The organism is Flavobacterium sp. KBS0721 (assembly GCF_002007065.3).
Lineage (GTDB): Bacteria > Bacteroidota > Bacteroidia > Flavobacteriales > Flavobacteriaceae > Flavobacterium > Flavobacterium piscis.
The window spans coordinates 4,786,577-4,844,247 of sequence record NZ_CP042170.1; the positions used below are offsets into that span (position 1 = coordinate 4,786,577).

The following is a 57,671-nucleotide window of genomic DNA, read 5'->3' on the forward strand; positions in this document are numbered from 1 at the left end:
ATTTTTTATCATCTAAACTATAAAAGAAACTGCAAATACCTCCTTTTTTAACTTTTACCCTAAGGTAAATAATATTGTTTGTTATTAAAACAGGAATTGTTTCTGTTTCCGAAATTTTCTTATCAAAAGTTCCTGTTTTCTGATTGAGATAGAGCTTCCCTTTATCATTTTTAAAATTAAGATAACTGTAGTCTAATCCCATTATTATAAGTCCTGTCGATTCCGCATTTAGCCTTGTATTAAAAGTCAGTTTAGTGGTGACAGTAAACTCTTCTGCGGGAAACTTTTGAAGCAATAAGTTGGGCGCGTCAAAAATTTTCTGATTGTCTTTTATAGTAGTCTGGCAAAATAAATTAAGATATCCTAAACTTGTTGGAAAACCCCAATTGATTTGAGAATTCGCCTGCCATTGCCATTGCAAACCTAATTTTGGCTCATTAAACTCATCAGATTCTGCAGGAGTTTCTATTGGATGTTTTTTACCTACATTTGGTTTTTTAAATGTTGTAACCGGTTCTCCAATTCCGTTTTTATCAAAATCCTGTCCCATTACGGGCCAATCTTTTTCCCATTTCATGGGCTGAAGATGTACAATTCTGCCATAAGCACCTTTGTCCTGAAAATGAATGAACCAGTCTTCTCCTGTTTGCGTTTGCACCCATGCACCTTGATGCGGACCATTTATGGCAGTTTTTCCTTGTTCCAAAACTTTCTTTTTTTCATAGGGGCCGTACACATTTTTTGATCTTAAAATAGTTTGCCAACCGGTAGAAACCCCACCTGCAGGAGCAAAAATGTAATAGTAACCATTTCGTTTATAAAATTTTGGTCCTTCGATTGTGCCTTCGCTTTCATGTCCGTCTATAACCATCACTTCATCATTATTGGCTATTGTTCCTTCTGCATTCATACTGCAAACCACGATCAGACTCTTTATTTGTGCCCGGCTTCCGGCAAAGGCATGAACCAGATACACTTTCCCATCATCATCCCATAAAGGACTAGGATCGATAAGTCCGATGCCACTTTTTACCAAAAGAGGTTCAGACCACGGGCCTTCTGCTTTTTTAGCTTTAATCATATAAATTCCGAAATCAGGATCAGGATAATAAATATAAAATTCATTATTATGAAAAGTAATACTCGGCGCCCAAACACCATTGCCATGCTGCACTTTATTAAAAGTTTCAAACGGAGGTTGTTTTGGCAAAGCATAACTCAAAATTTTCCAATTTACGAGATCTTTCGAATGTAAAATGGGTAATCCGGGAATGCAATTAAAAGAGGATGCCGTCATATAAAAATCATCCTCCACGCGTACCACATCAGGATCCGAATAATCGGCATGAATTATAGGATTGGTATACGTTCCGTCTCCATTATCCGGCACCCAAACCTGAGCAAAATTCTTTTGTATCGCGATTATGGATAATAAAAGAAAGAGGGCTTTGAAATTTTTCATTTTTGGTATTTATTATACTTTCCAATTAAACCCGACAGGTTTTAATTGGAAAGTAAGTTTTAACCTGTTTTTTATCAATTCAACGAAAGAGACACGAGCAATAGGTAATAGACGAATTAATTGCAAGAGTTGATCTAAAAATTGGTGACTTTCTTTGCGGAATTACTTGCGGGGATTTCTCCTTCGTCGAAATGACAAACTGGTTGATTAAACGTAATAGAAGTTATCTATTCAATTCTATAGCAGCCAGAATAAAAGGTCCGGTAGCTTTAGGGTCATTGTCTTTTTTCTTTTCGTTTACATAATATTCATATGATCCATCACGATAGGGAGTTCCGCCCAGACCAGCCACCTGGCAAGCTTGAGTAAGCGTTATTCCGCCATCAGCATCTACTTTTATTAATTTTTTAGTCAATCCGTCAAAAGCTTTGTTCGCTAATTTTTTATAGCTTGCTGGCAGATATCCTTTGTTGGCTCCCTTTGCAAAAGCATAAGCAAACATTGATGATCCTGAAGCTTCAAGGTAATTTCCTTCTTTATTACCTTTATCAGTTACCTGATACCATAAACCTGATTTATCCTGAAATTTAGCCAAAGCCGCTGATACATTGTTAAGGTATTGTACTAATTCTTTTTGTTTTGGGTGATCTTTTGGCATATAATCCAATACATCAACAAGCGCCATTACATACCAGCCCAAAGCCCTTGACCAGAAATTTGGAGAATTACCTGTTTCTTTATTTGCCCAAGGCATTTGTTTACTTTCATCCCAGGCATGGTACAATAAACCTGTTTTTGGATCTGTAGCATGCGACTGAATTACCTCAAATTGTTTTGCGATGTCATCAAACTTTTCTCCGTTTTCGAAAGTAAGAGTATATTGTGCATAAAATGGCTCTCCCATATATAACCCATCTAACCACATTTGGTTTGGGTATATTTTTTTATGCCAAAAGCCTCCACTTTGCGTGCGTGGCTGCTCAGCAATTTGTTTGCGCACTAACTGCATTGCTTTTATATATTTTTCTTCTTTTGATTCAGCATATATATCAAAAAGCAAACGTCCCGGCACTACCAGATCAATATTGTATTTGTCTAATTCATAGGTTTTAATAGTTCCGTCATTTTGCACTAACTCATCTACATAACCTCTTATATAAGTTTTATATCTTCCATCCGGATTTTTCTTGTATAATTCTTCGATCGAATGCAAAACCAAAGCATGAACATAATCCCATTTCGGTTTTTTAGAATCATCAATCATATAGGCTTCAGGATGACGTTTCATTAAGGTCAAAGCCATTTTATCAGACCATTTTAAATTTTTAGAAATAATGATTTCTTTTTTTGAAGGTTCCTGAGAAGTTACTTTACAGCTTGTAAAAGCTATTAAACAAACTAAAACAACTGATGTAAAATAACTTTGTCTTTTAGTATTTTTCATTTTTTAAGATATTTAATTTTTTTATTTTTTTAATTCTATTGCACTCAATAAAAATGCTGCTAAAGCCGGAGAACTATTATCTTTTGCTTTACTATTTACGTAATATTCATTTGTTCCGTCACGAAAAGGTTTTCCTCCTAAACCAACACTCAAGGATACATTTGAAATCATTACTTCTCCATTTGTACCTTTTTTTACAAACTCCTTAAGGTACGCATCAAATGATTTTTGAGCGATTTTTTTATAACCTGACGTTAGATATCCTTTATTCGCTGCTTTTGCCAGACTATAGATAATCATCGCAGAAGATGACGACTCTAAATAATTGCCTTTCAAATCAGGTTTATCCGCCACCTGATACCATAGACCTGATGCACTTTTATGTTCGACTGCACTTTTTGCCATCTGGTTCAAATAGTCTGCCAGCTTTTTATAGTTTGGATTTGTTTTAGGGTAATAATTCAGCGTTTCTACCAAAGCCATCATGTACCAACCTATACCGCGTGCCCATATTGTTGGCGATGTTCCTGTTACAGCATTTGCCCATGCTATTTCTTTACTCTCGTCCCAAGCCTGATATACCAATCCTGTTTTTTGATCGACCAAATGATTTTGCACCAATTCAAATTGTTTTGCAATATCATCCAAAGCTTTACCTTTTTCATACTTAACTGTATATTGTGTATAAAAAGGTTCAGCCATATACAAACCATCTATCCACATTTGATTGGGATATATTTGCTTGTGCCAAAAACCTCCGCTTGCTGTTCTTGGCTGGTTCTCAATTTGAGTCCTTAATTGCTCTATAACTTTTTGATAGCGGTTGTCTTTGGTTTCATCATATAAATTAAAAAGTAATTTTCCCGGATTTACACAATCAATGTTGTAATCTTTACTATTATAATCTAAAATATTTCCATCACGATCGATTAATTCATCAGCATATTCTTTTATATAATTGAAGTATTTTTTGTCGTTTGTTTTTTGATATAATTTTTCAAAAGCATACAAAACCAATCCCATTTTATAATCCCATTTTGGCTTTTTAGTCCCGTCGATCTGCGAGGCTTTAGGATAGGTATTCAAAATAGTAAATGCCGTTCTCTCTGACCATTTTAAATTGTCAGTAAGAACAGCATTTTTATTTTCCTGCGCTATTGTTTTACTACTTAAAATGAGTAGCAATGTAAATACAACAGTGTTGAAATTTACTTTTATAAAATCTAACTTAGACATATATTTTATTTTTAGTACTGGATATCTTTTTACAAACCCCGATAGCTATCGGATAAAAGATTAATACTTGTTCTCGCAGATTTAGCAGATCAAGCAGATTTTTAATTTTTAATTTTTAATTTCTTCAAACTACATTTTACCTTTCTTGTTCAGTACTTCTAACTTTTGATCTAAATACTTCACGAATTCTTCTTTTGATTTAATTCCGTTTGGTTCTTGTTCCCAAGCGCCTAAAAAGTAAAAAGAAGTAGCTTTCGTAGTAGGTTTAAAAACCAAAAGATAATCTAAAGTGGTATCTTCCACATTTTCAATGGTATTTGTTTGATAAAAAATAGCCATTCCTAATTTATCCGGAACCAATGATTGCTCACCGTAAGTCGCTAAATAAGCCCATTTTTTATTTTTGCTTTCTTTTTTAAGCAATTCTGTATTTTTTTGCTTTACAATTCCCGTACAAATTCCTTTAATTTCTTTTGATGCCTGAATCGTGTGCTGCGTGTACAGCTGATCTGGTTTAATGGTTAACACTGATGTAAAATCGATTTTATCAGAAGCCGTTTTCCATCCGTAGTAATTCACTTTTACACCAGATTCGTTTGTTTTATTTACCACAGTTGCAATAGTTGAATCTACTTCACGAAAGTGTAATTTTTCATTATTTAAATAACGATCGATAGACCCAATTCCGATTCCTTTTCCGGCTTTAAGAATATCTGCACCCCAATCGCTCATTTCATGATACGAATCAAAATTATCCTGCCCTACAAGTGGTAAAATATTCGCTGAAGTTTTCTTTCCAAAAATATCAATAGCATTTCTCCAATCCAGGTATAAACGATATCCTATTCGATTACTCTCCCAACCCGGACCTTCGTAACGAATATCAAAAGAATGGTCTGTATGTTCAGGAGCAAGTTTTAATCGATCCACATTTTTAAAAACAGTTCCTCCAATGTATTTACGTCCTTCCCATTTCCCATCCGTTTTCGCAGATATTTCGGCATACGTTTTCGCCGTCTTAATGTCATATTTTTGAGCATTAACCGCTGTAACTCCAACTAAAAATAAGGTTACTAATGTGATTTTTGTTTTCATTTTTATTATAATTATTTGAATATTCTGTCTAAAAATTGGGTGGTGTACTCTACCGTTTCGTCAAACCAAGGCTGAAAAAACCAAAATGAATGAGGTGATTTTTTGATTGTTTTGACTTCATTATAAATCTTATTTTGATTTAAAATCGCAATCATATCATCTCGTCCTGCATGAAACCGGTCAAAACTGCTATTGATAAATAGTGTTGGCGGTGTATTTTTATCAACATGACTTAATGCCGACGCTTGTTTCCAGTTTTCCGGATTTTCCTCATAAGTTCCGTTCAACCAAAAAGCTGCCATTTCTCCTTCTTCTGATTCTGGATGTTTAAAAGCTAATATTCCATCAATATCAATAATTGCCTGTACTTTTGAAGATGATTTACTTTTATACTTCGCATCTTCAAAAGCTAAATCTTCGTTGGTTGTACCAATCAAAGCTGCCATTTGTCCTCCCGAAGAGCAACCTAAAACGGCAATTTTGTCTGGATCTACATGGAATCTTTTTGCATTATCTTTGATAAATTTAATAGCATTTTTTACATCGTAAATCGCCTGCGGATATTTTGCCTCCAGTGATAACCTATATTCAATTGCGAAACAAGAATAACCTTTTGTCGTTATTTCCTGTGCTAAAACTCGCATTTGATTTTTATTTCCTGATCTCCATCCCCCACCATGAATCATGATTACGCCTGGATTATTTTTTTTGTTTGTATTAAAAAAAGCATCCAAATGCAATGCTCTGTTTTTGTCTTTATAATAAATTACATTCTCAATTTGTTTATCATTTACTCCTTTATTTGCTTCTGCAATTTTTATAGAAGGATATTTTTTAATTAGTTTGACGTAAGTACTTTTTACGGTGTATGACGTATCAATACTATAAACTTGTGCTATAATACCCTGATAAACAAACAATAATACTAACAACATTCTTTTCATTTCAAGCGAACTATTATTTCGTTAAGAAAGGAGCCCGATTCATGATCGAACTCCTTTTTAACTTCTTCAAAAAAACAATTTCTCAAAAAATTATCAATTACTAATAACCAGGATTTTGAGGAAAATTTTTATTTTTATTCAAATCAATTGCTTTTTGAGGAATTGGTCTTAATAATTTTTGATTCGGAGCAGTTCCAAAATCGACTAATTTAATTTTATAATTATTGCCTGGTACTCGTGTTGTCAAAGTACCTGTTCGTTTTAAATCAAACCAACGATTATACTCACCTAACATTTCTCTTGCTCTTTCATCCAAAATGTAATCAATATTAAATTCTGCAGGAAGGGCGCCAGTTACTCCTGCTCTGGTTCTTACGGCATTTAAGCGTAATAGCCCCGTTGCAGGATTTCCTGATTTAAGATAAGCTTCAGCAGCAATTAAATATGTGTCTGCTAATCTTGCCAGGATAATATCTCTTGTACTTACAGCTCCAGTACCCAGTGGTGTCGATAATTCTGGATCATCAAATTTTTTCACAGGTATAGTACCAGCATCATTAATCCATCCCGGAACAGCAACGCTTTCTGCACCGTATTCTCCATATCTATGGTATCCTCTCGGCTCTCCATTTGGTCTATTAGGTTTTTGTAAGTCAGGATGTGAAGCTATATAAGCAGCTCTTTGAGAAGGTGTATACCCTTTTGGCTCATAAAAATGTAATGTTTTTAATGTGCTCAAAGTACTGCTTCTGTAATAAGGAAAATATACAACAGTTGAAGATACTCCGTTTGTTGTTTCGGTACCTGAATAAATTGTGGTCATAAAAGTTGCATCCCATCTTTTGTCATTTGGCCCCTCATAAAGATCTAAAGCATACTGTGTTGGTAATAAATTTTGACTTCTCTGTGGCGCACCAACATTGGTTCCTCCTAAATTAGAACTATAATAAGAATATTGTCTGTTACCAAGAGTGGTTGGACTAGTACTTGTTGAAGCTTTGTCATATTGAACAGAAAAAATAGTTTCTGCATTTAGATCATTTCCAGGTTTAAACAGTTGATCAAATGGCAATACTAATGGCTGTCCTGCAATAGCTGCATCTGCAAAAGTAGCTGCTGTAGAAAAATCTGCGGGCTTACCATAAGATTGGTATCCTCTTGTTAAATATACTTTAGCCAATAAGTCATTTACAGCTCTCTTGTTTACTTTTCCTGATGTAGCATAATTTGCTATTCCTACAGTTGCTAAAGAAGCATTCAAATCTTCAATAATTTGATTATACACTTCTTCTTCTGTATTTCTGTTAAAAGATGTATTTTCAGTACTCACTATATGATCATTAACAATAGGTACTCCTCCATAAGCCTGAACCAACAAGAAGTAAGCATTTGCTCTTAAAAATCGAGCTTCACCTACTAATACATTTAAATTAGATGTTTGCTCTGTAATTGTTGAATAATACAATACTTTATTTACTGATTGTATTTGAGAATAACAAGATACATATAACTCTTCCACATTGTTAGATGAAGGTACAAGACTGGCATAATTACTTAAAGGCGATTCGGGATTAAAACCTTCAGCATACAAATCAGTTCCTCCCACAAAAAACCATGGATTATTTCCATAAATTTCTTTTAATCTTGCATAAGTAGAATTCACTAACAATTGAAATCCACCTGAGGTTCTGTATGTTTCATCAGCCGCAGGATAAGACAAACTTTTTTCATCTATGTCACTACACGAAGTAAATAGTGAGGCAATTACTCCTAAAATTATTATTATTTTTTTCATTTTTTATTTTATTAAAAGTTAACACTTAATCCTAATTGTGTAGTAATAGAAGATGGACGGTTAATACCTATCGCAGCTCCTGCCCATTCAGGATCGTAACCATCAAAATCAGTAAAAACAAACGGATCTAAAACATTAATGAAAATTCTTAGATTACTAAGTTTAAGTTTTTGCATTAAATCTGAATTTAATGTATAACCTAATGAGATGTTTTTTACTTTTACGTAAGATGCATCTCTGTAAAATGCATAACCAACAAGACCTGTATTTGTTGTCTCGAGATAAGTCGCACCTGCTCCATTACCACCCGCTGTAGGACCAGGTCTTGGAGCATTGTTTGAAGCATTTGGAGTAACACCAGCACCATTGGTTGGTACAAAATAGTCCATTTTTACCCTTTGACGGTTTCTGTCTGTAACATCTGTAAATTGTCTATGAAAAGGACTATATACGGTTTGTCCCTGGCTCGTAATAATAGAGAAATTGAAATCAAATTGGCCAAATGTCATTTTAGAATAAAAACTTCCCTGCCATTTAGGAACGCTACTGCCAATTACAGTTTTATCGTTAGCATCAATTTTATTATCACCATTCAGGTCTTTTAATTTACCATTACCAGGTTTAGCACCAAACAAAGCAGCCTGAGTAGCTTCGCTTTCTTGCCAAACTCCATCATAAACATAGTGGAAATTAGGATTTAATTCTGAACCAAGAATTAAATTATTTCCTATATCACTTGTTTCTTGGTAATTAATAGAAACTAATTCATTTATATTTTTACTAAATATGAATGTTGTTTCCCATTTTAGTTTTTCTAACTGAATGTTTTTAGTTGTTAATGAAACTTCAACACCTTTGTTACTAACTGAACCTACATTGTCAAATGTTCTTGCGTAACCCGTTTCATAAGGAAGTTGTCTGCTATTGATTACATTAGTTGATAATCTGTCATAAACGTCGACGCTTCCTGAAATTCTGTTTTTTAGTAATCCAAAATCAAGTCCAAAATTTACTTCTCTAGTTTTTTCCCAAGCTAATTTTATGTTGGCTAAATTTTTTGATTGCCATCCTGCAACAAGATTCGATCCGTTCGCATAGAATGTTTGTTGGTCTAAAAGTGCCTGCGACGCATAAGCATTAACATTGTCATTTCCTGTATACCCCAAACTAGCTCTTAATTTCAAGTCAGAAATAATGTTGCTGCTTTTTAAAAATGACTCTTTGCTAATTTTCCAGCCTAAAGCTACTGATGGAAAACTTTCCCATTGATTTCCTTTTGATAATACAGATGAGCCATCCCATCTGTTAGAGGCGGTTAATAAATATTTATCCTTGTAAGCATAATTTAAACGTACTGCATAAGATTTTAACTCGTTTTTTACATAAGGTGTTTCTGGTGTTGGAGCAACAAAAGAATAAGTTGAAGGTGCTCCTGATGGAATATTGTAAATTCCTGATTCAAAAGGCTGATTACTTGAATATAAGTATGAATTTTCATCCTTATTGGAGTAGGTACTTTGCAATAATAACATACTAAAATCATGTACTTCATTAAAAGTATGCTTTAGATCCAGCTGATTGTCCCAAGTATAATTGAAATTATTGTAATTTCTAATTGATGAAGAATTTCCTTTTACTAGAATTCCCTGATTTGTATTAGCGGTATTGGATATACCTGTAACAGAATTTACTATACCTGCAGCAAAAGTTGTTTTAAAGCTTAACCATTTTAGCATTTGGTATTGAAAATAAACATTACCAACAGTTTGCCATGTTTTTTCTGTTTGTGAAGAGTTTGCAATTTCCATTAATGGATTGACATTACTAGTTCTGTCTAAAATAAGGGTGGTATTACCAGGTTGCGTTATTTTACCAGGTTGTAATGTTAATTGTCCTACAATATCATTTCCGTTAGCATCAACAGCCCAGGGAGACAAAAGTGTAGGCAGCCTAAATGCATCCTGCATTGCTAAATCACTACCTAATTGGCTCTCAATACGCGCTACAGTAATGTTTACACCAGTAGAGAATTTGTCATTTATTTTATGATTTAAACCTAATTTAAAAGAATATTTGTCCGTTGAATCATTATCAATAAGTCCTTCATCACTTTGTAAACCAAGTCCTATGTTATAGCTTAATCCTGACTCTCCACGTCCCGAAATGTTTAAATAATTATTTTGGGTTACACCAGGTTTAAGTATCGCATCAACCCAGTCATAACTAAAACCTTCATTGTATCTTTTAACTAATAAAGGACTATTACCTGTAGAAGCAGTTGCAAGTGCCTGAGGTGTTTGCGAAGTTGCTGGATAAGATAAAAATGCAGATTGATTAAATGCATACCACTCTTGTGAATTCATAAATTTCGGTAATCTCGTAGCTGTCTTAGTTCCATATGATGTATTAAAACTAACATTAATTCCTGCTTTAGCTGTTGTACCACTTTTTGTTGTTACAATCACAACCCCGTTAGAAGCTCTGGAACCATATATTGCTGCAGAAGAAGCATCTTTTAATACATCCATTCTGGCAATGTCCTGAGGGTTTAAAAAGTCGATATTATCCAGAGGCACACCATCAACAACAAACAAAGGAGTCGATCCTACAGCTGTAGAATTAGTACCACTAGTATCAGATAGCAAAGAGTTGTTTCCTCTGATAACGATTTTGAATCCATCGCCTGCACGCCCTGAAGCAGAAGAAATTTGAACCCCTGCTGTACTTCCTTGTATAGCTTCTAATGGATTTGTTGTATTTCTCTCAGTTATAGTCGCCGCACTTATAGTGCTTACTGTACCTGTAACATCTGATTTTTTCACAGTACCATAACCTACAACAACCACCTCATTTAGTGAGTTTGATTGTTCAGAAAGACTTACATTGATTTTAGATTTTCCGGCAACACTTACTTCTTGTGTCTGAAAACCTAAATAACTAATTATTAAAATGGCTTTGTTATTTGTCACATTAATTTTAAAACTTCCCTCAAAATCTGTAGAGGTACCATTTTTAGTTCCTTTCTCCTGAACATTTACACCTGGTAGTGATAATCCCGCGGCATCTGTAATTTTCCCTTCTACCACAGTAGATTGAGCATGTATTGTAGTACTCACCAGGAAATTCAGGAAAAATAAAAATACTAGATTGTATTTTATTTTTTTCTTTGATAATTGTTTAAAATTCATAGTTTGGTTAAATAGTTTTGGTTAAATTGATAGTTTTAAATTTTTAATGATTTTCTACTTTTTGTTCATTCGCATTTGTATTTATAAAATTGATATTCTTTACATTTTTTAGTAAGTAGGGTTGTCCTACTTTAGCTATTACTACATCTTTTAGTGTAATATTTTCTACTGGAGATTCTTCATACCCTTCTGCCCAAACTCCGTATTTTCCACCGTTTTTTACTTTTATATTTTCAAGGTTTATATTTCTTACTGTAGGTATAAAATTTCCTGTTTGCGAACCGTATACGTTATAAAACATTGTTACACGCAAAACACATTCTTTTACGGTACCTACCTCAAGATTTCTCACATAAATATCCTCTACAACACCACCTCTTTTTGAATTTGTCTTAATACGAATTGCACGATCCAGATTAGGACTGTCCATTATGCAATTCTCAACAAAAACATTATTTACACCTGCAGATATTTCGCTTCCCATGACAACTCCGCCATGTCCATCGATCATTTTACAATTCTGAACAATAATGTTTTTACTTGGTATTGCTACCCTTCTTCCATCAGCATCACGTCCGGATTTTATGGCAATACAATCATCACCAGTATTAAAAGTGCAGTTTTTAATAAGTACATTTTGCGAATATTCAGGATCGCACCCATCATTGTTAGGTCCGTGACTATTTACCGTTACACCATCAATAATGATATTATTTGTTTTTATAGGATGTAAAATCCAAAACGGAGCATTTATTACAGTGATGTCTTTTACTAAAACCGTATTACATTCAAAAAACTCAATAAAATTGGGGCGCAAATAGCGGCCTTCTCCAAAAACTCTTTCACTAACCAGAACACCTTTTTCAGCCATTTCAATTAAAACTTCACGGTTTTGAGGATCATTCTGAGATGGAATTCCTTTTTTCCAGCCATAGTCCTTACCTCCTGACCAAATCCACCAATTTGTATCGTCAGCCTGACCATTAAGCGTTCCTTTTCCTGTTATGGCAACATTGGTTTTATTCTTGGCATATATAAGAGGAGAATAATTCATAAGTTCAGTTCCTTCCCATGAGGTATGAACCATCGGATAATCTTTTGGATTTATACTAAAAAGAATTTCGGCATTGTCTTCTAAATGTAAATTCACATTACTTTCTAAATGTATAGGCCCTGTTAAATATTTACCATTAGGAACTAAAACTTTCCCGCCACCATTCTCAACACAAGCTTTAATTGCTTTTTCAAAAACCAATGTATTTGAAGTTTTTCCATCAGCTACTGCACCAAAATCTTTTATATTGAAAGTTTTATCAGCAAATTGAGTTTTAGTAATGCTTTTTATAATTAATTCCAACTTTTTCCAAGGATCTGAATCAGAAACTGTCAAAGTTTGCTTTGTACATGATAAAGTCATTAAAGCCACTGTTACAGAGATTAAAACTGTTTTGAATGCTATAATCTTATTTATAATCATTTGAGTAAGTTTTATTATTTGATAGTCAAAACTATATATATATGTAATCGATTACACGAAAGTATAAAATAAGTTCGACCGCACCAAATTTATTTGTAAAAAATTTATATATTTAATTTTTATTATGAATTATAATTACAGTTAATGTAAAAAAAAGCATAATTTATTGTCATTGTTGAACCGAAAACGTTTTAATTATAAATTATGGTAATCGATAACAATTTATGTTTGTTATAAAAAAAAATGTATTTTTGTCTGAGATTAATTCGAAAACCTTTCTTAATGAGCGAAAAAATAACTATTTACGATATTGCCGAAAAATTAAATATCACTGCCGCTACTGTTTCAAGGGCTTTAAACAACAATCCGAAAATAAAGGAAAGTACACGAGAGTTGGTTATCAAAACTGCCGCTTCGATGAACTACAAGCAAAACAAACTAGCTTTAGCGTTAAAAAGTGGTCGTAGTAATAATATTGGCGTTATTGTTCCTCGTATAGACAGCAATTTCTTTGCATCTGTTATTAGAGGAATCGAAGAGGAACTTCATCCTCATGGTTATCAGGTAATTATTTGCCAAACTCATGAAAGTGCAAAAAGAGAAAATGAGAATTTATATACATTAATAGATGCGCAAGTGGATGGTATCCTTATGTCAGTCACTGATGTTACTGGTGAAAACAGTGGTGCTTTTCAAAACGTATTACAAAAAAATGTTCCTCTTATCTTTTTTGACAGAAGCAAACATATTGATGGAGTTAGCTCAGTAACCATCAATGACTTTAAGGGCGGATACATCACAACAAAGCATTTAATTGATGAAGGCTGCAAATGTATTGCACATTTATCCGGAGATCAGTCTCTTGAAATTTTCAAAAACAGATTTTTAGGTTACAAGCAGGCTTTATTGGATAACGGAATGGAATTTAAGGAAGAATATGTTATACCCGTTAAAAGTTTTGTTGATGCGGGCAAAGATGCAGTAGAAATTTTATTAGAGTTAGAAACCCCGCCCGATGCTATATTTTCATCTAGTGATTTCGCTGCTTTAGGTGCAATTCAGGAATTAAGATCAAGAAATATAATTATCCCTAAAGATTTTTGCGTAGCTGGTTTCAGTAACGAACCATTCACTAAATTTATGGAACTGTCTATAACTTCTGTAGATCAGTCACCACTTGAAATGGGAAAAATGTCAGCACGTGTTTTCCTGGAACAAGTAGACAAAACCGAAACCATTAAAATAGAAAAAAAGGTTGTTTTAGCACCAGAATTACACATTCGTAAATCTTCGTCAAGATCTAACTCTTAATGTTTTTTTTGCCATATAAGTTGTATAAGCTCATTTAACAGTGAGCTTGTTTTTTTTTTTTAACCATTAAGATGTTAAGAATATAAAGCTTAGCTTAATAAAACTTAATTTTCATCATTAAGAGATGAACCTAGAACTTAACTTTCTTAATATCTTAATGACTAGTCCTAAATAATCGATACAGATTATTAGACAAATATATTTAATTAGACACCTGTAATATTTTTTATTGCAGGTGTTTTTCTTTTATAAGTTCTCATCTTTACTACACTTTGTTGATGCATTTGACTTGGAGTGAGCATATAATTAGAGTAATGTGGTCTTTTGTTATTATAAATATCAATTGCATTTTTCACTAAAACCTTCATTACAGCAAGTTTTAGATTAAACTTATCAATATTAAATTCTTGTTTTAAAATTCCATTTATTCTCTCAGCTACTGCATTCTCATAGGGATCAGAGTTTTGGGTCATACTACATTTTATATTGTTTTTATGTAATAGTTTTTGATATTCATCAGAACAATATTGTATTCCTCTATCTGAATGATGTATTAATGTTTTGCCTTTATCTCTGCGTTTTTTTATTGCATTTTTTAAAGCTGTTAAACTACTATGAGCATTCATATTATCTGCCACATTAAAACCCATTATTCTTTTAGAGTAAGCGTCAGTTATTAGACTTAAATAACATGGATTCTTTCTTTTTCCAATATAGGTTATATCTGATACCCAGACTTGCTCTGGTCTACAAATCTCTAACTCTAATATTTGATTTTGATGTTTTCTAAATCTATGATGAGAGTTTGTTGTTATATGGTAAGAACGTTTTGATATTATCAATAAATGATTTGCTCTAAGTATATCTATAAATTTATCTCGGCCTATTTTAAGTTGATTCAACTCGCTTTTTAAAAGATAATACAATTTTCTTGCTCCAATTCGAGGCATTGTATTTCTAATTTCCAAAACCATATTAACAACTTTTGAAGCCAAAAGCTTCTTATCGCAACTTTTTTTTACTCGACGATAGTAAACCTGTCTGTCAATCCCGAACAAAGTACAGGCAAACATTATTGTTTGTTGTTGTTCTTTTTTAAAATGGTCGATTGTTCGGGTGGTGAGTTTTTTCGAATGTCAATTTGATATTCTTTTTCTGCTATATCAATCATCATATCGAAAATAATAGCTTTTTTATCAGCAACGAAAGCCTGCTGTTCTAAAAATGCTCTTTGTTTTTCCAATAACTTCACTTTGGCTTCAAGTTCCATTATTTTCTGTTCAGGAGATTTTTGCATAAGAGAAGGTGTTTGATTGTCCCAATCAAAGTTACCGAATTTTCGAAGCCATTGAACAATTGTTGAACGTGATTGAATAGCATAATCTTTCTTAACTTGAGAAATTGAGGTTTTTCCCTGTTCTATTTCTTGAACAATTTGAAGTTTTAAAGACATACTGTAATCTTTCTGTGTACGCTTAACATAGCGCAATTCTTGATCTTTTTCCATAATGATACTTTTTGTGTATCGCTATTTCAGGACAAGACATAATGGTAAAAAAAAAAACTCACTGTTTAGTGAGTTTTTTTTTATATTTTGTTATTAAAGCGAAACTCCTCTTTTCCAAGGAATAAATACATCTTGTTTCAACTGGTCTGCTTTTGTTTCTACGTTTCCGCTCGCCAATTCTATAATGTAATCTACTATTTCTGCTCCAACCTCGGTAATGGTTTTTTCACCAGTAATCACCGTTCCGGCATTTACATCGATAATATCAGACATTCTATTAATTAATGCCGTGTTCGAAGAAATTTTTACAACGGGTGCAATCGGATTTCCCATCGGATTTCCTAAACCCGTGGTAAATAACACAACTGTTGCGCCCGATCCAACCAATCCTGTGGTACATTCTGCGTCATTTCCTGGCGTATTTAAAAGATTTAATCCTGGTTTTGAAATATATTCTCCGTAATCTAAAACATCTACAACAGGTGAAGTTCCACCTTTTTTAGCTGCACCAGCAGATTTCATTGCATCTGTAATTAATCCGTCTTTGATGTTTCCCGGAGATGGATTCATATCAAACCCTGAACCTGCATCTACAACTGATTTTTCAAAAGCTTTCATTAAAGTTAAAAACTTATCTGCTTTTTCTTCGTCCACACATCGGTTCATCAATTCTTGCTCAACGCCACATAATTCTGGAAACTCTGCCAAAATTGTTTTCCCTCCCAAAGCTGCAAAAATATCTGAAACAATTCCTAATGCCGGATTAGCTGAAATTCCTGAAAATCCGTCAGACCCTCCACATTCTAAACCAATACTTAGCTTTGAAAGAGGAGCAGGTTTGCGTTCAATTTTGTTGGCTCTTTTAATGGCTTCATAAGAATCTTTAATCACCATTTGAAACATTTGATCAGTAGTTCCAATTTGTTGTTGCTCATAGATCAAAATTTCTTTATCACTATTCGGACTCATTTCTTTCAATGCATTTTTAAAAATATCAACTTGCAAATTTTGGCAACCTAAACTTAAAACAGTTGCACCTGCAACATTTGGGTTGTTCACATATCCTGCAAGCAGTTTTGCCAACAATTCTGAATCTTGTCGAATCCCTCCACAACCACCTTGATGATTGATAAATTTTACTTCGACATTATCTAAAAGATTTTCATTTAAATTTTTATCCGAAACTTCTTCTACGCTTTTTTCTTCAATTAAAGAGCGTAACAAATTTTTATAAGAAACTTCTTTTTTGGGCATTAATTCATTTTCGAAAATATCTTTCAGTTTTTCGATATTTTTGTTTTCACAAAAAACCAATGGAAAAAACAACCAAACGTTTTTGGTTCCAACTTGTCCATCAGTACGGTGGTATCCGTTGAAAGTTTTGTCTTTCCAACGATCTACATTTGGTGGAGTCCAACCTAAATTTCCGTTTTTACCAAAAACTTTTTCACTTTGATGTTTTACATTTTCAGTGGTAATTACTTCTCCTTTTTTTATAGGTTTAGCAGCTTTTCCCACCAAAACACCATACATTATAATATCATTACCAATTGTAAAATCTTGCTCTGCGATTTTATGTTTTGCTTTAACATCAGTTGTTGGTGAGACGGTAGTTCCTTCAAACATAATTTGTTCGTTTTGTACCAAATCGGTTAAAGCGACAATTACGTTATCTGCCGGATTGACTTTTATTAATTTTTTTTGCATGATCGTTTTTTTTTAAAGTAACTAAGTTTCTAAGGTGCTAAGTCGCTAAGATGCGTCCCGAAAACTTAGAATTTTAGAAACTATTCCAATTAATAGTGTTTGCTAAAATTAGCAAAACCTTTTTCTATTCCGTTTTCTTCAATCTCATTTAAGGCCAGTACCAAAGCTTCAGATAAACCTTTTACCTGAGTTAAGTCTTCACCCCAGAATTCAGTATTAGCCAATATTTTAGCTACAACTAAATCTGTAGCTTTTAATTGCCAGGCGTTTTTAAATGCTTCAACTATCTCCGGAGAATCTTTTACAGGTAATGCTTCGTTATTCCAGGTTCCTTTGTAGAACTGAATTAAACTTGCTAAAGAAAAAGTCAAATTAACAGGCAATTTTTTGTTAGTATTATAATATCCTAATAAACTTGGTAAAACTCTTACTTTGAATTTTGAGATAGAATTTAATGCGATATCAGCAAGTGCATGTTTGATAAATGGATTTTTAAATCGGTCCATTACCTCTTCAGAATAAGCGGTAATTTCATTTTTGTCCATATCAAGCGTTTCACTAATTTCACCAATAACGCTGTTTACGAATTTTCCGGTAAAATCTCCGTTAACCGTTTCCATTACTAATTTATTACCATATAAAAGTGAAAAAGGAACCATTGCCGTGTGCGCACCGTTTAGAATACGAACTTTAATCATTTTAAAAGGACGAATATCATCAACGATTTTTACATTCAAATCTGTTTTATCAAAAGGTAATTTTGCTTTTAAATCATCGCCACCTTCAATAGCCCAAAGGAAGAAAGGTTCAGCAGCAACAATTAAATTATCCTGATAATCCAATTTGTTATTGTATTCTTCAATTTCAGCTCTTGGATATCCGGGAACAATTCTGTCAACCAAAGTACTGTGATACGTACAAGCATCTGACACCCAAGTTTTAAATTCATCCTCTAATTTCCATAAATCAACATATTGTAAAATATATTTTTTAAGCGTCTCTGAGTTATAATCAATCAATTCACAAGGAATGATCGTTACCGCTTTAGAAGCATCTCCATTGAAATGTTTGAATCTTTCATATAATAAAACAGTCAACTTTGCAGGAAATGAAACTGGCGGCTGCATATCCGGAGTATCGCTTTCAATGAATTCAATTCCAGCTTCAGTAGTATTTGAAACAATAAACTGAAGTTCTTCTTCTTTGGCTAAAGCCAAATAATCTGCAAATTCAGTATACGGATTTATCGCTTTTACAATGTTCGTAATTAACTCAATATCTTGTATTTTTTCACCTTTTTTGATACCGTTCATAAACAAAGTATAAAGACCGTCCTGATCGTTAATCAGGTGTACCATACCGTCTTTCAAAGGCTGCACCATTGCAATACCGGCATTAAAATCAACTTCTTTATTTAGTTTGTGAAATGCGTAATCAACAAAAGCTCTCAGGAAATTTCCTTCTCCAAACTGAACTACTTTTATTGGCTGTAATTTTTCTAATCCTGTATTTTTTCTGTTTAACTGTTTCATTTTAAATCTTTAAAGTGTTATAAATAACCACTAAATACCTTATTGCTGTTTATTTTTTTTCGCTGTAAAAGAAACATTACACTTGTATAAGGAAAGTAAATTTTGCTGTGAGGAATGACAAAATTTATTTTTCAAGTGTAATGTTCTGTTACAATCTCTAAAATCTAAAAAAACTCTTGTAAATAAGGATTGGTATGATTACTCCTTATTTATTTTTAATATTTTTGATGATATCAAGAACCTCGCTTACTTTCGTTTTTAAGCCATCATAATCCTCTTTATCTAATATATCTTTCGAAATTAATTGTGAACCTATACCTACGCAAGTTGCGCCGGCAGTCAACCATGAAGTAAGGCTTTCTACGGTTGGTAAAACACCTCCGGTAGGCATTATATTTGTCCACGGACATGGCCCTTTTATGGCTTTTATAAATTCTGGTCCGTAAATGTCTCCGGGAAATAATTTTACGATTTCACATCCTAATTCTTCCGCTCTTGCAATTTCAGTAAGCGTACCGCAACCTGGCGACCAAAGTACTTTACGTCGATTACAAGCTATGGCTATATCTTCTCTAAAAACAGGAGTCACAATAAAATTAGCTCCTAAACTCATATACAATGAAGCCGCTGCTGCATCACTTATAGAACCTACACCCAACATCATTCCCGGCAATTCAGCCAAAGCATATTTATTTAAAGCTCCAAAAACTTCATGTGCAAAATCTCCTCTGCTTGTAAACTCCATTAATCGCGCACCACCATCATAACATGCCTTTAGTACTTTCTTGCTTACTTCTATATCTGAATGAAAAAACAACGGAACCATTCCGTTCTCTTTCATTTGTAAAGCCACTTCAATTCTTGAATATTTTGCCATCTTTTCTTAATTATCTTGATACTAATGCAGAACCATCTCCATCTATCATATTTTCAACTTCTTTTAAAGTAACCAGATTATAATCTCCTGCAATGGTATGTTTCAAACAACAAGCCGCTACTGCAAAGTCTAACGCTCTCTGGTTATTATTTTGATATTGCTGTAATCCGTAAATTAATCCGCCCATAAAAGCATCTCCACTACCAACACGGTCAACTACTGGTGTAACTTCTTTAACAGCTGCCTGATAAATAGCTTTTCCGTCAAACAAAATACCTCCAATTCTTTGGTGTGATGCACTTACAGAATAACGTAATGTAGTTGCTACTGTTTTTAAATTAGGAATTAAATCAAATAGTTTCGTATACAAAACCGGGAGCGATTTCTCATCCTGATAATTTGGGTTCACTTTAGGTATTCCTAACATGAAATAAGCTGTATCTATATCTCCCAAAATAACATTACTATATTTTAACATTTCAGGCATAACATCACTTGGAGTTTTACCATATTGCCATAATTTTGATCTGTAGTTCAAGTCGCAAGAAATGGTAATTCCTTTTTTATGAGCTACTTTAATAGCTTCTAAACAAGCTTCTGCAGCACTTTCTGAAATTGCAGGCGTAATGCCGCTCCAGTGAAACCAAGTCGCACCTTCAAGGACTTTTTCCCAATCAATTGTACCTTTCTGAATAGTTGCCATAGAACTGTGTGCACGATCATAAACCACGTTACTGCCTCGGGTTCCTGCACCAGTTTCAAGAAAATAAATTCCTAAACGTTCACCTCCATAAACTATGTTTTTAGACTCTACGTTCATTTTTCGCATTTCTTTTAATGCCGAAGTACCAATTTCATTCTCAGGTAATCTTGTTACAAATTCTGCGTTTACGCCATAATTCACCAAAGACACACAAACATTAAATTCACCTCCTCCGTACGAAGCACCAAATGCTGTAGATTGTGAAAAACGTAAATGCCTTTCTGTCGAAAGACGCAACATAATTTCTCCGAATGCAACTACTTTACTCATATTGTTTTTATTGTTTTACCAGTAAATTTTTCTTTTTTTTACCATTAAGAGATTAAGAAAAATTAAGCTTTATACTTGAACGTTTTCTTTTTCACCATTAAGATATTAAGAAAGTTAAGCTTTACGTCTTAATGAAACTTAATATCTTAATGGTTCAAAACTTTTTAAAAATCCTTAAAGATTTAAAAATATTAGAATTTGAAATATTCTTTTGCGTTGTTATATGAAATATCTGAAACTAATTTTCCTATCCATTCCATATCGTTAGGTAATTCTCCGCGTTTGATTTCATCTCCTAACAGATTACACAAAATACGTCTGAAATATTCGTGTCTAGGGAAAGATAAGAAGCTTCTTGAATCAGTTAACATCCCTACGAAACAACTAATTAATCCCATGTTTGAAAGAGCATTTAATTGTTTAGTCATTCCGTCTTTCTGATCTAAAAACCACCATCCTGAACCAAACTGTACTTTTCCGCGAACACTTCCGTCATTGAAGTTTCCAATCATGGTTGCCATTACTTCGTTATCTGCAGGATTTAAATTATAGATGATTGTTTTAGTCAGCTTATCTTTACTATCTAAAGCATTTAAAAAGCTTGATAATTTTTGCGCTTGCGGATAATCTCCAATTGAATCCCAACCTGTATCAGGTCCTAAAATTCTGTGCATACGTGCATTATTATTACGTAATGCCCCTAAGTGAAATTGCTGCACCCATCCAAATTCATGATACGTTTCAGATAAGAATACCAAAACAGCACTTTGGAATTTTAAAGCTTCTTCCGGTGATATAATTCTGTTTTCTCTTTTCTTTTTGAAGATTGAAGAAATTTCATTTTCTGTAAATTCTTCAAAATAAATCTGATCTAAACCGTGATCACTTAATTTGCATCCATTTGCATTAAAAAATTCAATTCTTTTTCTTAATGCAGCCTGCAAATCAGCAAAAGTATTAATTGCAATACCGGACACATCCCCTAATGTGTCCAGATATGCATTATAACCATCATTAGAAATTAAGATAGCTTTATCAGGTCTGAAAGCTGTACTCATTTTAGTTCCAATAGGATTTTTAGATAGTTTCTGATGAAACTCTAAACTATCAATAGGATCTTCTGTAGTACAAACCAATTCAGCATTAACTTTTTTAAGCAGGTTTTGTGTACTGTAGGCCTGAGAATTAATTTTTTCTGTTGTTTCGATGTAAATTTTTTCTGCTGATTTTTCATTCAACAAATCATAAATATCAAAATATCTGGCTAATTCTAAATGCGTCCAGTGATATAAAGGATTACGCATCGTATACGGAACTGTTTTTGCCCAGTTTAAGAACTTATCTTTATCTGAACCATTTCCTGTAACAAATTGCTCGTTGATCCCCAATGTACGCATCGCACGCCATTTGTAATGATCTCCGTTTATCCAAACCTGTGTTATATTGTCGAAAATTTTATCTTCGGCAATAAACTGTGGATTTAAGTGATTGTGATAATCAATTATGGGTTGATTTTTTGAGTAATTATGATATAACTCTTCAGCGAATTTATTCTCAAGTAAAAAGTTATCGTTTATGAATGTTTGATTTGCGCTCATTTCTTCTTTCTTTATTATTGCGAATTACTCGTTGGATGGTTTTCCGATAGTCGCTAAAATTCCACCATCAACATACAGGATATGTCCGTTGACAAAATCACTTGCTTTTGAAGACAAAAATATTGCAGCACCTTGTAAATCTTCCGGATCTCCCCAACGTGCAGCAGGTGTTCTACTGATAATAAACTCATTAAAAGGATGACCATCTACTCTAATAGGAGCTGTTTGGCTTGTTGCAAAATATCCCGGTCCAATTCCGTTCGTTTGGATATTAAATTTAGCCAATTCCGTAGCCATATTTTTGGTTAACATTTTTAAACCTCCTTTTGCTGCAGCATAAGCACTCACAGAATCCCTTCCTAATTCACTCATCATCGAACAGATATTGATTATTTTACCCTGTCTTCTTTCGATCATTCCTTTGGCAACTGTTTTAGACATGATAAAAGGACTTACTAAATCTACTTTTATAACGGCTTCAAAATCTTCCACTTCCATTTCAATCATAGGAATTCTTTTTATAATTCCTGCGTTGTTGATTAAGATATCAATTGGACCTACTTCGCTTTCGATTTTATTTATATTTTCGATTACAGCTACTTCATCAGTTACATCAAATACATATCCGTAAGCTTCAATACCAACAGATTTATATTCTGCAACTGCGTTATCTACTGTTTCTCTTGATGAACGATCATTTATTACAATTTTTGCTCCTGCATGACCAAGTCCTTTTGCCATAGCCATTCCAAGACCATGAACTCCTCCTGTAACAAGTGCAATTTTTCCAGTTAAATCAAAAAGGTTAATTGACATAATTTTTTATTTAATTGTTATTAAGTTATCTTAATTCAGTTATTTTACAAACATCCATATCTCCGTAATCTAAGTTCTCTCCTGCCATTCCCCAGATAAAAGTATAATTACTTGTTCCAGATCCTGAATGAATTGACCATGGTGGAGAAATTACCGCCTGATGATTGTTCATCCAGATATGTCTTGTTTCCTGAGGTTGTCCCATGAAATGACAAACTGCCTGATTTTCCGGAATATCCAAATAGAAATAAACTTCCATTCTACGATCGTGTACGTGAGCCGGCATAGTATTCCAAACACTTCCCGGTCTTAATTCCGTCATTCCCATTTGTAATTGACATGTCGTTACAACGCTGCCAATAATCATTTGGTTTACTGTACGATGATTTGCCGTTTCCATCGTACCTAATTCTAATTTATTTGCTTCTGCCAAACTTACCTTTACTGTTGGGTAAGTAGTATGAGCCGGTGCCGAATTGATGTAATATTTAGCAGGATTTTTGCTGTCATCACTTTTAAAAATCACTTCTTTATTACCGCTACCGATATACAAAGCATCTTTAAAACCTAGTGCATATGTTTTTCCTTCTACTATAATAGAACCACTCCCTCCAACATTAATAATTCCGATTTCTCTTCTTTCTAAAAAATAGGATGCTTTTAGCGGATCAATAGTTTCTAAGACTAAATCACCTTTTACCGGAACTGCAGAACCAGCTATATATCTATCATAGTGAGAATAGGTTAAAACAATCTCATCTTCCTGCATTAAGTCATCAATTAAGAATTCGCTTCTTAATTCCTGTGTATCATACTTTTTTACAGCTTCCGGGCTTGACGCGTATCTTGAACTATATTTTGTCATAATTTTTAATTTAATGTAATCGATTGCACAAAATTAGATTTTTATCTTTAAAAAATACATTTTCAACTATTAAAATTTTCCAAATATTACATTCCCGTAATCGGACTATACTTAGGGACTAATGTTTTCATTACTATCCAGCCTGTTAAGTAACATACCGCACAAATAGAGAAAATGATGAAATAACCTGCTTCAATACCATGAAATCCCATAAAAGACATATTAGTTTCTTTAGCATGATCAAACAATAATCCTGAACCTTTATTGATGATAGTAGAACCAACACCTCCTGCTAATCCTCCAATTCCTGTGATAGTGGCTATTGCTTTTTTAGGAAACATATCTCCAACAGTTGTAAAAATATTTGCTGACCATGATTGGTGAGCTGCGCCTGCAATACCTATAATAATTATAGGAATCCAGTAACTTATATATCCAAGCGGTTGTGCAATTAAGGCCAATAAAGGGAAAAATGCAAAAATTAACATCGCTCTCATTCTTCCTTCATATGGGTTCATACCTTTTTTCTCTACAAAATAAGTGGGTAACCATCCTCCAACAATAGAAAGCAGGGTAATCATATATAACACAAATAATGGTAAGGCAGCCTGAGTAGAATCCATCCCATAAACAGAACTTAAATAAGCTGGTGTCCAGAACAAAAAGAACCACCAAACCCCATCGGTCATAAATTTACCAAATGCAAAAGCCCAGGTTTGTTTGTATTTAAAACACTCGACAAAAGAAACTTTAGTAGTAGTTTCCGGAACATAACCAACTAATTTACTATCAGCAACATCATCTTGCTGAATATACTCTAGTTCAGCAGCACTTACTTTTGGATGTCTCTCTGGCTTATCATACATGAAAACCCAAAATCCCATCCATACAAAACCTAAAGCTCCAATGATAATAAAAGCCATTTCCCAGCCGAAAGATTTTGCAATAAAAGGAATTGATATGGGAGCTGCTAACGCTCCAACCGTCGCTCCTGCATTAAAAATACTGGTAGAAAATGCTCTGTCTTTTTTAGGAAAATATTCCGCTGTAGTTTTGATAGCGGCCGGAAAATTTCCTGCCTCACCTACCGCCAGAACAAAACGGGCAAATATGAATAATGTAACACTTACATTAATTACTAATCCTGTGTCCTGTACCAGGCCTATTGCGTCTTTTGCTCCTTCAAATCCTACAAACCAATTTCCTGTAATTATTCCTGCTGTAGCAATACCGCAAAAAGCATGTAAACAAGCTCCTAAAGACCATATCCCGATAGCCCACAGAAATCCTTTTTTAGTATCCAGCCAATCTACAAATCGGCCTGCAAATAATAGAGAAACAGCATAAAAAATTGAGAACAATGCCGTTATATTCCCATAATCGTTATTGGTCCAGTGAAATTCCGGCGCGATAAAATCGCTCCAAGTCAATGAAAGTACTTGTCTGTCTAAATAGTTAATTGTCGTAGCAAAAAACAGTAAAGCGCAAATACTCCAGCGATATGTTCCTGTAGATTTTTTGGACTGATTGGTAATAACTGTGTCTGGTGGTTGGTTCATAGTAAAATTGAATTATAAAATTGATATTTTTTTTGCAATATTAATTTACCCATAATCTTAAAGGACAATAAAAATTAATTTGCTAAAATTTGACAAAACAAAATAATGTAATCGATTGCACAAATATAGTTTTTAATCTTTATATTCCAAATATATTATATAAAAAATTATTTTAACTAAATAAATAAACATATAGAACAAAAAAATCTATTCAAAATTACACATTAAACAATATATATGTTAAAAGCAGACATATGAAATTTGTCCTTTTGAGGGGGTAAAATTGTACCAAAAATGGATACTTAAAAATCAATTATCACGTCTATACCTTATGTCGTAATAAAAAGTTCTTTTTAACATTTTTTCAAACATAGAAATAGTCGAAAAATAGCTATTTTTGAATCTTTGCTAAAAAAAGCACATTTTAACTAATTCCTTATAAAATTGAAAAATTCAAAAAAACAGTTTCTGAAAAAAAAGGTAACTATACTTGTTTTGCTTATAAGCATTTCACTTCAGGTAAAGGCTCAAAATAATGTGATTATACCACTTTGGAATAAAATACCAGATGAAATTAAAGCACCGGATTACAAGGAAAATGAAAGTATCAAAGATGGAAAAGTTCTAAGCACAAGCTTAGTTTCCGTGCCAACACTCAGTATCTTTTTACCTAAAAAGATCAAACCCAATCAGGCTGCAGTTATTATTTTTCCCGGCGGAGGATATCAACATCTGGCAATTGATAAAGAAGGAACTAAAGTAGCCGAATGGTTTAATAGCCTGGGTATCGCTGCTATTGTAGTAAAGTATCGATTACCAAGTGATAAGATAATGAAAAACAAAAACATAGGTCCTTTGCAAGATGCTCAGGAAGCCGTGCGTTATGTGAGACAAAATGCTTCAAAATATAATGTTGACGCAAACAAAATTGGAATCTTAGGATTTTCTGCAGGAGGGCATTTAGCTTCAACGCTGGCGACGCATTACGATGATAAAATATATGAAAGTAGTTTTAAAGTAAGTGCACGTCCTGATTTTTCTCTTTTAATTTATCCCGTAATATCCATGCAAAATGATATTACACACAAAGGATCACAAATTAGTTTATTGGGCGAAAATCCTTCTCAGGAATTGCGTGATTCATTTTCGAACGAAAAAAGGATAAACGCACAAACTCCACCAACTTTTTTGGTACATGCAACAGACGACACGACTGTTTTACCTGAAAATAGTATCAATTTTTACTTAGCGCTAAAAAATAATGGCGTTCCTGCTGAATTGCATATTTACGAAAAAGGCGGACATGGTTTTGGTTTGGGCGTAAAAGACACTAGTAAGTTCTGGACACGAGATTGCGAAGAATGGCTTAAAAATCATGGATACAGCAACTAAATTAAACTAATATAAAAGGCAAAACTTATAAGTTTTGCCTTTTATATTTTATCAAAATAACTGAGAGAAAAAATTAAACAATTTACCTTTTTCTAAGTTTCAACTTTCATTCATATTCTACATCTGCAACTTTTAGGTACGAATATATTTTACAGGATTTTATCCAAAAAAAAGGGTCTTTAAATTCAGTTAAATAAATAACCAAATCTAAAAACCCTATAAAAATTAGACTTTCTCGTATGTCTTGCAAACTTATACTAAGAATTCACTATGAAATGAACAAGTCAAATTTTCATTCTAAAAAAAATGTTTCTCCAAAAACAGTTAACCTATAGAGAATTAACAAAGCTGTTTAAAAAGGCAAAAACAACCTCTGTATTAATTTCTATAACACAAATCTACAAGCTACTTTATAGAAAACATTACGGGTTTCCACATTTGGACTATATTTTTTTCTATTATTTATAATCATTCAAGAATAATTAATTGGTTTACTATTAGTTAGCACCCTCTTTTTTTACTATTATAACACCACTTTTTAAATTAAAAAAAAGAATCTTTTACAAAATAACAGTACAAAAATCCTTTATCGAATTCAAAAATAAACACTTAACAACTAAAAAACTATAAGATTAATTTCTTGTCCTGGATTAAGCCAGGGTCTTTTAGCTTCGTATTACATTTGCTAAATAAATGCATAGTTCTTTTAAAAACTGAATCTAAAACCTGAAACAGACACTTCGACTAAAGTTTTATTTCTTGTCCTAGATTAAGCAATGATTTTTGAGTTAACCAATACATTTGTCAAGCAAATTATTAGTTTTTGAAAAAAGTTACTGTCTTAACCTGAAAACATTAAATCCGAGAAAATTATTTCTTGTTCTAGATTAAGAGAAGATCATTTAAATAACAAATACATTTGTAAAACAAATTACAAGTTCTATTAAAACTGAAAAACTAAAAACTAAAAAACTTAGCAACTTAGTTCGTTGTAGACTTTAAAAAAAGCGATTATGAAAACTCTTGAATTCTTATTACTTGGAAAAAACGAAGCGATACTGGCCATTTTACTTCGACTTGTAAATGCAGATGAAAACTGGCATGCAGTTGCTTTTCATCACGAGAATGATGCTCAGGAATACTTTCAAAATCACAAAATCGACATTGTTCTTTTGAGTTCCGGAATCGAAGATCATGTCGAAAAAAAGTTCACTTCTTTTTGTTTAAAACAACAACCTGAAGTCGAAGTAATTGAACATTTTGGAGGAGGAAGCGGTTTATTAAAATCAGAAATCCTTCACCGATTACATCTAAAAGGAAAAATTTAGGTACCGCAGTTTCCTTTTTAAAAAACCAAAAAAGCTTTAAAACTTTTCATTTACGAATATCCAAAAACAAATTGGCGATATATCGTTAGGACATTTATTGCCTTTTTTGAAAAAACCTTTAAAATCAAAACATTACAAACAAAGCATTTAATGTGAATGCAAAACACTGAAAATCAAATACAAAATATTTTAAAAAACCTTTTATTCACAATAAAAATAAATTATCATGAAAAAATTAATCCTTACCGCAGCATTATTATTTGTAACTTTTATTGGATTCGCTCAAAAACCAAGTCCGGCACAATTAGATCCTTTCAACCACACATTAGTACTTATTGATTACGAAAGCCAAATGGCATTTGCAGTAAATAACATTCCAATTGATCAACTTCGTAACAACACCGCTTTAGTTGCCGGAGCTTCAAAAATATTCAAAGTTCCTACCATTGTAACAACAGTTGCAGAAAAATCATTTAGTGGACCCGTTTTTCGTGAAATCGAAGAATTTTATCCAAAGGCAACTTCCAATTACATCGATCGTACATCAATGAATACCTGGGAAGATATTCCTGCTCACAAAGCTATAGTTGCAAAAGGTAAAAAGAAACTGGTTTTTGCAGGTTTATGGACAAGCGTTTGTATTGTTGGACCAGCTTTATCAGCAATCAACGAAGGTTATGATGTGTATGTAATTACAGATGCAAGCGGAGACGTTTCTAAAGAAGCGCACGAAATGGCCGTAACCCGTATGGTTCAGGCTGGTGCTCACCCGGTAACTTCATTACAATATTTATTGGAACTACAACGTGACTGGGCTCGTCAGGAAACTTATGTACCTGTAACAGATTTAGTTAAAAAATACGGTGGTGCTTATGGCGTAGGTGTTCAATATGCTCACGAAATGTTGAAACATTAATTAATTTTCAATTAAAAATTGGGAATTAAAAATTAAAAATCTACGATTGTTTTGTCTTTTCGACGAAGGAGAAATCACACATGAAACTCGACATCGATTACTTATACTTATGGGGAGTTCTACTGCAATTCCCAAATATTTTTAATTTTTAATTCCTGATTTTTAATTAAATACATTCAAAACCAACTAAAAATACCACAACCATGAAACTCTCTTTCAAAATACTAGCTTTTCTTTTCATCATTTCCCTGCCTGTTTTCGCTCAAGGCAAAAGAGCCACACTTATCGTTCATCATGCTGTAATTCATACGTTAGACGATAACAACACGATTGAAGAAGCAATGGCCGTTTCGGATGGAAAAATCCTAAAAACCGGAAAAAACAGCGAAATTCTAAAATTAAAAGACAAAAACACAACTGTTATCGATGCCAAAGGAAAAGTAATTATTCCTGGTATATTTGATTCTCACATGCACATCATCCGCGGCGGAAGATTCTTTAATACCGAGTTGCGCTGGGATGGTGTTCGTTCTCTAAAAAGAGCTTTGGCAATGCTAAAAGAACAAGCACAAAGAACGCCAAAAGGCCAATGGGTTCGCGTTGTAGGCGGATGGAATGCTTATCAGTTTGAAGAAAAAAGATTACCAACTTTAGCAGAAATTAATGAAGCTACAGGCGATGTTCCGGCATTTATTCTTCATTTATACGGTCACGCTTATCTAAACAAAGCCGGAATCGCAGCCTTAAAAATAGATGCCAATACACCAAACCCAAATGCGGGATTGATTGAAAAAGACGCCAACGGAAACCCAACCGGATTATTAGTGGCAGAACCAAACGCTTTTATTTTATACTCTACACTTGCTAAACTTCCGGAATTAACCGAAGAGGAAAAATTCAATTCGACCAAACAATTTATGACCGAAATGAACCGTCTTGGTGTAACAGCAATTATGGATGCAGGAGGCGGATTTCAAAACTTTCCTGACGATTATGGCGTAACAAACGGTTTATGCAAAGACAGCGATTTAACCATTAGAATGCCTTATTATTTGTTTGCACAAAAAGCAGGAACAGAACTAAACGATTATACCAAATGGATGCAGACGGTTGAAATTGGCGAAGGCTGTGACGATGATCACCATGCTAATAAAGTGGAATATCATGTTCAGGGCGCAGGAGAAAATCTGGTTATGAGTGCCGGCGATTTTGAAAACTTCGACAAACCAAGACCGGAATTAAGCCCGGCAATGGAAGGGCAATTAAAAGAAGTTTTATCTTTATTAGTTAAAAACAGATGGCCTTTTAGAATTCACGCTACTTATAATGAAAGCATCACCCGATTTTTAAATGTTATTGAAGACATCAACAAAGAAACTCCTCTAAACGGACTTTTATGGTTTTTCGATCACGGAGAGACAGTTTCTGTAGAAAATTTAAAAAGAATCAAAGCCTTAAACGGCGGATTGGCCATTCAGCACAGAATGGCGTATCAGGGAGAAAGCTTCATTAAAAGATACGGAAAAACCGCTGCGGCAAATACAGTTCCGCTTAAGAAAATTTTAGAATTAGGAATTAAGGTTGGAATGGGAACTGACGGAACCCGTGTAGCAAGTTACAATCCGTGGGTAGGTTTATACTGGCTGACAACCGGAAAAACTTTAGGCGGTTTAAAATATATGAATGACGAAAATATCGTAGACAGAACGACCGCTTTAAAATTATTCACATACGGAAGCGCGCAGTTAATCAATATTGAAAAAGACCGAGGAATGCTGGCAAAAGATAAATTAGCTGATTTTGCAATTCTTTCTGAAGATTATTTCAATACAGCCGAAGAAAAAATCTTAAACATCGAATCAAAACTGACAGTCGTAAACGGGAAGGTTATTTATGCTGATAATGACTTTAGAACCTTTGCAAACGAAAAACCAAAAGCGATTCCGGATTGGAGCCCGGTTAATTATTTTGGAGGTTATCAAAAAAACTAAAAATGAAAAACACAATCCGATTATTGGTTCTTTTGGGAATCTTTTTTTCTGCAAATGCACAGCAAAGACCAGTTTTTCAAAAGCTTCGATATGACGATAATGTAACTTATTTGAAAGATTCTACGAGAAATTGGTACGAAAAAATAAAATATATTCCGCTGAGTCAAAACAGTAACAATTACGTCTCAATTGGCGGCGAAGCGAGATTTCAATACACATATACTGTAAATGATAAATGGGGAGATGATTCTGATGAAGGCGATGGTTACTTACTTTCTCGTTATCTTCTGCATGCTGATGTTCATTTGGGAATTTTCAGGACTTTTGTCGAATTGCAAAGCAGTCTGGCAAATAGTAAAACAGATCCAAGTCCCGTTGATCAAAATGAATTAGATTTTCATCAGGCTTTTCTGGATATTGATTTTATTAATACCGAAAACGAACGATTAACGTTACGTTCCGGAAGACAGGAAATGTCTTATGGTTCACAGCGGTTGATCGCGGTTCGTGAAGGTCCTAACAGCCGACTTGCTTTTGACGCGGTAAAATTATTTTACAAAAAAAACAATTGGCAGACCGATGTATTTTATACACATCCAATTGCTAATAACCCTGGCACTTTCAATGATAACTTTAATGAAAATGCAAAATTCTGGGGAAATTATACGGTCATACACAAAGTGCCTTTTATCCAAAATATCGATTTGTATTATTTAGGATTATGGAAAAAAAGAGCCGTTTTTGATGACGCAGTTGGCGAAGAAAACAGACAATCTATTGGAACCAGAATCTGGAAAAACACAGGAAACTGGAAATATGATTTTGAAGGATTGTATCAATTTGGAACGCTAAATCAAAAAACAATTTCGGCCTGGACCATTTCCTCTTTTGCCTGTTATACTTTTGAAAACATAAAATTTACTCCAGAAATAGGCCTTAAAACAGAGATTATTTCAGGCGACAAAAATTCTGGCGACAATCATTTACAAACCTTTAATCCTTTGTACCCAAGAGGCGCTTACTTTGGATTAGTCGCTTTAATTGGCCCATCCAATTTAATTGATATTCATCCGTCGATTAATTTTACTTTAACCGACAAATTAGGTCTCGGATTTGATTATGATATTTTTTGGAGACAAACAATAAGTGACGGTTTATATGCCCCAAATATGCAACTTTTATATTCCGGAGAAAATACAACAGAACGCTTTATAGGTTCGCAGTTAATTTCAAATTTAGAATATACGGCTAACGATTTTCTATCTTTAACCTTAGAAACGGGCTGGTTTAATGCAGGGTCATTTTTAAAAGAAGTTGGTACTGGAAAAGATTATTTTTATGCTGCTTTGACTGCTCAATTTAAATTTTAATAATAAAATAAAAACACATCAGCTTAAAGAACCGGAGGTTCGATTTATTTTGTAGGGATCGATTTTAATCCATTCTGGACAAAGATTCTTTTTATGTGGATTTGACAATGAAATTTAAATTCTAATTTTGCAGAAAAGCAGATGTAATGGAAAAGAAATATTCAGTTGTTTTTCATCCTTCAGAAGATGGAATTGAGATAATCAAAAAACAAAAATTAGAATTATTTAATAGAATTGGATGGTACGGCAGCTGCAATTCTGTGGCGCATATTACAATTGGTGGATTTAAAGCAAATGAAAATCAACTTGCTAAGTACATACAGAAACTTTTTAAAATCGCTGACGCTTTAACTCCTGTTCAAATTTATTTAGATCATTTTGACGCTTATGAGGAAAGTCGGGCGTTCTTTATATCTCCAAGTGAAAATTCTAAAGCAGACTTAAAACCTATGATGAAAAAAATTCAGGAAGCACTTCTGATTTCCAGTAAAGACAGGAGCGACGATCCTCATATCTCAATAGGACGAAATCTAACGCCTGAAAACATCCAAATGGCGCGTGATTTATTCACTACAATTAATATGGAGTTTTTATGTGATGCCATTATATTAAGAGAATTTGATCCAATTAAAAGACAATATTTTATTTTAGAAACTTTCCCCTTTGGCAGTAATCCTCAGCCGGAATTAATTCAAGGGAGCCTTTTTTAACCGCAAGGTACGCAAGGATTTTACGCAAAGGGCGCTAGTAATTTCACGCAAAGACGTAAAGTCGCAAAGGAAATAAACTTTGCAACTTTGCGTCTTTGCGAGATTAAATAAGGCAGCTTTGCGAACATTGCGTAAAACCCTTGTGGTTAAATCCACCCAAAGCAAAGAACCTTAAAACTAAAATCTATTTTTCGTATATTTGAATTTTACAATTCATCTTATGAAATCACTCGATTCATTTTATCAGGACATCACCGATGGTTCTTCTGTGGAACCAAGTTCATTATTACCCAACGACATCAAAAAAGAAATTGGGCATTTTAATGTATTTGACATTAAAGAACTCTTAGAACGTATGCAGGGGAAGTCAATAATGCCTTATGACAGAAGAGCTTATTATAAGATAAGTTTAATTAGAGGGAAAAACAGATCTGAATATGCCGATAAAATAATCGAAATCGAAAAACAAGGTCTTCTGTTCGCTACGCCCAAAATTCCGTATAATTATGTTCCGCAAGACACCAATCAATCCGGGCAGTTTTGTGTTTTTACCAGTGAATTTTTATCCAAAAATAAAAGCGGAATCGATCTGGATGAACTTCCTATTTTTGCTTCAGACGGTTATCCTATTTTTCAATTGTCTGACGAAGAAGTAGAAGAAGTTGCTTTGATTTTCAATAAAATACAAAAAGAAATCAACTCAGATTATATCTATAAATATGATTTGATCCGAAATTATGTAGCAGAGTTAATTCATTTCGGACAAAAATTACAGCCCATAACGGCGCTTTATTCCAAACATAATTCTGCAGCGAGAGTTTCTTCCTTATTTGCTGAATTATTGGAAAGACAATTCCCCATAGAATCTCCAAATCAAAGATTAGAATTAAGAACCGCAAAAGATTTTGCATCACGTTTATCGGTTCATGTCAATCATTTAAATAAGGTCTTAAAAGAAAACACAGGAAAAACCACAACCGAATTAATCAGCAGCCGATTGACAAACGAAGCCAAAATCCTTTTAAAACAAACGGACTGGAACATCTCTGAGATTGCTTTTTCTCTAGGTTTCGAAGAATTGGCGCACTTTTCTAATTTCTTTAAAAAACAAACGTCGTTGACACCTTTGGCTTTTAGAAGTTAGATTGTTTTGTTTCAGGTTTCAGGTTTCAGGTTTCAGGTTTCAGGTTTCAGGTTTCAGGTTTCAGGTTTCAGGTTTCAATAGAACTTTGTCAAAGTTTAAAACTTTGACAAAGTTTCGCGTTACGTTTTAGAATTTGGAATTTGGAATTTCAAAAAATTGGAATTTAATTTCCCTCTGATTTGAATTTCGCAAACATCGGCTTGATATTTACAATTTCCTTACGCTGCCTCACTCCTACCTTTGTCTTATCAATTTAAAAGATCGAAAAGATGAATTTATCAAACAACAAAATTTTAATAACAGGCGGTGCAAGCGGTATCGGACTTGGACTTACTGAGCGATTTATTCAGGAAAACAATACCGTAATTATTTGCGGTCGACGTGAATCTGTTTTGAATGAAGTAAAAGCAAAATTCCCTACTGTAATTACAAAAGTATGCGATCTGGCAATCGAAACTGAACGCGTAGCACTTTACGAATGGATTGCAGAAAATCATCCTGACTTAAATGTTTTAATCAACAACGCAGGAATTCAAAAATGGGTTTCAATTACTGATTCTGATTTCTACGAAAGTATGAAAAGTGAAGTTACAACCAATATTGAAGCGCCATTGCATTTAACATCATTGTTTATTCAATTAAAATCACTGACAACTGTAATGAATGTCACTTCCGGACTGGCATTTTCTCCTTTTGCAAAAGTTCCCGTTTATTCTGCTACAAAAGCATTTTTTAGATCGTTTACACTTTCACTTCGCCATTTATTACAATCAAAAAATATTGAAGTAATCGAAATTATTCCGCCGGCATTGAATACAGACCTTGGCGGCGCAGGATTACACGATATGCATCCAAGCGTAAATGATTTCATTGTTTCAATTTTTGAACAATTGAAAGAAGGAAAAAGCGAACTTACTTTTGGAACCAGCGAAACGAGATTAAATGCTAGTGTTCCGGAATTAAAAGCGTCGTTTAATGCATTACACGGGAATTAATTAAAAATTGAGAATTAAAAATTACAAATCTGTGGCTAGATTTAAACACAAAGAAACATAGTTAATTGTAAAGCTTAAAAAAGGCATTTCATTAACCTAAAAAACACATAGCTATGTATTAAAAACCTATGTTTTCTATGTGTTTAATTTTTTCACGCAGATTGAGCAGATTTTTTAATCAATTTAATCTTTTAATCTGTGGCAATATTTTAAATAATCAACAATCTATATTCTATAATCTATATTCTAAATTTAAAATTTAAAAAAATGGCAGTAAATACAAAAATAGCGCTTGTGACAGGCGGAAGCAGAGGTTTAGGAAAAAACATGGCAATTGCAATTGCTAAAAAAGGAATCGACGTAATTATAACCTACAACAGCAAAAAAGACGAAGCCGATTTGGTGGTTAAAGAGATAGAAAATTTAGGTCAGAAAGCAGCTTCACTTCAATTAAATGTGGCTGAAACTGGAACTTTTGATTCTTTCTTCGAAAACGTAAATGACGTTTTAAAATCTGCTTTTAAAACAGATAAATTTGACTTTTTAGTAAACAATGCCGGAATCGGAATTCACAATTCATTCATCGGGACAACTGAAGCAGAATTTGATCAATTGACAAATATTCAGTTTAAAGGGCCTTTTTTCCTAACACAAAAAGGATTAAACGTAATGAATGACGGCGGAGGAATTGTAAATATTTCTACAGGTTTAGCTCGTTTTTCATTTCCTGGTTATGCGGCCTATGCAGCTATGAAAGGCGCAATTGAGACTTTAACTAAGTATCAGGCAAAAGAATTAGGCGGAAGAAAAATCAAAGTAAATGTGGTTGCTCCAGGCGCAATCGAAACTGATTTTGGAGGCGGAGTTGTTCGTGATAACGAGCAAATGAATCAGCAAATTGCATCAGTAACGGCTTTAGGAAGAGTGGGTTTACCGGATGATATTGGCGGTGTTGTTGCCTTTTTATGCACCGAAGAAGCGCGCTGGGTAAATGCGCAGCGTATTGAGGTTTCTGGTGGAATGATGCTTTAATAAATTATTAATTGTGAATTAAAAATTATTAGATAAATAATAAGAATCAAACCTGTTAGATTTGGTTCTTAACATAAAACAAAACCCGATCAGATTAAAAAATCTATCGGGTTTTTCATTTAGAAATATATTGAGTTAGTAAGTATTCCAGATTTAATCTTTTTCGACGATTACATCAAAACCACCGTTTTTATCGAAAACAACATCATAAAATTTAGAGTTTTTTTGTATTCCCACTTCATAAGTGGTTTTATTTTGGTCGTCTACCACAACGGCAATTTCCTTGATGGCTTTGGCCGGATAATTTTTCTTTAAATAAGCCTGAGCTTTTGTAGGAAGTTTGCTAAGCGGAATTTGAGATTCAAAAGCTTTTAAAACACCCAGATTATCATAAACTGCCAGCGCTTCTGTCGTTGCATTTGTTTTAAATTTTGCCTCGTAACGAATTTCATCATCATCGTCACCAACATATTTCAGGTTCCATACCGGAACTTTCCCTGGATATTCTTTTTGAAAAGTAAACAATACTTTTTCTGGCGGAGTAACGACTTTATCTGGAGAAGTTCCATTTTGTCCTAGTAAAAAACTACTGTATAAAAAGGTAATAATAAAGAAAAGGTTTTTCATCATTATGGTTTTAAATCAACAATCCTTAAAATAACGTATTAAAATTACTACTTTATTTTGAAGTAAATATGAAATTGAAAAAAAATGTTAAAAGAAAGAGTAACATTATCCTAAATAAGCCGTCTTATATAAAACCAAAACCACAAAACAATGAGATTTAGTTTTAAGAATTTCGAAAGTTCACCACAACTTTATGCCCGTATAGCCGGAATATTATATCTGGTTATTATTTTGATGGGAATTGGTGCTGAAGCTCTTGTTAGAAATAAACTTTTTGTTTCCGGAGATGCCAATGCAACTGCAAACAATATAATGCATGCTGATTTTTTATGGAAAATGGGAATTACAGCTGATCTGATCATGCATATTTGCGATTTGCCTGTAATGATCATTCTGTATTACCTTTTAAAACCGGTAAGTAAGAAACTGGCCTTACTTAACTTGTCTTTTAATTTGATACAAACCGCAGTTTTGGTACTCAATAAATTAAATCTTTTAGCTGCATTATTCTTTTTGGGAGATGCAGAATATCTTAAATCTTTTACTCCGGATCAGTTGCATACACTATCTTATCTTTCCATCAAGCTACATGATTTTGGTTTCGGCATTGGATTGATCTTTTTTGGGTTTGTATGTCTTCTTGAAGGATATTTAATTTTTAGATCAGTATACTTTCCTAAAACAATTGGCGTTTTAATGACAGTTGCAGGAATATGTTATTTAACGAACAGTTTTGTATTAATACTTGCACCACAATTTTCTAGTATTGCTTTATTAATGCCATGTTTACTTGCCGAATTATCATTCAGCTTATGGCTTATTTTTAAAGGAGTAAATCTATCGATCTGGAAACTAAAAGTAACATAATAATTTTTATAATAAAACCCGAGTAAAAATAAAAAAGCCTACAAGAAAATCATTGCAGGCTTTCATTTTAAATAATTGAATTAGTAAGCACTTATTTATTTCGGGTTTTATTTTTTTAACCTGTCGGATAATTCTCTTTTATAGGTAATCCCAACGGGTAATTTTTCGTTTTTAATGACAACAAAATCTTTGTCTGTTGTTTCAATTTTATCCAGCGCTACAATGTATGATTTATGAATGCGCATGAAATTTTTCTCCGGCAGACATTTCTCCAGTTCGCTTGTCGTAATCGAGGCCAGATACGTTCTTTTTGTCGTATACAGTTTCACATAATTACCAAAACTCTGCGCAAACAAAAGTTGGTCTAATTCGACATTCATCAAATAACCATCAACTTTAACGCTAACGGAGTTTACAACTGTTTCTTCTGCTTTAGGTTTGACGTTTTCGGTTGCGAAAAAACGATCAATTGCTTTTAAAAACCTTGGAAAATAAATAGGTTTCAGAAGATAGTCAATTACACCATAATCATAACTTTCGAGAGCAAATTCAGAATAGGCTGTTGTTAGAATCGTTTTAGGATGAGTGGGAAGAATCTTCAACAATTCCATTCCTGATATTTCAGGCATATTTATATCCAAAAACATCAAATCTACGGGATTTTCGCGAAGATAATCCATTGCTTCAATACCATTATAGCCCTGAAAAACCAGTTCTAATTGTGGATTTTGCTTGATATAATTCGCTAACACATAATGCGCTGCGGGTTCATCATCTACAATTATACATTTTTTGGATTCTCTCATTCTACAAACTTTTTCAATTGTACTTTAAAATCTACAATGTAAGTGTTCTTATCGTCCTGAATGTCTAATTTATAGTTCTTTCCGTAAATCAAATTCAAACGTTCTATCGTATTTTTTAAACCAATTTTGGTAGAAACTACATCTGTTTTTTTCGTAGGAATTGAATTCACTACATGAAGATGCAATTGTCCTTCTTCGACAGTAATAAAAATTCTGACATAACATTTTTCAATCGCGCAGGTTCCGTGTTTAAAAGCATTTTCGATAAAAGCAATCAACAACATCGGCGAAATCTTATACGCATTTTCATTATCGATTTTAAAATCATATGTTATTTCGCATCTATAGCCAACACGTTCTTTTTCGAGTTGTACATAACTGTTGATAAACTCCAGTTCATCCTCAAGAGAAACACATTTTTTGCTATTGCTTTCCAGCTGATAACGCATTAACTGCGAGACCTTCATGATCAAATCAGGGGTTCTCTCCGGAAACTCCAGACTAATTCCGTAAAGGGTATTAAAGGTATTGAATAAAAAGTGAGGATTTAATTGTCCTTTCAGAGAGTTCAGCTGCATTTCGTTAAACAAGATCGTTTCATCTGTTTTTTTCCTGTGAATCCTGTAGAATTTAAACACAATTATTGGGCTCAAAATACAAACCAAAGTTCCTAAAACACTTGCCAATTGATACGCATAACTTCTTTGATGGGAGTTTTGATAGAGATGACAATTGCTAAACATATTGAGCATTGTGATTTCGTACAAAACCACCGAAAAGACAAATACGCCAAAAAGAGTTAAAATGATGTAGGTTACAGGACGTTGGGTTTTGAATAATATAGGCAAAAGAAAGAAACGATTGAATTGGGCGTGCATGTATAAAACTAAGTAGAAAAAAACTCCCATTAATATGGAAGTAAACGAACTAAATAACATCCAGTCATTTTTTAACGTATAAATCGTAAATGAAAAGGCAACAACGGCAACTTCCTGCCACCATTTGTTATCCAATATGTTATCCAATTTTATATTCATTTTTAATACTTAAATAGTTTACAAAGTACGGACAAATATTTAATTTATATTTCCAAAAAATGACGAATTCAATTGGTCATTTATTATCGCAGTACATCATTTAAGATGACATATATCAGCTTAAGTAAAATAATTTTGTTGTATCAATTTCATACCACTAATTTTATGTACTTCAGAAAAATTACTTTATTAGTTTTCTTGATTTTTGCTTGTGGTAGTTATGCACAAACCTTGTCTTTAAAAGAAGCCATAAAAACAGGTTTAGAAAACTACGGTTCCATAAAAGCAAAAAACAATTACACCAATGCTTCACGCGAGACGCTGAAACAATCTAAGCGCGATTATTTACCCAATCTTAACTTATCAGCTCAACAGGATTACGGAACTGTAAACGGACAAAACGGACCTTTGTATGGTTTTGGCGGTTTAGGAGTTGCTTCATCAGGATTGCCGTTGCCGCAACAAAACTGGAATTCGGCTTTTGGTGCGCTTTATTTGGTCAACATGAACTGGGATTTTTTCACTTTTGGAAAAATACAGGAAAAAATCAACTTATCTAAAATTGATGTTCAGGCCAAAGAAAAGGATTTGAAACAGGAAGAATTTCAACAGGAAATTAAAATTTCTGCTGCTTACCTCAATTTATTGGCCAGCCAAAGATTATTGATTTCACAGCAAAAGAATTTAAGCCGTGCCGAAATTTTCAAGAAAACTGCCGTAGCCCGCGTTAAAAACGGATTATTAGCAGGAGTCGATTCTACATTGGCTACAGCCGAAGTTTCCAAAGCCAAGATTTCTTTGAATCTTGCTAAAAATTTCGTCAAGGAACAAAACAGCAAACTGGTTGACTTGATGGGAGTTGCACCTCAGGATTTCGTAACGGATACTTTATTTGTAAATGATATCCCAAAAGAGGTTTTAAGAGGAACTGCAACTTCAGACAGTTTACATCCTTTATTACAATTATACAAAACGAAAATTGATTATAGTAATCAACAAGTTAAACTATACAAACGCTTTTATTACCCAACAATGACGGCTTTTGGAGTTTTACAAACCAGAGCTTCCGGATTTGATTCGGCTTATGCGACAGATCAGACTGCTTTTACCCGAAATTATTGGGATGGCGTAAATCCCGATCGTACGAATTACTTAGTCGGAATTGGAATTAGCTGGAATTTAACGACTCCGTTTAGAATGAGCAAACAAGTAAGTGCTCAAAAATATGTTTCGCAAGGTTTACAGGAAGAGTACAATCAGGCAGACAGAGAACTGAAATCGCAATTGAAACTAGCCGACGATAAAATACAAATTACACTTGACAATTTTGCCGAAGCGCCTATTCAGGTCGATGCAGCCAAGAAAGCGTATTTGCAAAAATCGACTTTATACAAAAATGGTTTGACTGATCTTACTGATATTACACAAACCTTATACACGCTAAATCGTGCCGAAATCGACCGTGATATCGTGAACAATAATGTGTGGCAATCGTTTTTGCTTAAAGTAGCAGCGACAGGCAATTTTGACTTATTTATAAATGAATTTTAATTAGATCCTAATGAATTTAATACGTTTTGCACTCCGCAAACCCATCTCCATATTAGTATTGGTTGCGGGTCTATTTTTCTTCGGAATTGGTGCCATCAAGGACATCAAGGTAGATATCCTGCCAAAAATGAACTTGCCGGTTATCTATATTGCACATCCTTTTGGAGGTTACACGCCAGACCAGATGGAAGCTTATTTTGCTAAGACTTATGTCAACATTCTGCCTTTTGCCAATGGTGTAAAATCGGTAGAAACCAAAAACATTCAGGGGTTAATGATCATGAAATTAACCTATTATGAAAACACGAATATGGCTCAGGCTGCAGCCGAATTGAGTTCACTTTCAAACAGGATTCAGGCGGCGTTTCCTCCGGGAACCCAGCCTCCGTTTATCATTCGTTTTGACGCTTCTTCATTGCCAATTGGACAATTGGTTTTGAGCAGTAAAATACGATCAAATAACGAATTACAGGATTTAGCCAACGTTTATGTTCGTGCCTCGTTTACTTCGATTCCGGGTTTATTATCGCCGGCACCCTTTGGCGGAAGCCCAAGAACAATTGAGGTTAACGTAGATCCTGATTTATTGCGTTCGCACAATATGACACCAGATCAGGTGGTTGAAGCTATTCGTATCAACAACCAGACAGCACCGTCAGGAAACGTAAGAATGGGCGATGTCAACTACATTACACCAACCAATAATACGATCAAAGAAGTTAAGGATTTCGAAAATATTCCGTTGTTTAAAGGAAGCGTTCAAAACTTAAAATTAGGCGATGTTGCCACTGTAAAAGATGGTGCCGATATTACACAAGGTTACGCTTTGGTAAACGGAAAACGTTCGGTTTATATTAGTATTGCAAAGGCCGGAGATGCTTCGACCTGGGATGTGGTTCAGAAATTAAAAGCCGAATTGCCTAAAATTCAGAGTACACTTCCCGAGGACGTAAAATTATCCTACGAATTTGACCAGTCGGTTTATGTAATTAACTCGGTAAAAAGTTTGATTACAGAAGGTATTATTGGAGCAGTTTTAACTGGTTTAATGGTATTGCTTTTCCTTGGTGATAAACGTGCTGCATTAATTGTAATCTTAACGATTCCAATTTCGATTATCTCAGGAGTTTTATTCCTGAAATTATTTGGGCAAACTATCAACTTAATGTCTTTAAGCGGACTGGCTTTGGCGATTGGAATTCTGGTGGATGAAAGTACGGTAACCATCGAAAATATTCACCAGCATCTCGACATGGGAAAACCCAAGGCGCTGGCTATTTGGGATGCGTGTCAGGAAATTGCATTGCCAAAATTATTGATCTTACTTTGTATTCTGGCAGTATTTGCACCGGCATTTACCATGGTGGGTATTCCCGGAGCGTTGTTCTTGCCTTTGGCTTTAGCGATTGGATTCTCGATGGTGATTTCGTTTTTACTTTCTCAGACTTTTGTGCCTGTAATGGCAAACTGGCTGATGAAAGCACATCCAAAACACGAACATGGACCCAATATTACTGATGATGAAGCAGAGTTTAACGATTGCGGATTAACTCCGGAATCTGAAAAAGATCTGATCACGCAGAAAAAAGCCATGGTCGCAAAAGAGGATATCGACAATAATGGAAAGATTGGTGCTTTCGAGCGTTTCAGAATCCGTTTTATGCGAACGCTGGACCGATTGTTTCCTTATAAAAAAGCAACAGCTATAATATATCTGGTTGGAATTACGCTTTTGGCGGTTGTCTTTATCAATTTTATTGGAAAAGATGTTTTCCCGAAAGTAAATTCAAGTCAGTTTCAGTTAAGAATGCGTGCTCCCGACGGAACCCGTTTAGAGCGTACCGAAGAAAAAGCAATCATTGTTTTGAAAGAATTGCAAAAAATGGTGGGTAAAGAACATATCGGAATCTCGTCTGTATATGTAGGTCAGCACCCGTCGTTATTCTCGATTAACCCTATTTACTTGTTCATGGCAGGTTCGCATGAAGCAGTATTTCAGGTGAGTTTAAAAGAATATCATACGGATATGGACAACTTTAAGGACGACTTTAGAGCCCGAATTAAAAAAGTGCTTCCGGATGTAAAACTTTCTTTTGAGCCAATCGAATTAACAGATAAAGTTTTGAGTCAGGGTTCCCCTACTCCTATCGAAGTTCGTATTGCCGGAAAAGACAAAAAACGAAATGAATTATATGCTACTCAAATTGTAGAAAAACTGAAAAAGATTTCTTATTTCAGAGACGTACAAATTGGTCAGCCTATTCATTATCCTGCAATGAATATTGATATTGACAGAACACGTGCTGCCGAATTGGGCGTAGATATGAATGATATTTCGAGATCACTTGTGGCTTCGACCTCATCATCACGATATACAGAGAAAAATACCTGGGTCGACGAAAGAGCCGGATTATCATACAACGTTCAGGTTCAGGTTCCGTTGAATCAGATGAAGAGTAAAACAGATATTGGAGAAATTCCGGTATTAAAAAACTCGCTTCGTCCTGTTTTAAGTGACGTTGCCAAAATTACACCCGGATTTGTAAGTGGTGAAAATGACAATTTAGGGGCTATGCCATATATTACCGTTACAGCCAACATTAGCCAAACCGATTTAGGTACGGCAGTAAAAGATGTGGATGCAACCATCAGTTCGTTGGGAGAATTACCTAGGGGGTTATTCATTACTCCAATCGGAATGAGTAAAGTATTGGTAGAAACATTAAGCAGTTTACAAGTAGGATTATTGGTTGCCATATTTGTGATCTTCTTAATGTTAGCCGCTAATTTCCAGTCGTTCAAAGTTTCATTAGTAATTCTAACCACAGTTCCTGCGGTAGTTTTAGGAGCGTTATTAATGCTTACGATTACTAGTTCTACACTAAACTTACAATCGTATATGGGAATCATTATGTCGGTTGGGGTTTCGATCGCGAATGCCGTTTTATTGGTTACGAATGCAGAACAGTTGCGTAAAAAGAACGGAAACGCGTTAGAATCTGCTCGTGAAGCTGCGGCTTTAAGGCTTCGTCCTATTATCATGACATCAGTTGCGATGATTGCGGGAATGTTACCAATGGCAATTGGTCATGGCGAAGGCGGCGATCAGGTATCTCCGTTAGGTAGAGCTGTAATTGGCGGATTATTATTTTCGACTTTTGCAGTATTGCTTATCTTGCCATTGATTTTTGCCTGGGCACAAGAAAAAACAACAACACAATCTGTTTCTTTAGATCCTGAAGACGAAGAAAGCATCCATTATATCTCATCATTAAATCCGAAAAATGAAAAATAAAATTATACAATCGACCGCATTATTTTTTGTAGCCGTATTTTTTCTAACTAGTTGTAATTCTAAGAAAGAAGAAACCGTTACTGCCGAAATTGAACCTAAAACAGAAACATTTTCTTTAGAGAAAGAAAAGCTAACAACAGAATTGCGTTTGCCAGCCGAATTAACCGGTTTTCAACAAGTAGATTTGTACGCAAAAGTAAGCAGTTTTGTAAAATTGCTAAAAGTAGATATTGGTACCAAAGTAAAAAAAGGACAGCTTTTGATCGTTCTTGAAGCTCCGGAAATCAGTTCTCAACTGGCTGCTGCCGAATCAAGACTAAAATCGATGGAAGCCATTTATGCTACGACCAAAAGTACTTACAACCGTTTGTACGAAACAAGCAAAGTAGAAGGAACGATTTCTAAAAACGATTTAGAAATGGCCAACGGAAAGAAAAACTCAGATTACGCACAATATCAGGCCGCAGTTGCCGCTCACAAAGAAGTATCGATTATGAGAGGTTATCTTGAAATCCGTGCTCCTTTTGATGGTGTTGTAGCAGCAAGAAACGTCAATTTAGGAACGTTTGTTGGTCCGGCAGGAAAAGGTTCAGATTTACCTTTATTGACGATTCAGCAGCAGGATAAATTGCGTTTGGCAGTTTCTGTTCCTGAGCTTTATACAGGATATTTACACAATGGCGACGAAATGAGTTTTAATGTAAAATCATTACCGGAAACTTTTAAAGCTACAATTACCAGAATGTCAGGAGCTTTAGATCTAAAACTAAGATCTGAAAGAGTTGAAATGGACGTACACAATACTAAGAAAAACTTATTGCCAGGAATGGTTGCCGAAGTGCTGCTGCCGCTTAACGCAAAAGACAGCACATTTGTAGTTCCAAAATCGGCATTAGTGAGTTCTGCCGAAGGTTTGTATGTGATCAAAGTAATCAACCACAAAGCAACGAGAGTTGATGTGAAAAAAGGAAGAGAAATCGACGATAAGATCGAAATATTCGGTGATTTGAACCCGAAAGATAAACTGGTAAAAATTGCCAGCGAAGAAACTAAAGAAGGCGATATCATAAACGAATAACCTGCGTTTAGCTTTCTTATAGTAGTTTACCAAAAACTGTACGCTTAATGCGGCATTTTAAAATCTAATTTTAAAATGTAGATTACAATTTACCTCTTGGGCAGCACTCTGATAAAGTGCTGCCTTTTTTTTATGTTTAATTGTTTCGCAGAGATTCGCAAAGATAGCGCGGAGATTCGCTGAGTTTTTTTAATCTCGCAATCCCGATAGCTATTGGGAGCTAAGGCGCAAAGTTTTGTAATTAACTATTACGCGTATTGTTGTCATTTCGACGCAGGAGAAATCCTCGCAAGTAGCTCGACAGAGATTGGCGATTTTGCATGTGTAGAATGGATTGGAATCCATCCCTACAATATAATACGTTCCTCTGGAACTCTTTATAAAATTGCGTAGGAATAATTTATTTTGTAGCAACGTCCCGAGGCTTCGGGATTAATCCCTTAAAACGCAAAGTAATCTCAATTTTGTCATTTCGACGCAGGAGAAATCTTCGCAAGTAGCTCGACAAAGATTGGCGATTTTGCATGCGGAGTTAGTTGCGAAGATTTCTCTTTCTTCGAAATAACAGGCGTTGTGTTTATAGCTTTTTTTGAAACTTTTAATAAAATGAAAGCTTTTGATTTTTTTTAGGACACATTCCCTACTATTATTCTACACTAGTAAATCGAAAACTGAAGAAACAATCTTTTTTATCCGTCACGGCGGACAAAAAGGATTTCCTCTTTTATCACTGCTATGAGTCTGGCTTTCATAAAAATAAACAGGTATAAGTACGTGGTTGTTTAGATTGATAAATGGGTACTTTTGACAAAATCAATTTATATTTTGAGGTAAATAAGAATAACAATAGCATGATAATTAATTTAATTCTTATCGTGAATAGACTTTAACTCTACCAGAGCAAGATATAAATTGACCTAATATGGTTTTCCGTAATTATGCCCATTAAATAATATTACATTTAGCAATTTCGTCTAATTAAACTATTAAAAAACTTAAAATAACCAACAATGACTACTAAAATAATTAATCTTCCATATTTAGCTGGTACTGATAAAATCCCAACAGATTATATAAAAAGGGACGCTATATTAAATCAAATAGAAAAAGGCTTAGATATTTATGATATTTTATTACTTGAAGGAGATGAAGGAATTGGCAAAACAACAATTTTGAATGATTTCATCTTAAACCATTCTCTATCGTGCATTTCATATTCAGTTAATGAATTTGATAAATACACTTACAGTTTTGATTCTATTCTAGAAAAAATATATAACCAAATTTACTTTTATTGTAACAATGTGGAAACTGATTCTATTCCTGACTTAACACTTTATAATTCAATTCAAGGTCGACTAAGAAAAAAAATAAAGCAATTTAGGAAACCTTTAATTTTTGTTTTTGACGGATTGGAATTGTTAAGTAATTCGGAAATAGAGAGATTACTACCGTTGTTTGAAATTTTACCTTGGAAAAAAGCTAAATTTATTTTCTCTGGAAAAAAGGAAAAGCTTTCAATTATTTTTAATTTAAAATTAAATATTTCATCAATTTCTGTTATAAATTTTGGATTTCATGAATCAAAAGAGTATTTAAAAGATATTTCAACAGACGAAGAATTACTTCAAGAATTACATAAACTAAGCTCTAAAGGCATACCTTCTAAACTTAAGGAACTAAAATTTTTATGCAAAACTCATGGTGGTGCTGAAAGTTTTTTATCATCAAATAATTTAACAGAAAAAACAGATTATTTAGAAAAAATATGGTGTGAAATTGATCCAAATGATGAATTATTAAATAAAATTTTAGCAGTAGTAGCTTTTAGTGATATAGAGCTAGAACTTCAAGCCATTTGTGAAATTTTAGATATTAAATTACTAAAGTTACAAGAGAAAATCGAAAACATTACTTTCATTGGTACGAGTTCCAATAAAATAACTTTTGAAATGGAAAGTATACGAAAATTTTCAAAATTTAAATTAAATCATTTTGAAGAAATTATAAATGCTCAATTAATAGATTTTTACGAAAAAAATCAAGCATCAGATACAAGTATTTTTAATCTACCGCATTTATATAATAAAGCAAAACTATGGGAAAAATTAACAACTTTTTTAAATACTGATACATTCATACATTTACTTGATAAGCACAAAACTATTGTAAATCTTCATTCACAATTTTCTTTAGCATTTGACGCATCAAAAAAAACTAATCTTAAATTTGATGAAGCTAGACTGAAATTTGCACTACACAAATCTTCTGTAAAAGAGCTTCAGAAACATGAATTATGTGAAAGTGAAATTGAAGCATTAATCGTTTTAAATCAATACACACAAGCTTTATCTCTAGCTAATAGTGCACTCTTAAAAGAAGATAGGCTTAAACTTTTAACAATTGTTGCTAAACAAAGAAAAATCAATAATCTACTTGATGATCCAGATTTGATTGAGCAAATTAAATCATTGTATGAGCAAATTGATTTTACAAGTATTAAAGAAAAAGGATTTGAGATTGCAAGTTTACTTATTTATACTAATCTTCAATTAGCAATTGAATTGGTAGAAAAAGTAACTGATAATAATTCTGTCAACAATTCTTTAGATTATGCTTTTGCATATTTAACTTTATTTGCAACTGAAGCTAATAAAAAAAACAAAACACAAATTGCGGATATAGACGTTATAAATTCAAAAATTGAAAATAAAGATGTAAAGAATATAACCAAAGCATTACGTTTTCTATCGGATGAATATGTTATATCGGATCTAATTAATTCAGTCAATAATATTTCTAAATTTTCTCAAAAACTGTTCATATTAAAAAACTGGATAAAAAACAATTCTGAAGACGATGATATTTATAAAGCAATAAAATTTACTTTAGAAGAGATTGTTCGAACATCTAGTGAAAATGTCCCAAATGCTAATTCACTTTATGAAATTGCTATCCCTCTACCTAAAATTAAAGATAAAAAAGAAATCGAAGATTTAATTTTACTCTTTGATGCTCATAAAAATACAATCGACAGACCTACAAAAAGTTATATTCAACTTCAGTTAACAATAGCTGAAGCTCTATTGAAAATTGACTATGAAAAAGCAAAAGACAGAATATTTGACATTTATCTTTTAATAGACGAATTAACAGATTTGTCTATTAAGACAGATTGCTTATCCTTTTTATGGATTTGGCTTGCTAAAAATGATTTATCAAATGAAATAGAGAATTCAATAAGTTCGTATGAAACTATTGAAGTTCAAACAAAAAAAAATATAGATTTGCTTTTGAAAGATACTGCGTATCATTTTAAAATGATAGAAAATATAATTTCAACAATAATGATATCTAATTCAGATTTTATTTTTGAAATCATAAAGAAATTAAACACTGAGGTTAGAAGAGATACAGCTTATTGTTTAGCTCTGGAAACCTATATTGATAAAACAAATATAAATGATTTTGATTTTCTTGTAATTAATAAATTTAATCGTGAAATTAAAAATCCTTCATTATTAGAAGATATAATAATTTTAATAATTGATAAATTTTATTTTGAAAAAGAGAATGTTTTACCATACATAACGAAAATAACCCCTTATTATCCAATGCTGACAAATCTAACTAAAGTAGGTAATAAATGCTACATAATTTGTCATGCTATTAAAATATTAAATTTCGATAAGGAAACTTATAATTTAAAAATAGACGAACTTTTGATCGATTTAAGAAAATCATGGGACTCAATTGATATTTTATGGGAGAAAATTGAGATAGGTTTTTTAATAGCACGTGATCTTTCTGATTTTTCATTTGAAAAGGCGAAAGAATATCTAGATTATTCTACAACTTTAAAACAAGAAGAAGCTTTTTCTTCCAACTCCATAATTACTACATATATTAAGAGTATTAAATTATCCATAAAATCAATTTGTGGTATTAGTTTATTTAAATCTGATATAGAGAAAGAGTTAAACTTACTTTACAATACTATAGATGTTTTACAATCAACTGGAGAAAAATTAAAACTTTGGTCAGCATTATATCTAAAATTACGTGCGCTTAATAAAGCAAATATATCCAACAATATTTTTAAAACATATATTAATCCTCTGTTATCGCAATGGTCTTCAAACTCGGAAGATTCTTATAAAGTAAAGACTATAATTTATATTGCTCCAACATTATATACCTATAATTCAACAACGTTCTTTTCTGATTATCTTGAAAAAATGAAAGCCGATGAAAAAGATCAATCGATTAAAAATATTTTTAGCTATATTTTGACAAATTTAAATCCGGACGACCCAACAAGTAACAATCAACAATTATTTGAAAAATTAGATTATTCCAGCATTAATGAATTAACCATACTTCTTGAAAAGTTGGATAACGATTATATGATTTTCAAACATATTACTTATATTATTGATACAATAAGAAATAATACAAATTTGAATAATACGCAACGAGATTCTATTAAATCAAAAATAAAAAAAATAATTAATGACAAATTACCTTCTCCTAATGGGATACAACATGAAGGATATAATATAGTTAGTGAAGCTGAACTTTTATCTTTAGAAACCTACACTGAATCAAATTGGAAAAGCTTAATTGATCGCGCTAATTTAATTGACAATTTGTCTGATAGGTCTTTTATTTTAATACTTATTGCTGATAAAATAACTATTAAATCAAACAAAAAACCAATAGAAATTATGGAAAAGGCATTTGAATTAATCAAAACTATTCCTTCAATTTATGATAAAACAAATAGATTTGATGCAAGCTGGGATATATGGTTAAATATTGATAAAAGTGGAGGGAAATTTAAAAAACATTTAAAACTCGCATTAGAGGATTTGTTAATTACAAAAGATGGCGAGATAGCTGGAATTAAGAACCTAATAGACATGGCACAACAACATAATACTGAACTAGCTGAAGAACTGATAACAATGTTAGATCAAGATCCAGCACGAAAGAAACTGAAAGAACCTTTAATCGCACGCTTGCAAAGTAAAAATAAAATTGACAAAGCATGTAAGCAACCTAAATTATTAAATGATTTAAGTTGCAGCCAATTTCAAGAAGTTTTTCACAAAAATTTATTGGATTTAAATGATGGTAAAAAAAGTTCAAAAGATATAACTGAAACTTATGAGATCTTAGAAAAAGCTTCAAATCACTCACTTGATGATTCGTTTGATTCATATGTATATTTTATCCAAAATGCAATAAAAAGATATGAAATAAACAATAAAGAAAAAGATATATTAAATTCAATATTTTCCGCAACAATTGAAAATACTAAATTAATTGTCATTTTATCTTCAAACAATATTCAAAAAATGAAGAATTTATACAATCATAAGTCTAAATCAGAGAATAATCCAATAATATCACCTGGAGAGAGAAATAAGGCTATTTCTATTTTCCAAAAATGGTTTAAAGAAAATATTAAAGATCAACTAATAATTATTGATCCCTACTTTACAGAAAATGAATTAAATCTTTTAAAATTAATTCAAGAAACTAAGCCAGAATGTAGCGTTAAAATTCTTACAAGCAAAACTAAAAGTAGAAATAATAATCATATTAACGAGGAAACAAAAAAATCAATAAACAAAGATATATATATTCAAGAATGGAAAAATATATCATCAGACGAGCCATTAGATACACAAATTAAAATAGTATGGGATAAAGATACATTAGATACACCATTTCACGATAGATGGTTTCTTGAACCTTCAGTAAGAAAGGGGTTAAAACTAGGCACCTCATACAATGGATTCGGAAATAAAGAATCAGGAATAGAAGAATTAAATGAAGATAGTATAATAAATGTAGAAGACATAATAAACAAATATTTATACAGAGAAGAAACAAAAGTTGGTCCCTATTTATTAAAGTATGAAAGTTTTGATTTAGAAGAGTAAAAGAATAAAAAAAACTTCCAGATTTTTAAAACATATAAAAAATGCAAGACCAAAATTGATCTTGCATTTTTTGCAACTTGATAAATAAAAAAATCTTTTTACACAGTCTGACGCTCGTGTTTTCCTTCTTTAATTTCTTCCACCATTTTTTTATTAAAAGCGGGCAAATCATTCGGGTTTCGGCTGGTTACTAATCCGTTGTCTACGACTACTTCTGAGTCTTCCCATTGTGCTCCCGCATTTATCAAATCGTTTTTCACAGAGAAGAACGAAGTTACTTTTCGACCTTTTAAAACATCAGCGTCTACCAAAATTTGTGGACCATGACAAATAGCCGCTACAGGTTTTTTATTTTCAAAAAAGGAACGTACAAAATTTACTGCAGCTTCTTCTCTTCTCAATAAATCAGGATTTATAACTCCTCCCGGAAGAACCAAAGCATCATAATCTGCTTCATTTGCCTGATCTAATACTACATCAACATTATATTCCTTGCTCCAGTTACCGTCTTTCCAGGATTTGATAGTTCCAGATTTTAAACTGATGATATCTGCATTCCAGCCTTGCTCTTCTAAATAGGCTTTAGGCGATGATAATTCTGATTCTTCAAAACCGTTTGTGGCTAATATGGCTATATTCTTTTTCATAATTTTAATTTTTAAAACGTTATTAATTTTGATTTAGTTAAAATTAGTAATTCCATACAGCCAACGAAAACAGACGATGTTAAACCTTTGTTTAAAAAAAGTTAATTAACTGAAGTTCAAATTATTATTAAAAATTAAATTGAAATTATATAAAAATCATGTCAATTTGGATTATTATTTTATAGGACAAAAGTTCAGAAAATAATTAAATTACTTAGTATAAAAATGAAAGCAGTTTTTTCTTTTAAAAAATAAAATCTTCTTATGGACAACTGCCCTAGCCCTGATGGGAGGGAAAATCCTTTTTCTTGCTCCTTTAGCAAGGAAAAGATTTGGAAGGACAGCAGGAATAGCTCCTAAAAAAACTTAAATTCCAAATTTTAAAATTCCAAATTCCAAAAGGATTTATTTGAGTTTTGTTTTCATAAGCCTTCGACTACGCTCAGGATGACTATTGGGTTGTTCTTTTCCTACAAGATTCAATTTTAACAGCGATTGCGATAATTAATTGCTATTTTTGATTTTCTCTTAAAAATACAATTCGTCAGGTAATTTCAACTTTAGTTTATTTTTTTAATCCTGATTCATACAAAAACCAATTATAACAATATTAGATTATGAATGTTCTACTCATTGAGGATGATAAACGCATTAGCGAATTTATTATAAAAGGTTTAGAAGAAAATAATTTTACGGTACATCTGGCTGAAACGGGCGAGATTGCGCGGGATTTACTTCAGCACGATACGTGGGATATTATCCTGATGGATATTATGTTGCCGGGAATCGACGGAATTCAGCTCACGAAAATGATGCGTTTCAAGAAAATTCATACTCCAATATTAATGCTCAGCGCACTCAGCGATACTGATGATAAGGTAAATGCGCTGGATTCCGGTGCCGATGATTATTTGGTTAAACCTTTTCATTTTAAGGAATTAATCTCGAGGGTAAATGCTTTGACGCGCAGAACTAAATTTAATTACGATAAAGTAGAAACTTTATACACCTTGGGAAGTTTAGCCATAAATCCCGAAGAACATAAAGTTACCGAAAATGATGTTTTGATTGATCTATCTCCGCGTGAATACAAATTGCTTATATTTTTACTGGAAAACAGAAATAAGGTAATGTCAAGAACTCAGATTTTAAACGCTGTTTGGGGCATTAATTATGATAATAATACAAATGTTGTCGATGTTTATATTTCTTATTTAAGAAACAAAATCGAACAAAATCATAAATTCATCCATACCATAAAAGGAACTGGGTATATGCTTAAAGAACAGTCATGAAAATTCGCAACAAGTTTACCTTAATATCTTCTTTCACGTTTAGCGTTGTCTTTGTAATTGCTTCTATTATTACGTATTTGTCTTTTTATGGCTATTCTGAAAAGATCATTTTTAATGAACTTCAGAAAACATGTTTGTTAACCGGTATTTTTTATCTGGAAAAAGATGAATTACCGGAGAATCAGCATTTGATCATTGGGCAGCAATTCAGGGAAAATTCACTTGAGATTATTTCGCGTGTTTATAATAATAAAAATGAAATTGTATACGGAGATAAAACAATCGATCACAATATAAATGCAGAACGACTGGATTACATTCGTAAGAATCGAAAATTGAATTTTAAATCGAATCATCATTTTTATTTTGGAAGTTTTTATCATGATAATCAGGGAGATTTTGTGGTTTTTGTCAAGAAAAACGATCAGGAGTTTAAAACCATTACCAACAGATTATTAATCATTATGATTTTGGTTTTAATAAGCGGATTAATCACGATATATATTGTGAGTCGTTTGCTTTCGAATCTGGCGTACAGTCCGATAAAAAATATTATCAATCAGGTAAATGAAATCGAAGCTTCGTCGCTCGATCGTCATATTGTTTCGCCAAACACCAAAGATGATATTCAGGAACTGATCGAGACATATAATAATTTGTTTAAGCGGCTTTCGGACACTTTTATCATTCAGAAAAACTTTATCAATTATGTTTCGCATGAATTCAAAACACCTTTAACCGCAATATCAGGAAATCTGGAAGTATTTGCACAAAAGGACAGAACTAGTGCCGAATACAAAGAAATGTCTGAAAAAGTATTAGAAAACGTATATCAGATCGAAGATACGATGAACACGCTGATGATGCTTTCGGGATTGAGAAATAATACAGAACTCAATGAAATTTTTAGGGTCGATGAATTGGTTTGGGACATCAACGATCAATTGCCGGATGTGTATCAGTTAAAAAGTTCTCAGATACAAATCGCGATTGAAATTGTCAATGACAAACTGCTTTCGATAAAAGGAAACAGCAACGAAATTAAGGTTGCTTTGTATAATATTATAGAAAATGCTGTAAAATACTCTAACGGAAATCCGATCAAAATAAGTTTGTTGCAACAAGATGATCAGCTTAAAATTGTAATTGAAGATCACGGAACCGGAATTAGCAAAGAGGATTTAAAATTCATCAAACAAACCTTTTATAGGGGCAAAAATGTCAATGATATAAAAGGCAGCGGTGTTGGGCTTTCGTTGGCCAATATTATCTTCAAACAAAATAATATTCACTTTACGATTACATCCAAAAAAGACGTTGGAACGACGGTAACCTTACTATTTCCGCCACTCTAATCGTTTTCTAATGTAACTCTAACTCCTTTCTAACACACATCAAATTAGGGTTTAATATGCTGTAGATAGCTTTGCATCATATTAAAAACAAACTTAATTTGAAACGTATACTCTTAACCCTACTCGTTATTGTATCGCACAAAAGTGTGGCACAAACTGCTGCAATAAACGATACAATTGTTCTTTCCCGAACACAGGCCGAGGCTTTGTTTCTGGATAAGAATATTGCTCTTCTTTCGGAAAAACTAAACATTGACATTGCCGATGCGCAGGTGATTCAGGCTAAATTATGGCCCAATCCTACCCTGACGATTGGCGAGCTTAACCTTTGGCACAATGCTACAGCACAGGAAGTTCCGCCTTTGTGGGGCAATTTTGGTAAAACTACTCAGGTTACTGCAGAACTTGAACAACTGGTACAAACAGCCGGAAAGCGTAAAAAGCTTATCGCGATGGAAAAAGTGAGCGCTGATATTGCTAAAGAATACTTTAAAACCTTTTTGCGCAATCTAAAAATTGAGTTTAGAGGTAATCTTACTGAACTACAATATACTCAGGCTCAGGAAGCAGTTTATAAAAAACAGCTTTCGTCGATGCAAACCATGCTAAAAGGATATGGCAATCAGGTCGCTCAGGGAAATATTGGCCGTGGCGAATACATTAGACTAAAAGCATCTGAACTGCAGTTCTTAAAAGAAATCAGCGATTTAAAGAAAGAAAACAATTCATTACAAAAAGAATTGAAGGTTTTAATGAATCTGCCTGCTACAAGCTACATCAAACTTACAGATGAAGGTTTTGTTCCTGACAATAAAAATATCGAAAATATCAACTTAGGCAATCTTATGGCTTCGGCAATAGAAAATCGTCCTGATATGAAAGTCATTAAGTTAGGAAATGATTACAACGATAATAAGTACAAATACGAAAAAGCAATGCGAACGCCTGATGTTACACTGGGCATTAGCTACGATCGTGGTGCCAGTACGATGAATGATTTCGTAGGACTTGGTTTTGCTTTGGATCTTCCGTTTTTTAATAGAAACCAAGGGAATATAAAAGCGGCAAAACTAGCAATCGAACAAGGTAAATTATTGACCGAAGAGAAAACAATAAGTGTACAATCTGAGGTTTTACAAGCTTATGAAGATCTTATTGTAACCAAAAAACTCTACGAAAGCGTTGAGGCTAATTATGAATCAGATTTAGATAAACTTCTCGAAAGCTACCACAAAAACTTCATGCAGCGCAACACCAGTATGTTAGAATATCTTGATTTTGTTGATGCTTATCTCGATAACAAATCGATCCTGCTGAATTCTAAAAAAGACCTGAATAAAAACCTTGAAGAATTGCGCTACATCGCGGGTCAGGAAATCAATTAAAATCTAATTATCTAAAAATAATACCAAACATAATGAAGAAACTTATTTTACTCCCGATATTTGGGTTAATGCTCGTTTACGGATGTGGCAAAAAAGAAGAAATCAAAGATACAAAAGAGGAAAAATTTTGTATCGACAAAGACTTAAAAGAAAAAATCACGATCGAACCCGTTCAAAAACGTTCGGTTAGCGAATCGATAAACCTTACCGGAAATATAACGTATAACGCCGATCACGTAGTACAGTTTAACAGCCTTGTTGAAGGAATTATTACCAAAACTACTTTTTCATTGGGTGATTATGTCAAAAAAGGACAAGTTCTGGCAGAGATAAAAAGTACAGAACTCAACAGTATGCAATCTGAAAGTAAATCGTTTCAATCGCAAATAGCGGTGGCACAACGTAATTTACAATCGACCAAATCGATGTTTGAAGACGGAATCGCTTCTCAGAAAGATTTAATGCAGGCACAAAGCGAACTGGATGTTTTAAAATCTTCTTTAGAAAATGTGAGAGCCAATCTTGCCATGTTTAGCGCCAGCAGCGAAAGATCTGTTTTCCTGATAAAAGCCCCCACTGAAGGTTATATCGTAGCTAAAAACATAAGCCCGGGAATGCAGATTACAGATGGCAGCGAGCCACTTTTTACCATTTCTGATCTCAAAGAAATCTGGGTTTTGGTCAATGTATACACCAGTAATTTAAAAAATGTGAGCGAAAATATGTTGGTCGATGTAACCACACCGGCATATCCGGATGAAATTTTTAAAGGAAAAATAAAAATGATGGCGAAAGTTTTTGATGCCGATGAACATGTTCTAAAAGCCAGAATTGTAATGGAAAACAAAAACTTAAAACTAAAACCGGGAATGACTGCCGATATCATTATCGATAAAAGTAAAGGTGGCGAAATGCTTGCTGCCGTTCCTGCAAAAGCAGTGATTTTTGATAACAATCGCGATCATATCCTGATTTATAAAAACGATTGCACGATCGAAACCAGAGAAGTGAATCCGATTATAAAAAACAACAATTGGATTTATTTTGATAAAGGAGTTAATGAAGGTGAAATGGTGATTACTAAAAATCAACTGCTAATTCACGAACGATTAAAAAACTAATTATCCCTAAAAACGGATAAACACCATACAAAATATGAAAAAATTTGTACAAGGACTGGTCGCTTTCTCGCTAAAAAACTCCCTCATCGTTTTTTTCCTGACAGCAGTACTACTGGTCGCCGGAATAGTCAGCTATATCCATACTCCCATCGAAGCTTTCCCTGATGTAACCAATACAAGGGCAAGAATCATTACGCAATGGCCCGGACGAAGTGCCGAAGAAGTAGAGAAATTCATCACACTTCCGATTTCGAAACAAATGAACACGATTCCTAAAAAAGCCGAAGTACGTTCTATTTCGCTTTTTGGATTATCGGTTGTAACCGTTTTGT

The 57,671-nt window shown here is 33.4% G+C and carries 42 protein-coding genes (2 of these 42 running past the window's edge); 20 read left to right on the plus strand and 22 right to left on the minus strand.

Going from position 1 to position 57,671, the window contains the following annotated elements; translation table 11 throughout:
- The 8 genes from B0M43_RS20110 to B0M43_RS20145 all read right to left on the minus strand — a co-directional run.
- Positions 1-1,462, minus strand: partial view of a glycoside hydrolase 43 family protein gene (locus B0M43_RS20110; RefSeq protein ID WP_078007934.1) — the 5' portion only. The gene continues 137 nt to the left of window position 1, outside the view; only the first 1,462 of its 1,599 coding nucleotides appear in the window; its start codon is at positions 1,460-1,462; its stop codon lies beyond the left edge, outside the window.
- Positions 1,463-1,685: 223 nt separating this feature from the next.
- Positions 1,686-2,906, minus strand: a complete 1,221-nt coding sequence (locus B0M43_RS20115) for a glycoside hydrolase family 105 protein (RefSeq protein ID WP_078007935.1) — start codon at positions 2,904-2,906, stop codon at positions 1,686-1,688.
- Between the two features lie 21 nt (positions 2,907-2,927).
- Complete coding sequence (locus tag B0M43_RS20120; RefSeq protein ID WP_078007936.1) at positions 2,928-4,142, minus strand: glycoside hydrolase family 105 protein; 1,215 nt, start codon at positions 4,140-4,142, stop codon at positions 2,928-2,930.
- 129 nt (positions 4,143-4,271) lie between these two features.
- A complete protein-coding gene (locus B0M43_RS20125) occupies positions 4,272-5,237 on the minus strand; it encodes a DUF4861 family protein (RefSeq protein WP_078007937.1) in 966 nt (321 codons plus the stop codon).
- Positions 5,238-5,248: 11 nt separating this feature from the next.
- Positions 5,249-6,172, minus strand: coding sequence for an alpha/beta hydrolase (locus B0M43_RS20130; protein ID WP_246860155.1), 924 nt, complete (start codon positions 6,170-6,172; stop codon positions 5,249-5,251).
- Between the two features lie 109 nt (positions 6,173-6,281).
- Entirely contained in the window at positions 6,282-7,976 is a 1,695-nt protein-coding gene (locus B0M43_RS20135; protein WP_078007939.1) for a RagB/SusD family nutrient uptake outer membrane protein, read from the minus strand.
- Between the two features lie 11 nt (positions 7,977-7,987).
- Positions 7,988-11,164, minus strand: coding sequence for a SusC/RagA family TonB-linked outer membrane protein (locus B0M43_RS20140; RefSeq protein WP_078007940.1), 3,177 nt, complete (start codon positions 11,162-11,164; stop codon positions 7,988-7,990).
- A gap of 43 nt (positions 11,165-11,207) precedes the next feature.
- Positions 11,208-12,641 carry a glycoside hydrolase family 28 protein gene (locus B0M43_RS20145; protein ID WP_078007941.1) on the minus strand — a complete coding sequence of 478 codons (1,434 nt, stop codon included), beginning with the start codon at positions 12,639-12,641 and terminating at the stop codon, positions 11,208-11,210.
- Between the two features lie 282 nt (positions 12,642-12,923).
- On the opposite strand from B0M43_RS20145, the gene B0M43_RS20150 reads away from it, so the two are divergent.
- Positions 12,924-13,952, plus strand: a complete 1,029-nt coding sequence (locus B0M43_RS20150) for a LacI family DNA-binding transcriptional regulator (protein WP_078007942.1) — start codon at positions 12,924-12,926, stop codon at positions 13,950-13,952.
- Between the two features lie 206 nt (positions 13,953-14,158).
- Here the strand turns inward: B0M43_RS20150 and B0M43_RS20155 are convergent, their stop codons facing one another.
- The 10 genes from B0M43_RS20155 to B0M43_RS20195 form a co-directional block, all read right to left on the minus strand.
- Entirely contained in the window at positions 14,159-15,025 is an 867-nt protein-coding gene (locus tag B0M43_RS20155; RefSeq protein ID WP_210418029.1) for an IS3 family transposase, read from the minus strand.
- Positions 15,025-15,459: a transposase gene (locus tag B0M43_RS24675; RefSeq protein ID WP_210418026.1), complete on the minus strand. Its 435-nt coding sequence runs from the start codon at positions 15,457-15,459 to the stop codon at positions 15,025-15,027. Before B0M43_RS24675 ends, B0M43_RS20155 begins: the two co-directional genes overlap by 1 nt.
- A 93-nt stretch (positions 15,460-15,552) precedes the next feature.
- Positions 15,553-17,166, minus strand: coding sequence for a UxaA family hydrolase (locus tag B0M43_RS20160; RefSeq protein ID WP_078007943.1), 1,614 nt, complete (start codon positions 17,164-17,166; stop codon positions 15,553-15,555).
- A gap of 89 nt (positions 17,167-17,255) precedes the next feature.
- Positions 17,256-18,698 (minus strand): tagaturonate reductase, encoded by a 1,443-nt coding sequence (locus tag B0M43_RS20165; RefSeq protein ID WP_065449033.1) that lies wholly within the window; start codon positions 18,696-18,698, stop codon positions 17,256-17,258.
- 205 nt (positions 18,699-18,903) lie between these two features.
- Complete coding sequence (locus tag B0M43_RS20170) at positions 18,904-19,575, minus strand: bifunctional 4-hydroxy-2-oxoglutarate aldolase/2-dehydro-3-deoxy-phosphogluconate aldolase (protein WP_078007944.1); 672 nt, start codon at positions 19,573-19,575, stop codon at positions 18,904-18,906.
- A gap of 10 nt (positions 19,576-19,585) precedes the next feature.
- Entirely contained in the window at positions 19,586-20,608 is a 1,023-nt protein-coding gene (locus B0M43_RS20175; protein WP_078007945.1) for a sugar kinase, read from the minus strand.
- A gap of 191 nt (positions 20,609-20,799) precedes the next feature.
- Positions 20,800-22,206 (minus strand): glucuronate isomerase, encoded by a 1,407-nt coding sequence (gene uxaC / locus B0M43_RS20180; protein WP_065449036.1) that lies wholly within the window; start codon positions 22,204-22,206, stop codon positions 20,800-20,802.
- Between the two features lie 24 nt (positions 22,207-22,230).
- Positions 22,231-23,022: a gluconate 5-dehydrogenase gene (locus B0M43_RS20185; RefSeq protein WP_065449037.1), complete on the minus strand. Its 792-nt coding sequence runs from the start codon at positions 23,020-23,022 to the stop codon at positions 22,231-22,233.
- Positions 23,023-23,047: 25 nt separating this feature from the next.
- Positions 23,048-23,887, minus strand: coding sequence for a 5-dehydro-4-deoxy-D-glucuronate isomerase (gene kduI / locus B0M43_RS20190; RefSeq protein WP_078007946.1), 840 nt, complete (start codon positions 23,885-23,887; stop codon positions 23,048-23,050).
- Between the two features lie 86 nt (positions 23,888-23,973).
- Positions 23,974-25,446, minus strand: a complete 1,473-nt coding sequence (locus tag B0M43_RS20195) for an MFS transporter (protein WP_065449039.1) — start codon at positions 25,444-25,446, stop codon at positions 23,974-23,976.
- Between the two features lie 444 nt (positions 25,447-25,890).
- Between B0M43_RS20195 and B0M43_RS20200 the strand changes: the two genes are divergently transcribed.
- The 9 genes from B0M43_RS20200 (at position 25,891) to B0M43_RS20240 (ending at position 36,324) form a co-directional block, all read left to right on the plus strand.
- On the plus strand, positions 25,891-26,838 hold the full coding sequence (locus tag B0M43_RS20200; RefSeq protein ID WP_078007947.1) for an alpha/beta hydrolase: 948 nt from the start codon (positions 25,891-25,893) through the stop codon (positions 26,836-26,838).
- A 1,013-nt stretch (positions 26,839-27,851) separates the two neighbouring features.
- Positions 27,852-28,166, plus strand: coding sequence for a hypothetical protein (locus tag B0M43_RS20205; RefSeq protein WP_078007948.1), 315 nt, complete (start codon positions 27,852-27,854; stop codon positions 28,164-28,166).
- 226 nt (positions 28,167-28,392) lie between these two features.
- A complete protein-coding gene (locus tag B0M43_RS20210; protein WP_065449042.1) occupies positions 28,393-29,082 on the plus strand; it encodes a hydrolase in 690 nt (229 codons plus the stop codon).
- Positions 29,083-29,285: 203 nt separating this feature from the next.
- Entirely contained in the window at positions 29,286-31,073 is a 1,788-nt protein-coding gene (locus B0M43_RS20215; protein WP_078007949.1) for an amidohydrolase, read from the plus strand.
- Between the two features lie 2 nt (positions 31,074-31,075).
- Positions 31,076-32,443: an alginate export family protein gene (locus B0M43_RS20220; protein WP_078007950.1), complete on the plus strand. Its 1,368-nt coding sequence runs from the start codon at positions 31,076-31,078 to the stop codon at positions 32,441-32,443.
- Positions 32,444-32,589: 146 nt separating this feature from the next.
- Complete coding sequence (locus tag B0M43_RS20225) at positions 32,590-33,153, plus strand: 2'-5' RNA ligase family protein (protein WP_078007951.1); 564 nt, start codon at positions 32,590-32,592, stop codon at positions 33,151-33,153.
- Positions 33,154-33,373: 220 nt separating this feature from the next.
- On the plus strand, positions 33,374-34,297 hold the full coding sequence (locus B0M43_RS20230; RefSeq protein ID WP_065449046.1) for an AraC family transcriptional regulator: 924 nt from the start codon (positions 33,374-33,376) through the stop codon (positions 34,295-34,297).
- Positions 34,298-34,566: 269 nt separating this feature from the next.
- Entirely contained in the window at positions 34,567-35,292 is a 726-nt protein-coding gene (locus B0M43_RS20235) for an SDR family oxidoreductase (protein WP_078007952.1), read from the plus strand.
- A gap of 267 nt (positions 35,293-35,559) precedes the next feature.
- Complete coding sequence (locus B0M43_RS20240) at positions 35,560-36,324, plus strand: SDR family oxidoreductase (RefSeq protein WP_078007953.1); 765 nt, start codon at positions 35,560-35,562, stop codon at positions 36,322-36,324.
- A gap of 153 nt (positions 36,325-36,477) precedes the next feature.
- Here the strand turns inward: B0M43_RS20240 and B0M43_RS20245 are convergent, their stop codons facing one another.
- Positions 36,478-36,951, minus strand: coding sequence for a hypothetical protein (locus B0M43_RS20245; RefSeq protein ID WP_078007954.1), 474 nt, complete (start codon positions 36,949-36,951; stop codon positions 36,478-36,480).
- Between the two features lie 150 nt (positions 36,952-37,101).
- Between B0M43_RS20245 and B0M43_RS20250 the strand changes: the two genes are divergently transcribed.
- Entirely contained in the window at positions 37,102-37,818 is a 717-nt protein-coding gene (locus tag B0M43_RS20250) for a DUF4386 domain-containing protein (protein WP_078007955.1), read from the plus strand.
- 107 nt (positions 37,819-37,925) lie between these two features.
- Here B0M43_RS20250 and B0M43_RS20255 read toward each other — a convergent pair whose 3' ends face one another.
- Both B0M43_RS20255 and B0M43_RS20260 read right to left on the minus strand, forming a co-directional pair.
- Positions 37,926-38,624 carry a LytTR family DNA-binding domain-containing protein gene (locus tag B0M43_RS20255; protein ID WP_078007956.1) on the minus strand — a complete coding sequence of 233 codons (699 nt, stop codon included), beginning with the start codon at positions 38,622-38,624 and terminating at the stop codon, positions 37,926-37,928.
- Positions 38,621-39,661 carry a sensor histidine kinase gene (locus B0M43_RS20260; RefSeq protein WP_078007957.1) on the minus strand — a complete coding sequence of 347 codons (1,041 nt, stop codon included), beginning with the start codon at positions 39,659-39,661 and terminating at the stop codon, positions 38,621-38,623. The genes B0M43_RS20255 and B0M43_RS20260 overlap by 4 nt, the downstream gene beginning before the upstream one ends.
- Positions 39,662-39,826: 165 nt before the next feature.
- On the opposite strand from B0M43_RS20260, the gene B0M43_RS20265 reads away from it, so the two are divergent.
- From B0M43_RS20265 to B0M43_RS20280, 4 genes are all read left to right on the plus strand, one after another.
- Positions 39,827-41,212 (plus strand): TolC family protein, encoded by a 1,386-nt coding sequence (locus B0M43_RS20265; protein WP_078007958.1) that lies wholly within the window; start codon positions 39,827-39,829, stop codon positions 41,210-41,212.
- Between the two features lie 10 nt (positions 41,213-41,222).
- Positions 41,223-44,507, plus strand: a complete 3,285-nt coding sequence (locus B0M43_RS20270) for an efflux RND transporter permease subunit (protein WP_078007959.1) — start codon at positions 41,223-41,225, stop codon at positions 44,505-44,507.
- Complete coding sequence (locus B0M43_RS20275) at positions 44,497-45,585, plus strand: efflux RND transporter periplasmic adaptor subunit (RefSeq protein ID WP_078007960.1); 1,089 nt, start codon at positions 44,497-44,499, stop codon at positions 45,583-45,585. Before B0M43_RS20270 ends, B0M43_RS20275 begins: the two co-directional genes overlap by 11 nt.
- 1,010 nt (positions 45,586-46,595) lie before the next feature.
- Entirely contained in the window at positions 46,596-51,536 is a 4,941-nt protein-coding gene (locus B0M43_RS20280; RefSeq protein WP_078007961.1) for a hypothetical protein, read from the plus strand.
- Positions 51,537-51,634: 98 nt separating this feature from the next.
- Here the strand turns inward: B0M43_RS20280 and B0M43_RS20285 are convergent, their stop codons facing one another.
- On the minus strand, positions 51,635-52,183 hold the full coding sequence (locus B0M43_RS20285; protein ID WP_078007962.1) for a type 1 glutamine amidotransferase domain-containing protein: 549 nt from the start codon (positions 52,181-52,183) through the stop codon (positions 51,635-51,637).
- Between the two features lie 617 nt (positions 52,184-52,800).
- On the opposite strand from B0M43_RS20285, the gene B0M43_RS20290 reads away from it, so the two are divergent.
- The 5 genes from B0M43_RS20290 to B0M43_RS20310 all read left to right on the plus strand — a co-directional run.
- On the plus strand, positions 52,801-53,478 hold the full coding sequence (locus tag B0M43_RS20290; RefSeq protein ID WP_078007963.1) for a response regulator transcription factor: 678 nt from the start codon (positions 52,801-52,803) through the stop codon (positions 53,476-53,478).
- Complete coding sequence (locus B0M43_RS20295; protein ID WP_078007964.1) at positions 53,475-54,833, plus strand: HAMP domain-containing sensor histidine kinase; 1,359 nt, start codon at positions 53,475-53,477, stop codon at positions 54,831-54,833. The genes B0M43_RS20290 and B0M43_RS20295 overlap by 4 nt, the downstream gene beginning before the upstream one ends.
- Positions 54,834-54,931: 98 nt before the next feature.
- Complete coding sequence (locus tag B0M43_RS20300; protein WP_123921826.1) at positions 54,932-56,218, plus strand: TolC family protein; 1,287 nt, start codon at positions 54,932-54,934, stop codon at positions 56,216-56,218.
- Positions 56,219-56,250: 32 nt separating this feature from the next.
- Positions 56,251-57,339, plus strand: coding sequence for an efflux RND transporter periplasmic adaptor subunit (locus B0M43_RS20305; protein ID WP_078007966.1), 1,089 nt, complete (start codon positions 56,251-56,253; stop codon positions 57,337-57,339).
- 34 nt (positions 57,340-57,373) lie between these two features.
- Positions 57,374-57,671, plus strand: partial view of an efflux RND transporter permease subunit gene (locus tag B0M43_RS20310; RefSeq protein ID WP_078007967.1) — the 5' end (the start) only. It continues 2,807 nt past the right edge of the window; the window shows 298 of its 3,105 coding nt (coding positions 1-298); the start codon lies at positions 57,374-57,376; the stop codon falls past the right edge of the window.

What these genes read in the sequence shown, in the direction of transcription:
- B0M43_RS20115 (WP_078007935.1), bottom strand. Translation starts at nt 2,906, where the DNA reads ATGAAAAATACTAAAAGACAAAGTTATTTTACATCAGTTGTTTTAGTT.
- B0M43_RS20120 (WP_078007936.1), bottom strand. Translation starts at nt 4,142, where the DNA reads ATGTCTAAGTTAGATTTTATAAAAGTAAATTTCAACACTGTTGTATTT.
- B0M43_RS20125 (WP_078007937.1), bottom strand. Translation starts at nt 5,237, where the DNA reads ATGAAAACAAAAATCACATTAGTAACCTTATTTTTAGTTGGAGTTACA.
- B0M43_RS20130 (WP_246860155.1), bottom strand. Translation starts at nt 6,172, where the DNA reads ATGTTGTTAGTATTATTGTTTGTTTATCAGGGTATTATAGCACAAGTT.
- B0M43_RS20135 (WP_078007939.1), bottom strand. Translation starts at nt 7,976, where the DNA reads ATGAAAAAAATAATAATAATTTTAGGAGTAATTGCCTCACTATTTACT.
- B0M43_RS20140 (WP_078007940.1), bottom strand. Translation starts at nt 11,164, where the DNA reads ATGAATTTTAAACAATTATCAAAGAAAAAAATAAAATACAATCTAGTA.
- B0M43_RS20145 (WP_078007941.1), bottom strand. Translation starts at nt 12,641, where the DNA reads ATGATTATAAATAAGATTATAGCATTCAAAACAGTTTTAATCTCTGTA.
- B0M43_RS20150 (WP_078007942.1), top strand. Translation starts at nt 12,924, where the DNA reads ATGAGCGAAAAAATAACTATTTACGATATTGCCGAAAAATTAAATATC.
- B0M43_RS20155 (WP_210418029.1), bottom strand. Translation starts at nt 15,025, where the DNA reads ATGTTTGCCTGTACTTTGTTCGGGATTGACAGACAGGTTTACTATCGT.
- B0M43_RS24675 (WP_210418026.1), bottom strand. Translation starts at nt 15,459, where the DNA reads ATGGAAAAAGATCAAGAATTGCGCTATGTTAAGCGTACACAGAAAGAT.
- B0M43_RS20160 (WP_078007943.1), bottom strand. Translation starts at nt 17,166, where the DNA reads ATGCAAAAAAAATTAATAAAAGTCAATCCGGCAGATAACGTAATTGTC.
- B0M43_RS20165 (WP_065449033.1), bottom strand. Translation starts at nt 18,698, where the DNA reads ATGAAACAGTTAAACAGAAAAAATACAGGATTAGAAAAATTACAGCCA.
- B0M43_RS20170 (WP_078007944.1), bottom strand. Translation starts at nt 19,575, where the DNA reads ATGGCAAAATATTCAAGAATTGAAGTGGCTTTACAAATGAAAGAGAAC.
- B0M43_RS20175 (WP_078007945.1), bottom strand. Translation starts at nt 20,608, where the DNA reads ATGAGTAAAGTAGTTGCATTCGGAGAAATTATGTTGCGTCTTTCGACA.
- uxaC (WP_065449036.1), bottom strand. Translation starts at nt 22,206, where the DNA reads ATGAGCGCAAATCAAACATTCATAAACGATAACTTTTTACTTGAGAAT.
- B0M43_RS20185 (WP_065449037.1), bottom strand. Translation starts at nt 23,022, where the DNA reads ATGTCAATTAACCTTTTTGATTTAACTGGAAAAATTGCACTTGTTACA.
- kduI (WP_078007946.1), bottom strand. Translation starts at nt 23,887, where the DNA reads ATGACAAAATATAGTTCAAGATACGCGTCAAGCCCGGAAGCTGTAAAA.
- B0M43_RS20195 (WP_065449039.1), bottom strand. Translation starts at nt 25,446, where the DNA reads ATGAACCAACCACCAGACACAGTTATTACCAATCAGTCCAAAAAATCT.
- B0M43_RS20205 (WP_078007948.1), top strand. Translation starts at nt 27,852, where the DNA reads ATGAAAACTCTTGAATTCTTATTACTTGGAAAAAACGAAGCGATACTG.
- B0M43_RS20210 (WP_065449042.1), top strand. Translation starts at nt 28,393, where the DNA reads ATGAAAAAATTAATCCTTACCGCAGCATTATTATTTGTAACTTTTATT.
- B0M43_RS20215 (WP_078007949.1), top strand. Translation starts at nt 29,286, where the DNA reads ATGAAACTCTCTTTCAAAATACTAGCTTTTCTTTTCATCATTTCCCTG.
- B0M43_RS20220 (WP_078007950.1), top strand. Translation starts at nt 31,076, where the DNA reads ATGAAAAACACAATCCGATTATTGGTTCTTTTGGGAATCTTTTTTTCT.
- B0M43_RS20225 (WP_078007951.1), top strand. Translation starts at nt 32,590, where the DNA reads ATGGAAAAGAAATATTCAGTTGTTTTTCATCCTTCAGAAGATGGAATT.
- B0M43_RS20230 (WP_065449046.1), top strand. Translation starts at nt 33,374, where the DNA reads ATGAAATCACTCGATTCATTTTATCAGGACATCACCGATGGTTCTTCT.
- B0M43_RS20235 (WP_078007952.1), top strand. Translation starts at nt 34,567, where the DNA reads ATGAATTTATCAAACAACAAAATTTTAATAACAGGCGGTGCAAGCGGT.
- B0M43_RS20240 (WP_078007953.1), top strand. Translation starts at nt 35,560, where the DNA reads ATGGCAGTAAATACAAAAATAGCGCTTGTGACAGGCGGAAGCAGAGGT.
- B0M43_RS20245 (WP_078007954.1), bottom strand. Translation starts at nt 36,951, where the DNA reads ATGAAAAACCTTTTCTTTATTATTACCTTTTTATACAGTAGTTTTTTA.
- B0M43_RS20250 (WP_078007955.1), top strand. Translation starts at nt 37,102, where the DNA reads ATGAGATTTAGTTTTAAGAATTTCGAAAGTTCACCACAACTTTATGCC.
- B0M43_RS20255 (WP_078007956.1), bottom strand. Translation starts at nt 38,624, where the DNA reads ATGAGAGAATCCAAAAAATGTATAATTGTAGATGATGAACCCGCAGCG.
- B0M43_RS20260 (WP_078007957.1), bottom strand. Translation starts at nt 39,661, where the DNA reads ATGAATATAAAATTGGATAACATATTGGATAACAAATGGTGGCAGGAA.
- B0M43_RS20265 (WP_078007958.1), top strand. Translation starts at nt 39,827, where the DNA reads ATGTACTTCAGAAAAATTACTTTATTAGTTTTCTTGATTTTTGCTTGT.
- B0M43_RS20270 (WP_078007959.1), top strand. Translation starts at nt 41,223, where the DNA reads ATGAATTTAATACGTTTTGCACTCCGCAAACCCATCTCCATATTAGTA.
- B0M43_RS20275 (WP_078007960.1), top strand. Translation starts at nt 44,497, where the DNA reads ATGAAAAATAAAATTATACAATCGACCGCATTATTTTTTGTAGCCGTA.
- B0M43_RS20280 (WP_078007961.1), top strand. Translation starts at nt 46,596, where the DNA reads ATGACTACTAAAATAATTAATCTTCCATATTTAGCTGGTACTGATAAA.
- B0M43_RS20285 (WP_078007962.1), bottom strand. Translation starts at nt 52,183, where the DNA reads ATGAAAAAGAATATAGCCATATTAGCCACAAACGGTTTTGAAGAATCA.
- B0M43_RS20290 (WP_078007963.1), top strand. Translation starts at nt 52,801, where the DNA reads ATGAATGTTCTACTCATTGAGGATGATAAACGCATTAGCGAATTTATT.
- B0M43_RS20295 (WP_078007964.1), top strand. Translation starts at nt 53,475, where the DNA reads ATGAAAATTCGCAACAAGTTTACCTTAATATCTTCTTTCACGTTTAGC.
- B0M43_RS20305 (WP_078007966.1), top strand. Translation starts at nt 56,251, where the DNA reads ATGAAGAAACTTATTTTACTCCCGATATTTGGGTTAATGCTCGTTTAC.